Below are 57,671 nucleotides of genomic sequence, written 5' to 3'. Positions count from 1 at the left end.
GATCCTGTGACACCGGAATATACGCTTCCCGGAAAGCTTGTCGGGCATATTTCATTGATGGTCGCAGAATTGGAAAAAGTCGGGGCGGAGTTACAAATCGACGCAGAACTTTTGACGGTCTTACAACATCTCGTTTTAAGCCATCATGGTCGTCCCGAGTGGGGGTCGGCAGTCGCACCACAGATGCGTGAAGCCGAAGTATTATTCTTGATTGATAATTTGGATGCACGAATGACGATGATGGATCGTTTGCTCGAGTATGTAGAGCCCGGTCAGTTTTCTGAACGGTCATTTGCGTTAGATAATCGATCTTTTTATCGTCCCAAGCTATGAATAAATGACTTGAAGTGATTCAAAAGGATTTGAAATTGATCAGAGGAGTGAAATTCATGAAAACAAAACTATTCGAAGCAATCCAAATCGGTGAACTTCTGTTCCGGAATCGTGTCATCATGGCACCAATGTGTATGTACAGTGCAAAAGACGATGGTCTCGTAACAGATTGGCATGTCACACATTATGCCTCACGTGCTGTTGGTGGCGTCGGTGGTGTCATCTTAGAGGCAACGGCTGTCACACCAGACGGACGAATCTCAGCAGGTGATTTAGGTGTTTGGTCGGATGAACATATCGACGGACTTCGTCGCATTGCAGATCAAGTGAAAGCGGCGGGGGCAAAAGCAGGTATCCAACTGGCGCACGCCGGGCGAAAAAGTACGACGGCTAAACCGCCTGTCGCACCATCAGCAATCGGATTTGACGATTCATACGACCATCCGCATGAATTGACTGTAGAAGAAATCGATGTCATCAAACAACAATTTGTCGAGGCGGCACTTCGTGTCGAACAAGCGGGTTACGATTTCATCGAATTACATGGAGCACATGGCTATTTGATCAACACATTTTTATCTCCATTGTCGAATAAACGCCAAGATCAATACGGTGGATCAATGGAAAATCGGATGCGCTTTTTGCTTGAAATCATTGATGCGGTTCAAGAAAAATCCAATTTGTCATTATGGGTCCGGATTTCGGCAGCGGACCATGCAGCAGGCGGGATGACGGCAACGGATTATATTCCACTGGCCGAGGAACTGTTAAAACGGAAGATTGATTTGCTCGATTGCAGTTCTGGAGCGGTTGTTGCCAATGCAGTTCCGGACGTGTATCCCGGTTATCAAGTGCCGTATGCAGCTGAAATCAAGCAAGCAACCGGAATCAAGACTGGAGCCGTGGGTCTGATTACGACGGCGACGCTTGCAGAAGAGATCATTCGCAGTGAACGAGCGGATGTCATCCTGCTTGCCCGTGAACTTTTGCGTCAACCGTACTGGGTCTATCATGCGGCAGCAGAACTCAAAGACGAGGTCAGTTTACCGAAACAATATGAACGGGCTCCGATTCGTTAATAGGAATAAAAGCATAACCAAAAAAATCCCTGCCTTCCAAGATGGAAGCAGGGATTTTTAAGCTTATTGTTGCTGTTGCTGTTGCATCTGTTGTTGCATTTGTTGTTGCTCTTGCTTATCGAGGTCAAAAGCATCCTTGAAGTCTTTGTTCTCGATTTTAACATCATACTTCTTCATCAATGAACGGTAGATGTCGTTTGGATTGACTTGAGCTGCTTTTTCTTCAGCTAATGCCTTTTTGATTCGATCGGATTCTTTTTCGAGCGTAAAGTCTTTTTTCTCTTTACGGTCTGTTACTTTGATGATGTGATATCCGAATTGTGTTTTGATCGGGTCAGAAATTTTACCTTCAACGCCATCCTTGAACGCATAATTTTCGAATTCCTCGACCATTTTACCTTTTGTGAAGTATCCAAGATCTCCACCTTTTGTTGCGCTACCAGTGTCCGTTGATTTAGCTTTAGCAATTTTAGCGAAATCGCCGCCTTCATCAAGTTGTTTCTTGATTGCTTTTGCATCAGCTTCTTTTTCAACAAGAATGTGGCTTGCTTTGACTTCCACTTTTTCCTGGTTGAAACGATCTTCGATTTCTTTATCCGTTACTTTTGATTTTGCTGATTTTGCTTCTGTTAAGAGCATTTGTGTCCGAAGAACTTTTTCGAATTCTTTTTCGCTTTTGATACCAGCTGTTTGAAGTGTCGAATTGAACTGCTCTTTATCCGGGAACTGATCTTTTGTTTTCTTGACTTCAGCTTCTACTTCTTTATCCGTTACTTTTTTACCGTATTCTTTTTCAAGCAGTTTGTTCATCGTTTGTTGGAAAGCAATTTGTGCGCCTGCTTTTTGGTACGCCTCGTCCTGGACGTCCGCTTTATTGACTTCTCCACCTTTGTAGTTGATGACAGCTTCGTCATTTGAACCACATGCTGCTAATGTGAATACACTTGCCACTGCTGCTACACTTAAAAGTTTCTTTTTCATACATACACCCCTAATTTACCATTTATTTCAACCGTTCTATCATATCATATCTTCGTTATCTTGACAGCTTTCCGCAAAATCGAAAGTGATTTGCTCTTACCCCATGCTATCACATCAAGTACAAGAGGAGAGGACTATTTTTGTGGGAAATTGTGAGGCGTCGCAACGTTTTGAGACAGAACGGTAAAGGGAACGTTACTTTCAAAAATCACAAAAAAACGTCCTAGGCCACAAGGCTTAGAACGTTAACTCCAAGAATTCGTGCAAAGGTCATGCTTTTTTGATCGAGTCGATAACCGGGTCTTGTGGACGCCGGTCCGCTTCTTCTGTAATCATTTTTGATGTCTCTGCAAAAATGTCCATAAAGCTGTCGCCATAGAGACGACGAACGATTGCTGATATGTCTGTCAGCTCTGGGAATTTACCGTAAAGCTCCTGGAGTGGCAACGAAGCACGGAAAACACCATTTTCTTCTGGACGGAACGCTTGAATCGTCTCAAGCAATAGACTTTCACCTTCCGGGGTCAGTTGGACATAGGTATTTCGTTTATCCGTCTCTTTTTTCGAAAATGTCAAAAGTCCACGGTCTTCTAATTTTTTAGAGAAGTTGAATGCAGTCGAGACGTGCATCACACCGTATTTGGCGATTTCAGAAATCGAAGCACCACCCAGTGCATGGGAAATCCATAAAATATGATGTTCATTAATATTTAAATCAAATGGTTTGATCCAATTTTGCCAATCTTTTTCTACCGTTTTCCATAGTGCTTTGCTCAATTGGACAATTTTATGACTGTATAACAGTGCTTCTTGTCCAGGATATAATTTTTCGTGTTCCATATCTGACTCATCCTTTCGAAAGGTGACAATGGCTCAAACGCGCAAAATGCAAACTATACAAAAACAAATCGAAGCAGCGGATCGTTACTGTTGGGGAGTGAGATGATCGACGTCTTGTTTTGCCTCATCAGCAAATTTTTGAAGACGAGCGAGTGATTCTTGAACCTCTGACTGGTACTGAGAGACATCTTTTGTTACTTCTTCTTTAAAGGTCATGCCAGAAAGTTTGGCTGTCTCTATTAGATTCTTTCCCTCCTGTGTTAAATCCTGCATGTTCGTTACGATTGTAGAATAAGAATTTCGACGTTGTTTACCATTCGAAGAGTCACTTTTAGTACCTTGGCGAAGCGCCTTCAAACCGTAAAAAGTCACAAGCGACAGCGTAGCACCAAAAGCGACCCAATTACGATGGGGACGCTTCGACATAGTTTACCTCCTTTCGATATTAAAATATTTGTTTCATATTATTTTACCGAAAATTCGATATTAGAAACCTATTTCGGCAATATTTCTAAAATGAGTCAGTAATTGACCGGTTTTTGAAGTCGTCAGAGACGGTTTTTGATGGATTCGGCGATTGTTGCTAATTCCTCAGCCGTATAATCTTCATTGTGTACTTCCCATTTCGCACCAAAGCCATCGTGTTTATCATGGCGTGGAATGAGATGGAGATGAAAGTGGGAAACAGACTGTCCGGCAACCTTCCCGGTGTTCGATAAAATGTTCATTCCGGCAGCACCCGTCTCCTGTTGTAAAGCACGACTGATTTCCGGAATGGTCGCAAAAACAGCCCGTGCACTTTCTGCAGATAAATCGTAGACGTTATCAGCGTGCTGTTTTGGAATGACAAGCGTATGACCTTTCGTTACTTGTGATAGATCGAGAAAAGCTAAAACTTCTTCATTTTCAAAAACTTTATGGCTTGGGATGTCGTGATTAGCAATCTTACAGAAAATACAGTTTTCTTTTTGCAATGGACTCACTCCTTCAGATGGATATAGCTTTAGTATACTCGACTGAATCGGTCTTGCGGGCGATTGACAAGGATATGAAGGGTTTCTAAACTAAAGGAAATCCTAAAATAAGAAGGTAGGGGAAACGAAGATGCCGTCTCGCATCACTGTATATGAAAAAAAGAAAAAACGAAATCAGCGAATCGGACTCATCGTGGGTATCATTACACTCGCTTGTCTGATGACTTGGATCGGTTGGAGTCAAATCAAACCGGCTGCAGATCGGCAACAGACAGACCAAGTCTTTCAAAAGGCATTGCAGGAACAAGATCGGGAAACGTTTCAACAATTAGTTTACCTCAACAACAAACCGTTAAAGCTTGCGGAAACGAATCAGCTCATGAAATGGTTTAAGGCGGACCCGGAACGGCTTGCGAGGGCTGTAGCTGAAATTAAATCTGATCAAAACAATTATCCGAAAGCAACAAAACGGACAAAGCAGCAAGATTTATTTTCGCTGAAAAAACAGTCGGGCCGATTTTGGTTTGATACGTACATCCTTCATTTAAACAAACAGACACTGGAAGTGAGGGTTGATACGGAAACGGCGGGCATTTCAGTCGATAATGCGCCAGCGGGTAACGCGGATCGACAAGCTCCGTTAACAATCGAACGTTTTCCGGGCGAGTATGATGTGTCCGCACGCGTGAAAGCGAATGGAAAGACGGGACAGGCGACTGAGACCGTTCAGTTGGGGGATCAAAGAAAGACGACGGTAGCATTTAAACTCGCGCAACAAGTTGCACCGGATCAAAAGGAACAATACGGTGTCGATATCGAAAAATTACTGGAAGCGGAAGTAAAGGCGAGAACAGGGAAAAGTGTTGGGCAGATGACGGATTATATTGGTCAAAGTCAATCTGAATTCGAAAAAACATTTGGCCCTCCAACAAGCCAAATTGCCAATAAGACGACATATGACGGATTTGAAGTAGCATATGAGAACCAAGAGGTCAGAAGTATCTTAATTGATTTGAATAAAACGACATCTGAGCTGGAAGCAGTCGCCGGCAAGCCGGAATCTAAATCAGCGGAATCAGTCGGGACGGTTTGGAAATATCCATCAAGTTTTTTTGACGACTTGTTAGGGTGGCTGAATATCAAGTCGGAAAAACGTGTCATCGAACGATCAGGGAAAATGTGGCTGGAGTTACGTAACTAAAAAATCCGCAGTCCAAACAAAAAAACCACTAGAGACATGACGTCTTTAGTGGTTTGTTGTAGTAAATTAGATTATCGTTTGTTGACCGCACGAAGGATGAACGAAACGATTAAGATTAAGATGATTGCACCAAGGATAGCTGGTACGATTGCGAAACCGGCAACTGATGGTCCCCAACTTCCGAAAAGAGCTTGTCCGATCATTGAACCGACAAAACCTGCGATGATGTTACCGATAACGCCACCTGGTACATCTTTACCGAGAATAAGACTTGCTAACCAACCAATAATACCACCAACGATTAAAGCCCATAAGAATCCCATTTAAAACACTCCTTTTAGTTTTAGTAGTTTAAATTATTTGCGACGTACTGAACGAAGAATCAACGATACGATGAAGATTAAGATGATTGCACCTAAGATAGCTGGAATGATTGCGAATCCGCCGATAGTAGGTCCCATTGAACCGAAAATAGCTTGTCCGATCATTGAACCAACAAAACCTGCGATGATGTTACCGATGATGCCGCCTGGTACGTCTTTTCCGATGATGAGACTAGCTACCCATCCAATTAATCCACCGACGATTAAAGCCCATAAGAATCCCATTTAAAAAACACTCCTTTAATAAAATTTACGTACTAATCATTATTTCAATAAATCATTTACGACGTACTGAACGAAGAATCAATGACACGATGAAGATTAAGATGATAGCACCTAAGATAGCTGGAATAATAGCGAAACCAGCGATATCCGGTCCCATTGTACCGAAGATTGCTTGACCGATCATTGCTCCGACAAACCCAGCAACGATGTTACCGATGATACCACCTGGTACGTCTTTTCCGATGATGAGACTAGCTACCCAACCGATTAATCCACCGACGATTAAAGCCCATAAGAATCCCATTTGGAACCCTCCTTTTCTTACTTTAGATTTACCTGTTTTCAGGCAGTTGTAAACACATTGAAAGATGAAAGCCTTTAAATAATCATTTCAACCAGTGAGGTAAAAACGTTAAAATTAAAATGGCTAGACGATTATACCAGTTACCTCTTAGTGAAACTCGTATTTAAAATGCTACTTTCAATTTTTGTAAGTCGTTTTCATATATTGATGTAACGATTACACTTAGAGTAATTACCGTAAAAAGATGTATTCAAACCTTTTCTTAATAAAAAAATGACTCAAACTAGAAAAGTCAGAATGAATTGTCTAGGATGGTTAATGAAGGGAGTCGATGAGTGTGTTATTAAAAATAAATGATTTATCAGGAGGATATGGAGCCAAAAAAGTCCTCCACGACATTAATATATCGGTAAACCAAGGGGAACTTGTTGGATTAATTGGTTTAAACGGTGCCGGGAAATCGACGACGATTAAACATATACTCGGTTTGTTACCGGTCAAGTCAGGTGAAATTTTAATCAACGGGGTCAGTTTAGAACAGGATGAACAGACATACCGAAAACAAGTCGCCTACATTCCAGAGCAACCGATGTTATATGAACAATTGACTTTACGTGAACATTTGCGTTTGATGGCGCAAGGGTATGCAGTCGAGGAAAAGCAGGCTCAGGAACGAATCAATCATTACGCAGTCAGGCTTCGAATGACAAAACAGCTGGAATGGTTTCCGAGTGTTTTTTCCAAAGGGATGAAACAAAAAGCGATGATTCTCTGTGCTTTGGTGACAGGAAGCGAGTTGTTGATTGTCGATGAACCGTTCGTCGGACTCGATCCGCTTGCTATTCGGGAACTGTTGACGATTTTCAGTGAATTAAAAGCGGACGGTAAAGGAATCCTGATGTCGACACATATTTTAGAGACGGCAGAACGTCATTGTAATCGTTTCATCTTATTGCATGAAGGACGAATCGCTGCAGAAGGAACGACGGGGGAACTTCGAAATCGCTATGACTTGAAGGACGGTTCCCTTGATGATATCTATGTCGCGGCCATCGAGGAGGCAGAACGATGACAAGTTCCGCTTTATGGCGCACACGGTACCAGGCCGCTATGGCGGAAATGACGAAGTATACCAGGTACATGGCGAACGGCGGTTTGCTGTTTACCGTCTATTTTGTTGTCTTGTATGGTCTTGTGGTGTACGGTCGATTTTTAGATCAACTGGACCCGTCGTTCCCCGGGAACCTGGTCATGGGCAGCCTGTTCATTCTGTTGGCCTTTTATCGATCAACACGAACCTTTTTAACTGAAGCGGACCAAGTCTTTTTGCTTCCGAGTCTGCCAAACCTTGCAGGTTACATGAAGCGGATTCGACTCTACAATGCTTTTTATGGCATGATTCGTGCCGTCATCCCGTTTCTCGCTGTCGCTGTATTATATGTTCGGACAGAAGAGACCTCACCAATCGGATTGTTTATTCTGTTTGCAGCCTTGAGCATGATCGGTGCCGCGGCTAACTTATCGAAACTCGAAGGGGTCGGTCATCGGATTGTCCTCTTATACGCAACCGGTGCCGGGATTCTTGTCATGCTCGACATGGGAGCGTTCAGCATTGTGGTCACGAGTTTATTGTTGCTGACGCTTCATTTGAAAAAACAAGACCAGTTGCCGTTGATGGACTGGATCGCGCTGGAACAGGAATCACGTGACCGCTTTTACCGAATCGCGAACTGGTTTGTCGATGTACCGCGATTATCGACGACGTATAAACGCCGACGTCTCTTAAGTGTTTTGGTGGAAAAGATCGGATTTGACCGAAACCGGACGTTTGATTATCTGTACATGAAACAATTCATTCGAAGTACGGATGGGATTGGTTTGATTGTTCGTCTGACGCTGATCGGAGCCGTGTTCATGTGGCTCGGGAAAGACAATGAGTGGTTGGTGGTCCTTGCTGTACCAGCATTTAGCGGACTAACGAGCTTTCAATTGGCTCCATTCACACGGGCAATCGATTCACATTTGTTGACCCGCTTGCTCCCGTTTGGAAATGCGACGGCTTCAAAACGAAAAGTGCTTCGAATCACTTCATTTTTACAAGTGTTGGTTTTAACGGCTGCCGGATATCTGATCAGCGGTTTTCTGACTGTGGTCGCAGGAGCTGTTTTGGCACTCGTTGTCGCTGAATATTACGCTAGGAAAAAGTAACCGTAGAATCAAACGCAAAATACCCCTTTGCCACAGATGGCAAAGGGGTATTTGACGATACTGTTCAGTTGACTTTTTCAGTCGACTCTTCCTGTTGATAATCAGGATGCAACTCTTTGCTGACCGGCGCAGGGAGGTCGTAAGACGCTTGTCCGTGCTCGGCGACATCCAGTCCACGCAGTTCATCTTCCCGTGTAATCCGGAGACCGATCGTTACGTCGAGTAACTTGAGGAAAGCGTAACTTAAAACACTGACGACGACGACTGCGAAGACGACACCAAGAGCCTGAACCCCAAGTTGTGTAAAACCACCGCCGTAAAACAGTCCAGCTTTTCCGATTCCAGTGATTTCAACCAGTCTCGGTGAAGCGAAGAATCCGGTAGCAAGTGTACCCCAAATCCCGGCAATACCATGAACAGAGAAAGCACACAATGGATCATCGACACGACGGGCAAGCAGGATACTTGTTCCATACGTGATGACACCGGCCAGGAAACCAATGACAGCAGCTCCCCACGGTTCGACGAAGGCACAAGCGGCTGTGATGGCGACGAGGGCGGCTAAGACGCCGTTGATGATCGACGGGATATCTGCAACCCGACGGTGCCAAAAAGAAATGGCGAGTGCTCCGAGGGCACCAGCGGCTGTTGCAAGTAATGTCGTCAAGGCAACATAACTGAAGAACCCGTCAGTAATCGTTAATGTCGAGCCGGCATTGAACCCAAACCAACATAACCACAGAATGAAAGCACCGACGACGGAGTAGATGACATTATGACCAAGTAACGGTGTTTTTTCCGCACCAATCCGTTTTTTCAAAATCAGAGCGGCGACGAGAGCGGCGATTCCACCTTGTAAATGGACGACGGTCGAACCGGCAAAATCCTGCATCCCGAGTGAACCAAGAAAACCGCCTGCCCAGACTGAACGGGCGATAATCGGATAGATGATGGCTACGAAGAATGTCCCGAACAACAAGTAAACAGAGAGTTTTGCTCGTTCCGCAAAACCACCCCAGGCGATGGCGAGGGATACGGCGACAAATGACAGTTGGAAGAGGAACTTGACATCGATTGTTACATTTGACCAGTCAAGACTAGAAAACCCTCCTTGAAGAAAAAATCCTTCTGTTCCAATCAAGCCGGGTCCATCCCCGAACGTCAGTCCGAAGCCAATTGCCCAAAAGGCAAGGGCAGCAACGGAGAAGCTGATTAATTGTTTAACTGCAACGTGCCCGGCATTTTTAGCCCGTAACATTCCTGTTTCGAGTAGTAAAAATCCAATCTGCATCGTAAAGACGAGTAAGGTAGCGAATAAGACATAAAACGTATCGACTGAGACTAACATTTCTTCTAAGTTCATCGTCGTTCCTCCTTTATCAATTTAAAGTATGTGTTTACTTTAGACGGAAATCCTTTCCAAGAAACGACTTGTGTCAGAAAATCTGACATGGTATTTTGAAGGAAAGGAGTGACGAAGATGAACTACCGGGAGAAGAAGGTGATGACGATTGGGATTGTCTGCGAATTGACCGGTTTATCGGAACGTCAAATTCGTTACTATGAAGAACGGAAATTGATTTTTCCGGAACGGACGAACGGAAAAACAAGAAAATACTCGTTTACAGACATCGAACGATTGGTAGAAGTCGCGGAAAAGATCGAAGATGGGTGGCGGACACATGAAATCCGTGAAAAGGAACGGAAAGTAACGGAACAACAACGTTCGGATTTAATTCGCGGACAGTTGAATGCTGCGTTTGGTCTGTATAAGAAACGGTGAACATTTGATGAACGGGTAACAGAACTGTAATTTTGTAAACGATTTATTGGCACACCGTTCTGAATTTCAGATATAATGTTTCTGTGTTCACAAACTTATCGTGCGTTATTTTGGGGCGTTAGAACGAGTATAAAGGGGTAGTTATGATGAAAAACTTTAATGATACATTTTTGCGGGCCATTCGTGGCGAAGAAGTAAGCCATGTACCGGTCTGGTATATGCGGCAAGCAGGTCGGTATCAAGCAGAGTATCGTGAAATTAAAAAGACACGGACATTGTTTGAGATTACCCATGACCCTGAGTTGTGCGCCTATGTCACAGAACTACCAGTCAAGCAGTTGGGAGTCGACGCAGCCATTCTCTATAAAGATATTATGACGCCATTGCCTTCGATGGGTGTCGACGTCGAGATTAAAAGCGGCATTGGTCCTGTTATCGCAAATCCGATTCGGACAATGGACGATGTTCAAGCGCTCCAACCGTTCAAAAAAGAAGATATTCCCTACATTTTCGAGACGATTAAACTGTTGCGTGAACGTCTCGAAGTTCCGTTAATCGGCTTTTCAGGAGCACCATTTACGCTAGCCAGTTACATGATCGAGGGCGGTCCGTCAAAAGGCTACCACAAAACGAAAGCATTGATGTATGGTCATCCTGATGTATGGCATGCTTTAATGGAGAAACTCGGAGATATGGTCATTGATTATATCAAAGCACAAGTCGATGCCGGCATCCAGGCATTCCAAATCTTCGATTCGTGGGTTGGTACGACGAGCCGGAATGATTATGTTCTGTATATCAAACCGACAATGGAGCGTATTTTCACGGAATTGAAAGAAACAGGCGTTCCGATGATCATGTTTGGTGTCGGAGCAAGTCACTTGGCGGAAGAATGGCATGATTTGCCGCTTGATGTCGTCGGACTCGACTGGCGGCTGTCGGTAGATGCAGCACGTGAACGCGGACTGACGAAAACCTTACAGGGAAATCTTGATCCATCTTACCTGCTTGCCCCATGGGAGATTCTCGAAGCAAAAACAAAAGAAATCCTTGATATGGGAATGAAGCGTCCCGGTTTCATCTTTAACTTGGGACATGGTATTTTCCCGGAAGTGGATCCGGAAGTCTTAAAACGTCTCACTGCATATATCCATGATTACTCGAAAGAAAAAATGGAGGTAGCGAAATGAAAACATTAGGATTACTCGTCATGGCGTATGGTACGCCGTATAAACCGGAAGACATCGAACGCTATTACACACACATCCGTCGTGGACGCAAACCGTCTCCAGAAGCATTGGCTGAACTGACAGAACGGTATGAAGCAATCGGTGGTGTTTCACCACTGGCGCAAGTCACGATTGATCAAGCGGAAGAATTACACCGCCAATTGTCGGAAAAATATGCGGGCGAAATTGAATTCAAACTGTATTTGGGTCTGAAGCATATTGAACCATTCGTCGAAGATGCTGTGGAGCAAATGGCAAAAGACGGTATCACAGAAGCAGTCACGGTTGTACTCGCACCGCACTATTCGACGTTCAGTATTCGTTCATACAACGGTCGGGCGAAAGAAGTGGCAGATAAACACGGCATTCATTTGGCTTCTGTTGAGTCATGGTACAAAGAAGAAGCGTTCATCGACTGGTGGGGCAAAGAAATCCGGAAAACGTTTGATGCATTACCGGTACCAGAAGAAAAAGCGGTCTTGGTCGTATCAGCACACAGTTTACCGGAAAAAATCATCGCGAATGGTGATCCGTACCCGGAACAATTAAAAGAAACTGCAGACTTGATTGCGGCACGTGCCGGGGTTAAACATATGATTACAGGCTGGCAGTCAGCCGGACAAACGCCAGAACCTTGGCTCGGACCAGATGTGCAAGATTTGACGCGTGACGTCTATGAGGCGGAAGGATACGAAGCATTCGTCTACGTTCCTGTCGGATTCGTCGCCGATCACTTGGAAGTCCTATTTGATAATGATTACGAGTGTAAAGTCGTCTGTGACGAACTGGGCATTCATTACGCGCGTCCGGTCATGCCGAACGCAGATCCTGCCTTCATGAAAGCAGTCACCGAGGCTGTTTCGAAACAGGTCGGCAGTTATGTCAAGTAAACGTCTCGTCATCGTCGGCGGTGGTATTACTGGTCTTGCCGCTGCCTATTACGCAGAACGTACTTTTCCCGATTTGAACATCACATTGCTTGAAGCTGGAGAACGTCTTGGTGGGAAGGTCGCGACGTATCGAGAAGATGGTTTTACGATTGAACGTGGACCGGATTCTTACGTCGCCCGAAAACACATCTTGACGGATTTGATTGAAGCAATCGGACTGGGTGAAAAACTGGTCCGAAATAACACGTCCCAAGCATTTATTTTGGATACGGGTGGCCTTCACCCGATTCCAAAAGGTGCTGTCATGGGGATTCCGACGGATCTTGAATTGTTCCGGGAAACGACGTTACTGACAGAACAGGAAAAACAGGAAGTCGCTGACTTGTTGTTGCATCCGTCTGATGAGTTAAGGATTCCGGAACAGGACATTCCGCTTGGAGAGTATTTACGTCCGCGACTCGGGGATGCATTAGTAGAAAAATTGATTGAACCGTTGCTGTCCGGTATCTATGCCGGTAACATCGATCAGATGAGTACGTTTGCGACGTATCCGCAGTTCGTCGCGAATGAACAAAAAGCCGGTTCATTGTTTGAAGGGATGCGTTTAATGCGTCCGCTCGATCAAATGCCGCAAGGTCCGCAAACAACGATCAAAGCGACCGGACAGTTTTTATCGCTCGAAACAGGACTTGAATCATTGATTGAACGATTGGAAGAGATGCTCGAACGTTCGGAAGTCCGTCTTGAAACGCCGTTACTTGAGATTTCACGTGAAGACGGACGATACCGGTTGAAAACGGACCATGGTCCGGAGTACGCGGATTATGTGCTCTTGACGATTCCGCATTCTCAAGTCGTCCAGTTGTTGCCGGATGCTCACTTGCCGGAGCTTGAACAGTTGACGACGCATTCAACGGCGACGATTACGATGATTTTTGATCAACAAGAGTCGTTACCGATTGAAGGAACAGGCTTTGTCGTCAACCGACGGGCACCGTACTCGATCACCGCATGTACAGCGATTGATCAAAAATGGAATCATTCGGCTCCGGATCATACGGTCCTGCGTGCATTCGTCGGTCGACCGGGCAATGATCATCTGGTTTATGAATCAGATGAGGTATTGCAACAGGCCGTGTTGCAGGACTTAGAGAAGATTTGTGGACGGGCGTTAGAACCGAAGCAGGTTATCATCAGCCGTTTGATGGATGGTCTTCCTGCGTATACGGTCGGTCATGCTGACCGGATTCAGCGTGTCCGGGAAGAAGTGTTGACACAGTATCCGGGTATCTATCTCGCAGGCCTTGCCTATGACGGGGTCGGATTACCGGATTGTGTAGCCAGTGCAAAAACAATGATTGAATCGATTGAATTGGAACAATCCCACGCGGATGAATCCTTCAATGAATCATAAAAGCTTCTCCAGTGCAGGAAACTCCATCTTTTTTAGGAGTTTCCTGCACTTTTTTGTTTTATTTGTCCTGAAAATAAGGAATACCTTATACATTGAGAAACGATAGGGAAAACGGAGGAGGAGAATCCAGTGCCTGAAATCCTGAGTACGATGCTCGTCATATTGGCTTACGGCTTGATTATCATGAATTTATTGGCGGTCGTCACGGTCATTTTTTTGGAACGACGAGACATTGGCGCAACGTGGGCATGGGTTCTGATTTTGTATTTTGTTCCGTTAATCGGGTTTCTGATTTATTTATTTTTTGGACGTCTCTTGAAAAAAACAAATTTTTATCACGTCGAAGAAACGGAACAACAAGAACAATCACGGCGCGTGACGCTTCAATTAACCGAATTGGATAAATTCGAGACACAACAGCGTCATCCTGCTATTGTCCGGTATGACCAACTGATCCGGATGAATTTAGTGTCGAACGATGCGTTGCTCAGTTTTCAAAATGAGGTCGTCATTTTATCGGACGGCGAACAAAAATTTAATCGGATGATGACCGACATCGTAAATGCGGAACACGAAATTAACATCCAGTACTACATTATTCAAAAAGATTCGCTGGGACAAGCGTTAATTGCCGCTTTAACAAATAAAGCGAAACAAGGAATCAAAGTCCGGTTGCTCTATGATGCGGTCGGATCCCGTGATTTGAAACGGTCCGACTTTAAGGAATTGATGAAACATGACGGGGAAGTGTTCGCCTTCTTCCCACCGACGATCGGTTTGATTAACTTTCGTCTCAATAACCGGAATCATCGGAAATCGTGTATCGTCGACGGCAAGATCGGTTATATCGGCGGCTTTAACGTCGGGACAGAGTATTTAGGAATCGACGAAAAATTTGGTTATTGGCGCGACACGCATTTTCGGTTAGAAGGAGAGGTCGTCCATGATCAACTGGACCGGTTTATCTTAGATTGGAATCAGGCGAGTGACAGCTATACGGCAAAAAATACTTTTTATTATGGTGCCCACTCGATTGAACAGGAGTTGCCGATGCAGATTGTTACCTCAGGTCCGGATTCAAAAACGGAACATCTCAAAAATCTGTTGATTAAGATGATCTCATCCGCCAAACAATCGATTTATATTCAGTCACCTTATTTCATTCCGGATACCAGTTACATGGACGCTTGCAAGATGGCATTACTGTCTGGGGTCGAGATCAGAATCATGATTCCGAACAAACCGGACCATCCATTTGTCTACTGGGCGACGACAGCGGCAGCCGGGGAACTGATTGATTACGGGGCAAAAATTTACACTTATGAACCTGGATTTCTACATGCAAAAACGATTGTCGTCGATCAGGAAATCGCTTCAGTCGGAACGACCAATATCGATGCCCGCAGCTTCAGATTAAATTTTGAAATGAATTCGGTTGTTTACGATCGACGTGTCGCATCTGAATTAGCGCAACTGTTTGAAGAAGATTGTCTGGTGTGTGAGCGGTTGACGGCGGAAAAATATGCAGAGCGCTCCCGGATGATTAAATTCAAAGAGAGCATTTCAAGACTCTTGTCTCCGATTTTGTAAAGGAAGAAGGAGGATTTGGTAAAGGAACAAGGATGAGAACAGGAAACTGAGAAGAGAAATGGTATAGTGGAACTGAAAAAGACAAAGGAGAGTGAACGTTTTGGCAAAAGCAATCAAATTATTGATCTCAGACATGGATGGTACCGTATTATCCAGCAAACAGAAAATAGAACCGGAAACGATTGCGGCGATTGAAGCGGCAAAAGAACAGGGCATTGATTTTGCGATTGCAACAGGACGAAATTACTTAAATGCAAAAGAATTGACGGATCAGGCAGGAATCACGTGTCCCATCATCGCTTCGAACGGTGCACGCGTTTTGACCGTCGACGGGGAAGAGTTAAGTGCGACGACGTTGACATCTGAGCAAGCCCAGCAGATTTATGGCATCATCAGCCAGTACGAAGTATTTTTTGAGATGTTTTGTGACCAAGGTCTCGTCACGGCACAAGGATCAACGATTGATGCCGCCTATGACTCGCTCAAGGAAATGAGTCAGGAAAGTGATCGGGCGAAGGATGTGCTCGACTTCTTCCACAATCGTTATTACGTCAATGAAGATGTCAAGATGATTGATGGTTTCCGCTCATTCATTCGGAACCAGGCGGGACAAGTCTTTAAATTCATTTCTTTCTCATTCGATCAAGAGTTGATGAAGAAGATTTGGGAAGAAATCGAACAAAAAGTGGACGGGATTTATGTGACGTCATCCGGTCATGACAACATCGAAGTCATGGCGCTTGGAGCAGACAAAGGAACAGCCGTCAAAACACTGGCGAAGCACCTTGGGGTGGCGATTGAAGAAGTCGCCGTCATCGGAGACAACTTGAACGATGTTCCGATGTTTAAAGTCGCTGGAATGGCGATTGCGATGGGAAATGGACATGACGATGCAAAAGCGATTGCGCATCAAGTGACGAAAACCAACGACGAAAATGGGGTCGGATATGCGATTCGTCAATTGGCCGATCGGGCATGGACGTAACAAGAGAGGGGTAACTGGCATTGTTCAAAGCGTTTAAGGAGTTTGCATTTCGCGGGAATGTGATTGATTTGGCGGTAGGGGTTATCCTGGGGGCTGCCTTCAGTGGCATCATCAAGTCGTTAGTCGACAGCATCTTCATGCCATTGATCGGTATCATAATCGGTGGAATTGATGTCAAAGGGTTGTCCGTCGAGGTCGGGAATGCCAATTTGTTATACGGTCAGTTCCTGCAAGCGAGCATCGAGTTCATCTTGATTGCATTTGCCTTGTTTTTGTTTGTGAAAGGCATCAATGCTTTTCGTCGAAAAGAGGAGACGACGGAAGAAGTCGCAGCTCCGACGACGGAAGAAAAACTGCTTACGGAAATCCGTGATGCACTGGTCCGTCAAAATGATGAACGCATGACATGATCAACAAAAGACTCATTTTTCACCGGACGAGTTCCAGTGGAAAATGAGTCTTTTTTTAAAGAATCGTTAACAGATGATTTTCGGAACAGACTTGCAGGGACAGTTGTTTATCGATGCCCTTATCAAACTGAATCTCGAGAACGTCGTCCATCAAATGAACAATCGTTCCCTCGCCGAAGGATTTATGACGAATTCGCATGTTCTTCTCGACGGCAAGAAGCGGTCCTGCTGGTTTGTCGTTCAAACTTGGAGCATAGCGGGCTTCTTTTCGTGCCTTTTGCTCCGGATGGAGAATCTGTCGGATATTGGCGATGAATAAGGATTCTTCGACCGGCTTTGACTTATACCGGTAAGACAACAGATGAAGATCGTGCCGTGCTCGTGTCATACCGACATAAAACAGGCGGACCGCTTCTTCCATTTCTTCAAGTTGTCCGTCTTTGTAAGATTTGATGTTATCTGAAGACGGAAGGACACCGTTGATTAAATCAATCATGAAGACACGATCGAATTCGAGTCCCTTGGCACTGTGAAAAGTGGATAAGGTGACGGCATTTTGATGTTTATTGGACTTCGCTTGACGCATTAATTGTTCGAGGTGCAAAATCCGTTCTTTAAAGGCAAGAGAGGTTGGAAGATCACTTGCGACATTTTCAATCGTATTGAGCATTTCCAGTAAAAAATCAATGCTGAATCCAAGACTGTCACTCATTTTTTTCAGATTTTTTTCATAACCCAGTTCATTGCGAATCAGTGCCAAAGCAGCAGCAGGACGGGCAGTTTGTATGGCGGTAAAAACGGATTTAATGGTTTTCAGTTGTTTTTTTTGATAAAACTTCATCTCGACATGTTGAATCAACAAGTCAAACACGTTTTCTCCGTTCCGCACTTCATAAAGACGCTGTAATTGAACTTTTGAGATGTATCCTGCAAATTTCGTATGAATTTGCGCCAAAACATCAACATCAGAAGGATCGTTTGCCAGTTCGATGAAATGTAAGACATCCTTTAAAACCCAATGGCTAAAGAATTTGTGGTCAACATCCTTAATATAAAAAGGGATTCCGGCTAAATCAAGGGCATTCATGATGTTGATCGAGGACGAGTTGTTGCGATATAAAATCGCCACTTCTTTAAAATTCGTTTCTTCACGTAATTGACGAATGACATACCGCGTTTGGTCTTCGTAAGCGGGCAAAGTTTCCACGGTGATGGCACGTGAAGACGGATTTTCCGTATACATCTTCTTAGGATAACGGACCTTATTACGCTGAATGAAACGATTGGCGGTCTCGACGATTTCTTTAGAGGAACGATAGTTTTGTTCCATATACAATACGGTCGCATCAGGATACGTATCCTTAAAGTGGATAATTTTTGATACATCCGCGCCACGCCAGCTGTACAACGTTTGATCATCATCGGCGACGACACAAAGGTTATTGTGAGGCAACGCCAGTTTTTCGACAAGTTGATGCTGGACTAGAGAAGTATCCTGACTTTCGTCCGTTAAAATATACTCAAAACGCCGTTGGTACGATCTAAGCAGTGCCGCATCTTCTGAAAGGATCGTATTGGCATACGTCAACATGTCATCAAAGTCCATCAGTGGGTGGAGCGGATCCCGCAATTTGAATTGTTCATAAGCGGAGTAAATCTCCGGGAAATGTTTAATGGTCGTTTTTAATGTTTCAATATCTTTCGTTGCCAATAACCGATTTTTAACGAAGGAAATCATTCGCAGTAATTCATCCATCTGATCTTCCGTAATGACGCTCCGATTAATTTCTTGGAAAATCCGGCGAAGAATCATTCGTTTATGCAACGGCTGTTCCGGACGGTGTGTTGCTGTTTTTTCAATGGCTCCTTCGATAATCGTATACTGAAGCCGATGTGTTGCCGCATAATCACGGACGACTTGAAAAGCAAAACTGTGAATCGTCGAGAAGGAAGCCGTTGTCCCGATTAAATGATGAAACCAATCGTGAAAACGTTCTGCCATCTCATGAGCAGCAGCTTTACTGAAAGTTAATCCGAGAATGGATCGGGGATTCACCTTTTTCTCGAGAATCAAATAGGCAATTTTAAAATTCAATGTTGTTGTTTTTCCTGAACCCGGGGAAGCGAGTAATAGGAGCGGACCTCGATCGTGTTCAATCGCTTGGCGCTGGACAGCATTTAGTTTGGTCCCGGTTTCCATCTCCATCCGTTCAAAAAAGTCTGGGGACATCGGTTTATTCACCTCTTACCTTTGTAAACTCAATTTTCTTTTCTTAGTTTAGCATTTTCAGCCGGACAATTGATTAAGTCTACACAAGAAGTGGAATATAAGTAAAGATAAAATCTTTTACAGGAACGTTCCTGAAGCATTGGCTAAAACATCTAGAACATGTAAAATGGAAATAGATGTAAGGGGAGTGTCGTGTCTCCTTGACTAATGGAAGGCGGAAAAAGTATGTCTCAAGTGAAGCTGTTTATGTATACCAACGAACATTATGAACAATGTGATGCGTTTATTCTTCCGGAAGAACAAATCCAATTTACGACATTTCCGACCGAGGTCGTATCGGAAGCGTTAAACAATCCAGATAAGTTTCCTGTCGTCATTAAAAAAGAAAAGGAAGTCGTCGGATTTTTCATCCTACATTTAAATCCACCGAAAACACACCGGACAGATGAACGCAGTGTCCTGTTGCGGGCTTTTTCAATTGATGCAAGACATCAGCAACAAGGCTATGCCAAAGAAGCAATGATGCAATTACCTGCATTCGTGAATGAGCATTTTCCGGAAGTAACGGCGATTACGTTAGCGGTCAATAAAAAGAATATCGCGGCAAAATCCTTGTACTTCAAAACAGGTTATGTGGATACGCTACAATCTGTCATGGGTCCGATTGGCGAGCAACACATATTAGCCTTTGATCTTCAAAAAGAAACAGCGCCTCAATAAAAAGCACATTCCTCAGCTGAGCTGTGAGGAATGTGCTTTTTTGCGGGAATCAAAAAGAATTAATGGCTTACAGGCCGTAAATGGCCAAATGAGCCGTCGCATCGCCTGTCAAAACGATACCTTGACTTGTCGCCTTCGGGAAAATCCGAGCGGAAGCAACAGCTTCTCCGTCATTTAGAAACACTTCGATTGACGAACGATCGACGAAGACCCGTAACGTATGCAATGGTTCAGTCAATACGATAGAACGAATCGTACCATATTCGAGGGCTGGCACCTCTGCACCTGATTGTCCTCGATCAATTGTGAATTGTTTCGTTTGTTGATCGTACCGCAGAACTGTTTGTTCCTGGTCACTGACCCGGAGCTTCACTTCCAATTGATCAGAGGAAAGTTGCAACTGGGACAGTTCGAGCTCGAAAATCTCTGCTTGTGCAGGCAGGAATTGATCAACCAACTCCAGTTCCTGTTCGTATAACGTTTCTTTACGGAGTGATGTCAGTTCCTGAACGGGTTTTTGACGCAACTGCTGATTTTCGAGTGTCAGTTCTCGGGGTAACGTCAAACCGTGCGCCCAGTTATAACGGTCACTTGGATACGAGATGTCAGGTAATCCCATCCAACCGACAAGAATCCGGCGTCCGTCTGCTGCGAGTGTCGTCTGGGGCGCGTAAAAATCAAATCCGAAATCCAGTTCAACAAAATCTTCATGTTGGAAAGCAAGCCCGGGAAGTGCAAGGGGTTGTCCCATCAAGTATCCGGATTGGAAGATGTTTTGGTAACGATCTCCCTCGGGAGCAATCCCTTGCGGACTGAACAGTAATAGCCCTTTTCCATCAAGTTCAAAATAATCGGGACATTCCCACATGTAGCCGAATTGATCGTAACGGGTGACGAGTTCTCCCATTAAGGTCCAGTTTTCCGCATCTTGCGATTGATACATCACTGTACAGCCGGTCAAATCGTCGCGTTGAGCCCCGATGATGCAGTACCATGTATCGTGATGCTGAAACACTTTAGGATCACGGAAGTGCTCGGTATAACCGGTTGGAACGGTTGGAATGGCAGGAGGCAGATGTTTGTCAATCCGACCGTCCGAACGAAGGTGACCGACGATTTGACTTGTGTGTCGTTTCCAATCTACATCCCGTTTGTTTCCTGTGTACATGATATGGACCTGATCATTTTTGATGAAACCACTTCCGGAGTAAGCCCCGTGTGAATCAGGATCGTCGTTTGGAATAAGGGCTGCCCCCTCATCGAACCAGTGCACTAAATCCTTCGAAGTCATGTGGTACCAGTATTTCAATCCGTGGACGGGGCCGAGTGGGAACCATTGGTAAAAAAGATGATACGTGCCGTTGTGGTAAACAAATCCGTTCGGATCGTTCAACAAGCCGGTTGGGGGTTGAATGTGAAAAGAAAACCGCCAAGGTGAGTTGCGTACTTCTTCTTTCATGAGTTGATACACTTCCGGTGCAAGATCGGAAAGCGGGCGATAGCGTGCTTCGCGTGTCCACTGATTCATGTTGTCAGCTCCTTGTTGTAAGTAGTTGGGGATTGCTTCTTCTATGCGTTCACATTACGGAGAAGCGGTGATCTTGTCAATGACGCCTCTTCAATGATGGAAGGTCAAGCATCCTTTACCCCGGTGTTTTGAATCGTACAAAGCAATATCTGCCCGGTGAATGACCTGTTCGATGGATTCTTCTGCCGAACGAATGGCGACGCCAATACTGGCTCCAATCAATAAAGTTTGTTGATTCAAAAGATACGGGTAAGAGAGCGTGTGGATGATATCTTTTCCGTACCGGTCGATATCTTCCGTCGAAATCGGTTCGTTGAGGATAATTAAAAACTCATCGCCACCAAGTCGTGCCGCAAGACCTTCATAACGTAAGGACTTTTGAAGACGGTCGGCAACTTCGATTAACAATAAATCACCCATGGCATGACCATACTGGTCATTGACGGCTTTGAAGCCATCTAAATCAAGATACAGGTAAATCTGATCATGCGTTTTACGAGACAGCCCATCTAAGTAATCAGATAAACCATTCCGGTTCGGCAGACCGGTCAAAGCATCGTGAAGAGCGAGTGACTCGTAAGTCGTCCGTTCTTGCTCGGTATGAGTTAATTTCGTCGTCAGTTCGCGTAAGGCGACGGACAGTACTTCAATCTCACGAATGCCGGTATGTGCCGGAATCGATTTGGATTGATCGTGCTGCATAGCTTCTGCTGCCAATGTTATTTTTTTTAAGGGACGAGTCAACAATCTGGCTACGAACCAACCGATGATAGCCGTCAGCAAAGAAGCAATCAATCCGGCAATCAGGATGTAGTTTCTCAAAGTACTTGCATCTGAAAAGGCAATTTGGCTCGGTTGACGAACGAGAACCGTCCAGCCGAGTCCGTCGTAATTTTTATATCCTTTACTTCCAGCGACACCGGCTAAATATTCTTGGTCGTTTTCCCAGTCGGAGATCCGGTATCCTTTTTGATTTCCGGCTAACCAGGAAGACGGTAAGTTTTTCCCGCGCCACTGCTTCGGACCGAGGAGAACAGTCCGGTTTTGTTTACTGACGATGAAGAATTCGACATCTTTAATCTGCGCCGTAGAACTTTGGAAACTTTGTTCGATTTCCTTGGCCCACTCGAAGCTGAGATGTGCGGCAAGGACACCACTCATTTTTCCGTTCGTGAACAACGGTGTGCTGATATCAACGAATTGCAACGGTTCGCCGCTCGGATTAGGGAGCAACTTGGCCAGTAAAACAGCGTCATGGACATCTCCGATAAACGGCTTTTTTTGTGCTTCCTGAAAGACAGGACGGGCTTTGATCGATTGACCTTCTAATATCTTTCCCGTTGAAGCAACGACTTGACCATTTGGATTCATCACACCAATCCATGAGAAGTCAGGGATTTGTTGTTGTAACTGTTCCAGCGTATTTCGTGTTTCAGACGGATTTTGTCCGTCACGAATCGTCGGCAACGTCCGTAAGACATTGACTTCAGCAGTACGGGACCACATGTAGTGATCCAGTTTATCGGATAACTGATAGGCCGTGGCGGACAACGTCGTTCCTACTTCATCCTGTAGACGGTCTGTTGCGCGATTGCTGATTAAAAATGTCAAGGAAAGTGTCATGACGAAAAAAAGACCGGCAATCAATAAGGCGAGTAAGGCATCAAAACGGATAGAAAATTTCTGCATGCAAAAAACTCCAATTCTACTAATGAGATAAACAGGATGCTTCTCATTATTTTAACATACGATCATCTGACGTTTTCATTTTGATAAAAACTTCGACAGGTTGATGATGACTCGATACGCCCTGCCGTTCGAAGCAAAAACCGAGATGTTCCCAAAAACGACGCCCCGACGTATTCGCAGTCAAGAAGGCTAGTCGAATGACAGGACAATCATGTAAATACTGTTCGTGGAAAAGATGGAAAATCATCGAACCGATGCCCTGGCGATGAAGCCGTTCGGGCATTAAAAACAACCCGATCCAGGTGGAGTGATCGGTTGGGTGTTCCGGTAAATAATCAATGAGGGCCAGTACATCTTCACCGTCAAGACAAAGGAGGCTAATCGTATCGGAGTTAAAAAATTCTTCTTCTAATTCGTGTTCTGATAAAGGAAGTGATCGACCTTCCAGTTGAACATAGTGCGGGTTTTCAGCATAGATGGATTGAATGGTTGGAAAATCTTTTTTTGTCACAGGAACGAATTGAAGTGGCATCGGGGTTCCTCCGGTTAAATAGAGTAGTGAATATCTTTTAGTATACGATTTTGAATTGGAAATGGATTACATAATTGTAAGAATAGGAACTTTTTTACGTTGAATCACGTACACTGAAGTAAGAAGAACAGCAAGAGGAGGAAAAAAGATGCTGAAAATTGAACACGTATCAAAACGTTTAGGCAAAGAACAGATTTTAAAGGATGTCAGCTTTGAAGTGGCGCCAGGAGAAGTGTTTGGATTTCTTGGACCAAACGGAGCAGGGAAAACAACGACCATCCGAATCATTACAGGACTAATGGAACAAGATGAGGGGACAGTCACCGTCAATGGTTTTGACGTCGTCCATGAACGCTCAAAAGCATTGACACAAATCGGTGCTATCGTCGAAAACCCGGCATTCTACACCTACATGACGGGGAAACAAAATCTTGTTCATGCCAAGAATCTGATTCCGGGTCTGACTCAGGTTGACTATGACGCATTAGCGAAACTCGTTGGTCTTGAAGGGAAACTGTCAAAAAAAGTCGGTGAATATTCACTCGGGATGAAACAACGTCTTGGAATTGCACGTGCTTTGTTACATAATCCACGGGTTTTGATTTTGGATGAACCGACAAATGGACTGGATCCGGCGGGAATTGCCGAACTGCGCGAATATCTCCGTACAATGGCACGTGAACAGGATATTGCGATTCTGATTTCTAGCCATATGTTAGGTGAGATGGAACAAATCAGTGACCGGTATGCGATCATCGACCAAGGGGTCATCAAATCGGTCGAGTCTGTCCGAAATGAGACGGGAGCCAAAATCATGATTCGTGTTCCGGAAATCAATGTACGCGACGTCATTGAAGCGTTACGGATTGCCAACTATCCGGCAGAACGCTTAAACGATCACATCATTATCACGGCACCTGAAAGTGAGACGCCGGTCATCGCTCGATTGATCGTACCGATTGCCGATCTACATGAACTGACTGTGAAACGGATGACACTGGAAGAACAATTCTTGCAAGTTACGAAAAAAGAGGGGGATTCACATGCTTTCGCTCATACAAAATGAATGGATGAAATGGTGGACGATGAAAAAATCAAAAATCGTCTTAGCTCTATACGTCGTTATCGTCGTCGGACTTGTTATTATCACAAAAATGAATGATTTTGACATGACGCGCAGTGAATATTATACGTTGGTTTCGACGATTTTATTCGGCTTGCTTGGCATCATTACGATTGTTTTCACGGCGGAGACCGTCGGGAATGAAGTCCGCTATGATACGATGAAACATTTGCTGATGAGTCCGTATTCGCGGATGACGATTTACTTCTCGAAACTGTTGTTTTCGATTTTAATCATGCTTGGTCAATTCATCTTTATCGCGGTCATTACGTACGCTGCTTCGTTTGCATTTTCTGAAGCCGGTGATGGTATCCAGTGGCGCGATACCGTCTTCTCACTCGTCACCCCGGTCTTTACGATTTTCATGACGTTATTCTTCTCGCTGGTCTTCCGCTCTGTCGGAATGATCATCGGTTTTACCGTGCTGGCTCAGTTCTTTACGTCGATTGCCGGAACGGTGTTACTTGCCTTTAAACCGGAAATCGCAAAATGGATTGTGTTGATGCACCTGGACTGGTCGATGTATTTCAAAGGCGCGTTGACTTACGGAACAGCAGAACCGATGGGAACGACGCTGACGTTTTCTGTCCTCTTCGTTTTGGCGCACATCTTGGTTTTATTCGGTGGATCGATCTTGATTTTCCAAAAAAAATCATATCTTTAAATTTTAAGAAAATCCTGTCTCCACTGTGACATTCACAGTGGAGACAGGATTTTCTTTGTCAGGTAACACGACGGGTGATGGGGAATGTTTTTTGGAAAAATTCAATTAGCGGACCGTTTAACAACAGAAAGACGAACGTTCCGACACCAATCCCGATCAGTTCGTGTTCAACGAGCGACAAAATACTCGCAATCAGGAATGGAATCGCCAGGCTGACCGTTGCACCGATCGAAGTACTTTTGAATCGGCTGATCAACGATTTCATCAAATAGTCGGGCGGCATCAGGACAAAGCCGATCTGCAGATACAGGGCCAGTCCAAGCGAAATCAGTGGCATTCCGATGACCATATACAAAATACGTGCCCACAGGGCGATCGGTGTATAGAGGAGCTGGTGAATCGATAAGAAGAAATCAATCGCTGTCCCGAACAGGACGACAAGGGAAAAGCTAAGTAAAATCGTCCACCAACTGAAGCGGCTGCCAAGAAGCAAAGCACTGATGAGTGCAAAAACATGCAGAACGACAATAGCGAGTCCGACGGTCAACGGCGAAATGCGAGCTAACGCTTCACTGGCAGATGTCCACGGGGCACTCCCGATGGCGGCCGTGACCATGAAGCTGTTGCCGAGGGCATTGATGAGGATGGAAAATAAATAAATGACGATTCTTTTTTGTTGACTCATGCGAGGCACAGGGAACCTTTTCCCTATGCTTCTCACCTCCATTTCAAATCAGTATCGTTAAGCTATACCCTAATTTAATCGTTCTTTTCATTTGTTTTCATAAAAAGAGGATTGCGAAAAACATTGCGGAGGCGACATACTAAGAACAAATCAAAGAAATGAGGACGCTATATGACGTACTTTGGTCAAAAGATTCTGCCGTCTGTCAGAAAGTTAGAAGACTTTGAAAAAATGTTGAAAAGTCCTTATGAGTACGGTGTACTACTCGAGATGCACGTCTCGCGCTTAAAGGCCGTCTATGAATTGGCACATCGGTATGATAAAAAAATGTTTTTGCATATGGATTTAGTTCAAGGGTTAAAAAACGATGAATTTGCGACCGAATATGTCTGCCAGGAATTAAAGCCCTATGGTGTCATCTCGACGAAGGCAAGTGTCATCGTAAAAGCCCGCCAAAAAAAGGTCAAGACGATGCAACGGATGTTTTTACTTGATTCGAGTTCACTTGAAAAAAGTTATCATCTGATGGAGCGGACGCAACCTGATTATATCGAAGTATTACCGGGATTGATGCCGAAGTATATTGAAGAGGTCAAACGAAAAACCGGAAAACTGGTGTTCGCCGGTGGACTGATTGATACCGTTGAGGAAGTGGAGCAAGCAATCGCAGCTGGAGCATCGAGTATTACGACATCCAATAAAGAGTTGTGGAAATACTTTGAACCAAACAAATGAAAACGCTATGATAAATATCACGTAAATCATTTGACAGCGTTTTCATCGATTGCTATAGTGAAAACAAGTTGATACGAAGTGACGGAGAAATCGGAGATTCACGCTTTCATGCTTTTTGAGAACATTCAAAAAGCCGAGGCGCGAATCTCTTTTTTTGTTGCTTTTTTCACATACAAAGGGGGAAATTATATGTCACCGGTATTAGCAGAGTTTTTAGGGACAGCACTTCTCGTGGCGTTCGGGAATGGTGTCGGAGCAGGTGTCACATTATCGAAATCCTACGCGAAAGATGCCGGCTGGATCGTCATTACGTTAGCTTGGGGTTTTGCGGTGGCACTCTCTGCCTATGCAGTCGGTCAATTCAGTGGCGCACACTTGAATCCGGCCGTAACACTTGGTCTTGCTTTTGACGGATCATTTGCTTGGGCGGATGTTCCGGGATACATCGTGGCGCAAATATTAGGCGGGATTGCTGGAGCGAGTATCGTATTCGTTCACTACTTGCCACACTGGGCAGAAACGAAAGACCCGGCGGCAAAACTGGGTGTTTTCGCGACATCGCCTGCGATTCCACATACATTTGCGAATGTCATGAGTGAATTGATTGCGACGTTTTTACTCGTCATTGGGATTTTATCAATTGGAGCCAATACGTTTTCAGACGGTCTGAATCCATTAGTCGTCGGTGTCTTGATTGTCGGTCTCGGGATGTCGTTTGGGGGGACGACGGGATACGCGATGAACCCGGCACGTGATTTAGGTCCACGGATTGCGCATTTTATCCTGCCGATTGCAGGAAAAGGTTCTTCTAACTGGGGTTATGCCTGGATTCCGGTGCTCGGTCCAGTTCTTGGCGGAAGTCTTGGTGGATTGTTTTACCGATCCGTCTTCTCCGGGAAAGATACACCGGCATTTGTGATTGTCGGACTTGTGACAATCGTCATATTAGGTTTATGCTATAAATTCGGTGTTCGTCCGAATAAATCAACGTCAGTGAAGTCGAAGTCAGCTTAAGCTTAACTTACTAGATACAAAGGATGGGGAAGAGATGGAGAACTACATTTTGTCATTAGATCAAGGAACAACGAGTACACGGGCGATTTTATTCAACCGTTCCGGAGAAATCGTTCATTCCGCACAACGTGAGTTTACGCAGTACTTTCCAAAACCAGGTTGGGTCGAACACAATGCCAATGAAATTTGGGGAAGTGTCCTTGCGGTCGTTGCAACCTGTTTAACGGAAGCCAACGTCAAAGCGACACAAATCGCTGGAATCGGCATTACGAACCAACGGGAAACAGCGGTCGTCTGGGAGAAAGAGACTGGAAAACCGATTCATAATGCAGTTGTCTGGCAATCGAGACAAACAGCTGAAATTTGTGAAGAGTTACGGAGTGCAGGACATGCCGAATTGTTCCGTGCAAAAACAGGTTTGTTGATTGATGCCTATTTCTCCGGAACGAAGGTCAAGTGGATTCTTGATCACGTTGAAGGTTCCCGGGAACGGGCAGAACGTGGTGAACTGTTGTTTGGAACGATTGATACCTGGTTGATTTGGAAGTTGTCAGGCGGTAAAGCCCATGTCACGGATTATTCCAATGCCAGCCGGACGTTGATGTATAACATCCACGAGCTGAAATGGGATGACGAATTACTTCAGCTCCTCGATGTTCCAAAAGCCATGCTTCCTGAAGTCCGTCCGTCTTCTGAAGTTTATGCGCATACAGCTGGCTATCACTTCTTCGGTGAATCGGTTCCGATTGCCGGAGCTGCCGGAGATCAACAGGCCGCTTTATTCGGTCAAGCTTGTTTCGAAAAAGGAATGGCGAAAAACACATACGGAACAGGATGTTTCATGTTGCTGAATACGGGCGACAAAGCTGTGACATCGGAACACGGTCTCTTGACGACGATTGCGTGGGGAATCGACGGGAAAGTCCAGTATGCGCTCGAAGGCAGTATTTTTGTGGCCGGTTCAGCGATTCAATGGTTACGAGATGGTCTTCGCCTGATTAACGATGCGAAGGAAACAGAAGCTTACGCAACGCGTGTGACGTCTTCAGACGGGGTCTACGTCGTTCCTGCATTCGTCGGTCTCGGGACACCGTACTGGGACAGTGATGTCCGTGGTGCAGTCTTCGGTCTGACGCGGGGAACGGAAAAAGAACACTTCATCCGGGCGACACTTGAATCGCTGGCATATCAGACGCGTGACGTCTTGACAGCGATGGAACAGGATTCCGGAATCGAAATGTCTGCCTTACGTGTCGATGGTGGTGCCGTTAAAAATGATTTCCTCATGCAATTCCAGAGTGATATCATCCAGGCACCGGTCGAGCGTCCGGAAATTAATGAAACGACGGCCCTCGGGGCAGCATATCTTGCAGGACTAGCTGTTGGATTCTTTGAGAATCAAAAACAGATTTCAGCCCACTGGAAGATGGATCGTCGCTTTGAGATGGATATGGCGGAAGCAGAGAGCGAAGATCTTTACGCTGGATGGAAAAAAGCTGTTCAAGCGGCGATGTTGTTTAAATGATGTGACATATGTTATATTAGGTACAAGTTAATAAACCGGTCGGAGAATATGGAGAGACCACAGCAACAGTTGACACCGTCAGTCTGTTTGTTGTGGTCTCTTTTTTTTCGAACCCATACAGGAGGAACTATTCATGGCAAACCAACAATTTTCAAGCAAAAACCGTGCAGAGGTCTACAATCGATTAACGCGTGAAGAACTTGATCTACTTGTCGTAGGTGGAGGAATCACGGGAGCTGGGATCGCACTTGATGCCGCGTCACGTGGCATGAAGATTGGACTCGTTGAGATGCAAGACTTTGCAGCGGGAACGTCAAGCCGTTCAACGAAATTGGTTCATGGTGGTTTACGTTATTTGAAACAATTCGAAATCCAAATGGTCGCCGAAGTCGGGAAAGAACGGGCCATCGTTTATGAAAACGGACCACACGTTACGACACCGGAATGGATGTTGTTACCGATGCATAAAGGCGGTACGTTCGGACCGTTCAGTACGTCAATCGGGTTACGTGTTTATGATTTCTTGGCAGGCGTTAAGCGTTCAGAGTGGCGTTCAATGTTGTCGGCAAAAGAAACATTGGCAAAAGAGCCGCTTGTGAAACAAGACGGTTTAAAAGGCGGCGGTTACTACGTTGAGTATCGGACAGATGATGCCCGTTTAACGATCGAAGTCATGAAAGAAGCAGTTGCTCACGGAGCACGTGTCGTCAACTACACGAAAGCGGAAGAAATTCTGTATGAAAACGGAAAAGTCGTCGGAATGCGTGTGACGGATCTCGCGACAGGAGACGTACATGAAATTCGTGCGAAGAAAGTCGTGAATGCAACCGGTCCTTGGGTCGATGAATTGCGTGAAAAAGACGGTTCGAAAGTCGGAAAACAACTGCGTTTGACAAAAGGGGTTCACGTCGTCATCGATCAGTCAAAATTCCCGCTGAAACAAGCAGTCTACTTTGATACACCGGATGGCCGGATGATCTTTGCCATTCCACGCGACGGAAAAGCTTATGTTGGAACAACAGATACGTTCTTTGACAAAGACACATCACATCCGAAGTTTACAGTCGAAGATCAAGAGTATGTCCTCGATGCGATTCATTACATGTTCCCTGAAGTGAAAGTGACAGCGGAAGATGTAGAATCAAGCTGGGCTGGTGTTCGTCCATTGATTTATGAACAAGGAAAAGACCCGTCTGAAATTTCGCGGAAAGACGAAGTATGGCAGTCTGAATCCGGTTTGATTACGATTGCCGGCGGAAAACTGACTGGCTATCGTAAAATGGGTGAGCATGTCGTTGACCTTGTCGCCAAATTATTAAAACAAGAAACAAACCGTGCCTATGCACGGTGTGCAACAAAAAACATGCCGATTTCAGGCGGTCATGTCGGAGGGGCAGCTGGATACGCGAAGTTCTTGAAATCACAAGCACCAGCAAACGGATTAACATCAGAAGAAGTGTTATTCCTTGCGAAACGATATGGCTCAAACGTGCCGGTCGTTCTTGAATATGCGGCAGCGTATGATGCGGCTGAAACAGAATTACCGCGTGATGTCTATGCACAGCTTCATTACGGAATCAACCACGAAATGGTGGCACGTCCAATCGATTTCTTCATCCGACGTACTGGCGCTGTCTTCTTTGATATTGCTTGGGCACGTCAGTATAAAGAAGCGGTCATCAAAGAGATGGCTCGTCACTTGAACTGGACACCTGCGCAAACAGCAGAGTATACAAAAGAACTCGATATCGAAATTGAGGATGCGGCTCACGCACTCGTCACAGAATAAATACTTGTTCGACAAAAACTCCTTTGCTTTCGGCAAAGGAGTTTTTTGCTGTCATATGAAATCAGATTCATTGCAAGCAAACGTTCGGGCGATTATGCTAAACGTACATGATATCTATATGAAGGAGATGGAACAAGATGAAAGTAGAAGTCTGGTCAGATTACGCATGTCCGTTTTGTTATATCGGTAAAAAACGTTTGGAAAAGGCAATTGAGGCAAATGGTGCAACGAACGTCGAGGTAGAGTTCAAAAGTTTTGAGCTTGACCCGGCAGCACCTGAAACACCGACGATGGGGCTGTATGAAATTTTAGCGGCGAAGTACGGAACATCCGTTGAACAAGCGCGATCAATGTCACAAGGAGTCGTTGATTCCGCGAAGACAGACGGTCTGGCATACGAAATGGATCGTGTCATTCCGGCAAACACATTTAAAGCTCACCGCCTGACTCAACTCGCTAAAAAACATGATAAAATGGATGAAGTATCAGAAGGATTGTTCCAAGCCTATTTCATGAACGGTGAAAATTTAAATGATGATTCGATTTTGACGCGGATTGCGACCGAAGCTGGACTGGAGACAGCAACCGTCGAGGCATTTCTCGCATCTGACGAATCTTCTGATGAAGTACGTCAAGAAGAAGACATGGCTCGTGAACTAGGTGTGACCGGTGTACCGTTCTTTGTATTCGACCGGAAGTATGCGATTTCAGGAGCACAGCCTGTTGAAGCCTTCAGCCAAGTGTTGGACCGGATGCAGCAGGAACAAAAAGTAGAAATCGTAGCTGAAGGTGATGCCTGCGGAGTCGACGGCTGTAACTAAATTTGCTTGTTAAAGGAGTACATGAAACTTATGAAATTCATTTTCCATCCAGATATCCACGATGCACGGATCAATCTTGCTGTCGAGGACTTTATTTTAAATAATTTAAATGTCAGCGAAGAAGATTATTTCCTGTTCTACATCAACGGTCCGTCGATTATCGTCGGTAAAAACCAAAATACGAACGAGGAAGTCAACTTAAAATACGTTGAGGAAAACGGTATTCATGTGGTTCGTCGCCTGTCAGGCGGCGGTGCCGTTTACCACGATCTCGGCAATCTGAACTTCAGTTTCCTGACGAAAGATGATGGAGATTCATTCAACAACTATAAAAAATTCACGGAGCCGGTCGTAAAAGCACTGCACAAATTGGGTGTCGAAGCAGAGCTTTCCGGTCGTAATGACATTCATGTCGGAACCCGTAAAATCAGCGGAAACGCACAGTTTACGACAAAAGGCCGGATGTTCAGCCATGGTACATTGATGCTTGATTCGAACATTGAAGAAGTCGTCAATGCATTGGTCGTCAGTGAAGAAAAAATGCGCTCAAAAGGAATCAAATCGGTCCGCAGCCGGGTCGCGAACATTTCGGAATTTTTGACAGAGCCATTGACGATGGATGAATTCGTCGAACATCTCCTTGAATCGATTTATGAAGGAAAAGAGATGGAACGTTACGTCTTAACGGATGAAGATTGGGCAAAAGTTCATGCGATTTCAGCGGAACGTTACGGAAATTGGGATTGGAATTTCGGTAAATCACCGAAGTTTGATGTGATCCATAAAAAACGATTCCCGATCGGAACGATTGATTTCCGGTTGAATGTGAAAAAAGGAATCATCGAGGAAGCGAAAATTTACGGAGACTTCTTCGGGGTTGAGGACGCGTCAGAAATCGCCCGGGCATTAGAAGGAAAACGGTATGACCGGTCTTCGTTACGCGAAGTCTTGAGTCAGTACGAATTAAAGAAATATTTTGGTGCCGTGGAGCTGGACGAAGTGCTTGACGTTTTAGCATAAGCTTTTTTGGGAAAACTCTCTCTATCAACTTGCATAGGGGGAGCTTTTTTCATGGGCTACAATAAAGATAACTTTTTAGAGGGTACATTAAACGACTTCATCAATTTTGAAAAAGTTTCTGAGGGACTACCGAAAACGGAAGATCAACAGCCGTTGCCGTATTATGAGCGGGACGATTACCGTGCTGCCGGAAAATTAAAAGGGAAAGTCGCAATCGTGACAGGTGGGAATTCAGGAATTGGACGGGCCATCTCGATTGCTTATACATTAGAAGGTGCTAAAATCGTCATCGCGTTTTACGGCGACAAAGAAGGTGCCGAAGAAACAAAAGCCCGTCTCGAAGAACTCGGTGGCGAAGTGTTACTTTCGCAAGGAGACATCGGAGACGGTGCCTATTGTGAAGAACTCGTCAAAAAAACCATCGACCGTTTTGGTCGTCTTGATATCGTCGTCAACAATGCCAGTATGCAAAAACCGGAAGATTCGTTGCTCGACATCACGGATGAGTCCATGGAAAAAACATTCAAAACGAATATTTTCGGAATGATGCGTTTAGCACGCGCCGCCTTACCTCACTTGACGCTCGGCTCAGCCATCATCAATACGACTTCTTCGACAGCGTATGAAGGAAACTCACTGTTAATCGATTATTCGTCGACAAAAGGAGCCATCGTCAGCTTTACACGCAGTCTGTCGATGAACCTTGCGAAACAGGGAATCCGTGTCAATGCGGTTGCACCGGGTCCGATTTGGACACCGTTGATTACAGATACATTCCCTGATGAATCTGTAAAAACATTTGGTAAAAATACACCTATGGATCGTCCTGGACAACCGGCAGAAATGGCTTCAGCCTATGTCTTCTTAGCTTGTAACGATTCAAGTTATATGACCGGTCAAGTCCTGCATCTAAACGGTGGCGTCATCGTTAACGGTTAAAAAGAAAGAACGTGAAAACGTTTCCATAAAATGCTACACTATCCATACAGGCGGACACGTCATGTATGGATTTTTTTTGCATTAAAAATGAACGGTTATTCATTCGAAGGGGGAAGCTAGTTATGATGGGATTGATTCATTCGGTGGAAGAAACGGCTCGGCAACGTCCGGATAGCATCGCCTACGTATTTGAAGATGTCGCAGTCAGTTATCGTGAATTTGTTGAGAAGTTTCACCGGGCCGCCGGAGCACTCGAGTCACATGGAATTCGAAAAGGGGATCACGTTGCTCTAATACTTGGGAATAGTCCGGCTTTCTTGATTGGTTATTATGCTGTCATGAAGCAGGGAGCGGTTGCCATCCCGATCAATCCGACCTATACGCCGGATGAACTCGGTTACATCTTAATGAACGGGGATGTCAAAGGAATTCTAGGAATCGCACCTCTCGTTGAAGCGGCAAAAGAGCGATTGGTTCATTTACCGCATCTTGCCGTCGTAGTCTCCGTTCCGTTTAACGGTCAAGTCGGTCCTGAAGAACACCTTGGAAATGTTCAGTTCACGACGCTTGAACGTTGGTTAGAGATTGAACATCCGATTCAAGAAGTGACGTATGAAATGGATGAGACCGCCGTCATCCTGTATACGAGCGGGACGACAGGGAAACCAAAAGGAGCGATGTTATCACATCGAAACCTGACTTCCAATGCACGTTCCATCGGGGAATACTTAAATGTCTCGGAACAGGACCGGACACTCGCTGTGTTACCGATGTTTCATGTATTTTGTTTGACGGTCGTCGTCAATGCGTCACTGGCACACGGGGCGACGGTTATCATCGCCTCTCGTTTTTCACCACAGGAGACATTTGAACTGGCGAAAAAAGAACAGGTAACGATTTTTGCTGGTGTACCGACGATGTATAACTTCTTGTTACAGACAGTAAAAGCGCATCCGGAATATACGAATACGTTTGACTCCATCCGTTTGTTCGTTTCAGGTGGAGCCAGTTTACCGGTCCCGCTGCTTCAAACATTTGATCAAACCTTCAACTGCCATATCCTTGAAGGGTACGGTCTATCAGAAGCTTCTCCCGTCACCTGTTTCAATCCTTTGGATGGAGTGCAAAAGCCGGGCTCGATCGGACCTTCAATCATCGACGTTGAAAACAAGGTCGTCGACGAGCTCGGACAGGAAGTTCCGATTGGTCAAGTCGGAGAATTGATCGTACGCGGTCCGAACATCATGACCGGTTACTACAAAATGCCTGAAGAAACACAAGCGACGCTAAAAGAAGGATGGCTCTACACCGGTGATTTAGCAAGACAAGACGAGGATGGATACTTTTATATCGTCGACCGGAAAAAAGATATGATTATCGTCGGCGGATATAATGTCTATCCCCGTGAAGTCGAGGAAATCTTATATCAACATCCATCGATTGTCGAAGCAGCTGTCATCGGTATACCGGATGAAGAAATGGGCGAAGCAGTGAAGGCGTTTGTTGTCTTGCGTGAACCGTTGACCGAAACGGAAGTCCTCGATTTCTGTGCCGTTTCACTCGCAAAGTATAAGTGCCCGACACGGATTGAATTCATTGATCAATTGCCACGGAATACAACCGGTAAGATTTTACGGACTGTATTAAAAAAACAACCAACCAATTCATAATTTAAATATAGCAAAAAGAACTTCAGGTTTCTGAAGTTCTTTTTGCGTGCATATAGGTAAGGAGGGGGAGAGGAAATGAATATTGCTTTAATTGCACATGATGAAAAAAAAGACGAGATGATGATGTTTACACGGGCGTATGAAGCTTATTTTGACAAAAATACTTTATATGCCACAGGTACGACAGGACAACGAATCATGGAGGCAACAGGATTAACGGTCCACCGCTGTAAATCGGGACCGCTTGGAGGAGATCAGGAAATCGGAGCGATGGTCGCTCGGGGAGAAATTGATATCGTCATTTTTCTGCGGGATCCTCTGACGGCCCAACCGCATGAACCGGACGTATCGGCTTTGATCCGATTGTGTGACGTCTATGATTTACCACTTGCGACAAATGTCGGAACCGCCGAAATCTTGATTAATGGGTTGGAACAGGGAGCGTTTCAATGGCGTGATATCATTCGGAAACGTCATGAAGAAGAACAACGGAAATTTTTAACCGATTAATTATCTGAGAATGCTTCTCATTTTCTATCAAGCATGATATAGTCATCTTGAGGATGATACTGATTATCAATTGCGATAGAAAAGGGTGGCGAAAACAATGGAGATTATTTTAATGGCTGGTGTAACCGTCTTACTTGGTGGCGGTGCCACGTTCCTGACACACGTAGTGAAAACGGAACGCCGTCATGTATCGGCAAACACAAAAACACATGTAGAACGTGCGACATATCCATCGTTGCGCCTTGTAAAATAATTAGTTCTAATGTACGCCGCTCTTTTCTTCAGAAAAGAGCGTTTTTTTGTATAATTTTAGATTCTCCCATAATTCTGCGGAAATCCTTTGTTACACTGAAAAAAAGAACTTAAGCAGGAGTGATGATGATGCATACGATTTATTTAGTTGACGATGAGGTGAACTTGAACCGCGTCTTGGTCAAGTATTTGGAGCAGGAAGGTTGGCAAGTAAAATCGTTTACATCAGGGGAAGCGGCAGCATCTGCCATCATTGAAAAACCTGATTTGTGGATACTTGACATCATGTTGCCGGATTTGGACGGTTTTCAGTTGATCAAACGGATTAAAGCGCACGACGAAACGACACCGGTCATCTTTATTTCGGCCCGGGATGAAGACATTGATAAAATCATTGGACTGGAGATGGGATCGGACGATTACATCGCTAAACCGTTTTTGCCGCGGGAACTGGTTATTCGTGTAAAGAAAATTTTAGCACGTGCGTATGCGACGCCTAAAACCGGTCTTATCCGGTACGGAGACTACACGATTTATCCGGAAAAGCGAGTTATTGAAGAAAATGGTCAAGAGATTGATTTGACCTCAAAAGAATATGATTTATTGATTCTGTTTGCCACACAAATCGGAACACCGATGTCCCGGGAACAAATTTTAGTGAGCGTATGGGGCGACGATTATTTCGGATCAGACCGTGTCGTCGATGACTTGGTGCGGCGAGTCCGGAAAAAGTTATCAAAGCTTGAGCTCGAGACGATTTATGGGATCGGATACCGTCTGGTGGCTGCATGAAAAATCGGAGTCTGGGTTTTCAAATCTGGGCGATGTTCCTGTTGGTCATTGCAACACTCTCCATTGTCATATTAGTCGTCATGCGGTCGTCGATTGGTAACTTCATCGATGAGCAGGTCTATGCGACGCTAGAAAACAGTGAAGTCTTTTTTTCGGAAGATGCCTCTGTCATCGAGATGTTACAAGACAATCCGATTGAATTCGATCGACGGAAACAGGAGTCACGCTCGGTCAATGTCTTATTGTTATCGAAAAATGGAAAGTTGTATTATGGCGGAGCACCGCAACAGCTGGTCAATCAAATGTATCGTGATGCCATTGATCAAGAAAAAGAAATGCAAAAATACACGACTCGTCTGGATAAAGAAGATGTCTATTACAGTATTTTAAAGATGGAGATTAAAGGGGAAACCTATTACCGTGTTTCGTACGTCTGGGATGCCTATCGTCAGGAACTGATCACCCAGCTGTTTTCAAAGATTGGTTGGGTTGTTGCGATTGTCAGTATCTTGACTTTGTTCATTGCCTTTTGGCTCGCAAGACGACTGACCCATCCCTTAATCGAGATTGAGCGGGCGGTCGGTAAGATTGCGGCCCAGAAGTGGGATACACCACTACCTCTAGACAGAGGCGATGAAATTGGACGATTGGCCCGGTCAGTCGATGCGATGCGAATGGATTTAGAAAAACAGGATAAAGCGCAAAAATCCTTACTTCAAAATATCTCACATGATTTGAAAACACCGATCATGGTCATTCGTAGTTACGCCCAGTCGATTTCGGATGGAATTTATCCGGATGGTGATTTGACAGGTTCTGTTTCCGTCATCGAAGAAGAAGCGGAACGATTGGAGAAAAAAGTCGCAGCTTTGTTGTATGTAACGAAACTTGATTATTTTGAACTGGATCGTTCAACATGGGATCATGTGGATTTGGACCGGATGGTTCACTTGCTTCAAAAACGGTTTGTTGGCACGAAAGCATTGACGTGGAAAATTTCCGGCGAAGCGGGTATCGTGTTAGGTGAAGGGGAACAGTTACGTGTAGCATTGGAAAATGTATTGGATAATGCGATTCGTTATGCGGAGTCTACGATTGAGATTCGTCTGTCCGGTACAAGGCAGTCTGCGACAGTCGAAATCCTGAATGACGGTCCGCCGTTAGAAACGTCCTCTCCGCTGTTCCATCAATTTTCGCGTGGAAAAGAAGGCAAGTTTGGTCTTGGGTTATACATTGTTAAACGGATTGTCGAACGGCATGAAGGAGAAGTGACAATTGATAATCTGATTGCGGGAAATGAAGAAAATAAAGTTTGCGTAAAATTTAATTTTCCAAGGCATTTTGAGGAAGAAACAGCCGGAAAAAAATAAGATCTTAAAAAACGAGATAGCCATATCTCGTTTTTTATTTTGGGAAATAACGAGGTCCTTCAGACGAAGTCGTTCTGAATTTGATATAACCATACTAATACAAGAAGGGAGAAATCAGGATGCGACATAAAATTACGGAAGAAACATTAGCCCTTGTACCAAAATATGGTCCATACGGTGAACCACAAACTTTACTTATTCAGGAACAGTCAGAAATCGTGTTAGAAGGCCATCCGATCAAGTTGATTGAAGAATCTTGCTTGTATTTTGGATCCTCGATGCGCGGAAGAATTGAAGCGGCTCGACATATCCTGGGACCGAACCGAAAGACACCGGTTTTAATTGATTGGAAGGCCCAAACGATTTTCTTCCCGACGACTGCGAAGGAGAAGGCAGAATGTATTTGGATTAATTTTAAGCAGATGAAAACCGTTCAAAAAAAGGGTGATACCGTTCAAGTGGAATTTCAAACAGGACAACGGATTGATACGGATGCCTCGGCTTATAGCATCGAACGGCAACGGATCAAAACACTGGAATTGGCTTACGAAATGCAACGGAGATTTCAAGAAGAACGGCCGATGACGTTTAATAAAGCACGATAAGTGGAACAATCTAACAGGAATCACTACTTAATGCAGCGAATAGACAGTAAAGTGCGAGAGAGAGAATTAAAGGGAGGTGAAGCGGTCGAAAGGCCGCTACACGATGAATGAATCATATGAATGGTTAAACCGTAGAAAATTACAACCTGGATTTGGTGTGAACGGTGGACGTCGTTTTATCAGTTCACGTATCGTTCGTCCGGAAAATACGCCGGGGAAACGAGTCAAAGGTGTCAAGCGCGCCCGTCAACTTGTTGTCGACGAGTCAGGTAATCGACGTTGGGTGACGAAACGAATCGTCGTAACGGATGCCGCAAAACACATGACAATCAACCGTCGTGCATCGGTTGCTCAGAAAGAGGTCACGGAATCTCGTTTGGAGCAAGTGAAACAAAAATTGACGTCGAAAAAAGTGCTATTACCTGTACTAGCAGCAACAGGTTTGGCAGTTGCCGGTGGAGTATTGGCCTACGTCATGCGTCGGAAAAAACGAAATACAAAAGAACAGCTATAATCTAAAGCAGATGACGAATCGTCTGGATACAGTAAAAGCCGTGCTCTCCCCATGAATGAGGGTAGCACGGCTTTTATGTGATGAAGACTGCAGTTTCTTATAAAAAACGTTTACGAATCGATGTCGCAAGAGCCTTTTCAGAAATTTCTTCTAGTTCTTTTTGGTTGGTTGGATCGAAACTGTCATTATAGAATCGACCAACGAATTCGACTCGATCATAATCGAGTTCTTTGAAAATCAAATGTTTATGATCATCGTAGAAGACAACCCGGTAATAATCAGATCCACGTTCAAGCGTCACAAGTGCCCGAATATGTTCTAAACGTTTTTGTTCATCTGACTTTTCTTCTTCAACAGGTTCTTCTGTCGTTTTAGCTGCTTCAGCCTGTTCGAGTGCGCTTTTTACCAATTCACTCTTTTTATCTTGTTCTTCAGTCATAGTTATCGCCTCCAATTCTTATTTTACATTGAAATGTACCGATGAGAAAGAAAAATCCCTCATCCGTTCTGATGAGCATCACAAATTCGAAGAACATTGAAGGCACCGATTCGTAAGCGTTCGATTAAACGCGTCGCTGCCTCTGCATTCTCGATAGTGTCCTCGATGGTCAGTGTCATCAATTCAATCCATCGGATAGCATGTATTTCTTTGATGGGCAAAAGACGGTGAATCATGGCCAGATTCATCCGTTCATCATACACATCATATTGTTTTGGACCACCTGTAAGTTGAATCAAAAATCGGACTTGAGCTCGTTCGACACGTTGGCGGTCCGGTGGGAATAACGGACGGAGAACATCATCTGTATACACACGATTGTAGAATCGTGTGACAAGCTGTTCGAGTACGTCTTTTTGACCAAGGTCTTCGTAGAGCATGACTGTCCCTCTTTCCGTTCAAATCTGATGAAGACACCTATTATCTCAATCTTTACCCACTTTTTGCAACTCCACACGAATCAATCGACATATCATCTAAACTGGACAGGAAGAGGAAGGAAAGAAAAATGTATTTTTGATTTAAAACGGACGTTTGTTCGTACTTATGAGATAATGATACATATGATAACGTCTAGGAGGAGAGGTCCTGTCTGTTATTTTCAGCACTCATTTCATATGAGAGGACAAAAGCGGCATAAAGCTCCTCGATATTAATTAAAGGAGGTGAAGGTCGGCCCACCTGATGTTACAACCACAGGTGTCCGCTGATCTGACACAATGAATTACATGCATTTAGGTCGTGCCGGTACAGGCAAGACCACAACATTAATTGAGCAGGTAATTGACCGGTTAGCTGAGCAACCGCTTGGTCCATCCATCTATTTCATCGTACCGGATCAGATGTCTTTTGAGATGGAACGACGTATCGCGACGGATCCACGGCTGTCGGGTCTTGTCCGGATGGAAGTCATGAGTTTACGCCGGTTTGCTTTCCATATCATCCGGGATCATGGAAACCAGGCGATTCCCTTTTTAGACGAGACCGGGACACAGTTATTACTGCGTCAAGTTGTTGAAGAAGCGGAAGAAGAATTGAAGATTTTTAAACGGACAAAAAATATGCCCGGTTTTTATAAAGGATTGGACGAATTGATTGCCTCGTTTAAACGATCTTTAGTCAACCCGGATATGTTGCGTCAAATCAGCAGTGCATCTCCCGAACGCTCACCGAAATTAAATGATTTAGCACTGATTTACGAGCGCTTTACTGAACGAATCTCAAATAAGGCACTTCATGCGGACGATTATTTCACGACATTGATTGAGCTGTTACCGAAAGCTGATTTAAGTGATGTTGCGGTCTTCGTTGATGGCTTTTATGAATTTTCATTGCAGGAACAACAGGTCTTACTGCGATTGATGGAATTGACGAAAGAGATGCACCTTAGCTTTACACTGGATGTCGAAGACGTCTATACGAAACAGTCTGAGTTTGGTGTGTCACAACGCTGCTATATGCAGTTGATCGAACAGATGAAAGAACGACAGATTGCGCATGAAGACATTTATTATGAACAGACCGTTAAATTTCAGACGACAGGATTACAGATGCTTGAACAAGCGTTACTGTCACCCGGATACCCGGCGACGGATGACGAAGTGAACGGGTTGACGCTTTCTGCCGCAGTTAATCGTCAAGTTGAGACGGAAGCTGCTGTCAGAAAGGCGATTCAACTTGTACGTCATGAAGGATATCGTTTCAAGGACATCGCGTTTCTTGTCCGCCACCTGGAACCGTACGCCGATCATTTGGAACGTGCTTTTCAACTGTATGACATTCCGTACTTCCTGGATCAACGGGAATCGATGGTCCATCATCCGATTGTCGAATTAGTCCATGCCGTCCTTGAAATCGTCATGACGGGATACCGGGAAGAATCTGTTTTTCGTCTGCTGAAAACAGAGCTGATTCCACTTCCGGCAGAGGATTCACGATTAGCACTTGATCGTCTGGAAACATTTGTCCTGGAGCGGGGAATCAAAGGTTCGATGTGGAAAAAACCTTGGCAATTGAAACGGCGTCTAGCTGATGAAATCAGTTTAACGGATGCTGAGTTACAAGAAGAACAGGAACTGAACGAATGGCGTCAATTCCTGGTCGAAGCAATCGAACCACTGGAGAAGCGATTTAAAGTCTCTAAGACGATGAGTGAATACACACGGGCGTTATACCGTTTCTTGGAAGAACATCACTTGACAGACCGGTTAACAGTTTGGAAGCAACAAGCACTTGAAGTCAATGAACTCAACCAAGCACGAGAACATGACCAGGTGTACGAAGCGGTACTGCATCTCTTTGAACAGTTGGAAGCTGCTGCACCGGAAGCTACATTGACGACAGAACTATTCGTCCAGATGGTCGAGACAGGACTTGAAAGTCTCCGCTTCTCCCTGGTCCCGCCTTCGCTCGATCAAGTGATTGCGACGGATTACGTCCGGGGACGTTTACAACAGGTGAAAGTGGTCTTTTTACTCGGGGCCAATGACGGATTGATTCCACTCGTAGAAGATCAGTCTAAATTGCTGTCAGAGGGAGATCATGACTTCCTCCACGATCAAGGCATTCCGGTAGGTAAAGCATCTCTGGACGTATTTGACGACGAATTGTATTACCTCTATCAAGGGGTGACGGCGCCAAGTGAATCTTTGCATATCAGTTATGCGCTTGTTGACGAGGATGGAAAAGCACTTCAGCCGGCATCGATCGTTAAGCAGATCAAACATCAACTGCTGCAAGATCGTCCGGTAAAAACATATTTTGCAGAAGCCGGGGATCATGCGCCTGATGATCAACTTCAGTTCGTGACGAGTCCAGAACGGGCGGCAGCGGCAGCGGCAATCGAATTGAGACGACTGCAACGTCGTTATCCGATTCAACAATCTTGGTTTGATGTGTACAATCGTTTGCTCGAAAACGGTCGGGGCCGCGAACGAATGGCGCTGTTCTCCAATGCTTTGTTTTATCAAAATCACGCAGAACCGCTGCCGGATGATCTGGCTCGTAATCTGTATGGTGACACCATCAAAGCTAGCGTCTCCCGGTTCGAGACCTACAATGCATGTTCCTATAAACACTTTGCCCGGTATGGATTGCGGTTGAAAGAACGGAAATTATATAAATTCGAAGCGCCGGACATCGGGAACCTGTTCCACGGGGCACTCAATGATTTGTCGGTGAACATCAAAGCTTCAGGAAAACGCTGGCGTGAACTGGATGACCAATCGTGTAGTGATTTCGCGAAAGAAGCTGTCGAGAAGGTGACACCGGAAATTCAAAATGCGATTTTGATGAGTTCGAACCGTTTTGGATACATCAAGAAAAAATTAACGGACGTCGTCGAACAAACCGCAAAAATGCTCGTCAAACAAGCGGAACGCTCTGAGTTCGAACCTGATTTATTTGAAATCAGTTTTGGTAACGCCATGTTTCCGCCACTTCGATTCACATTACCGGATGGTACCGAAATTGAATTCACCGGTCGAATTGACCGGGTGGATCAGGCGACGATTGGCGATCAACTATACGTCCGGGTTATAGATTATAAATCGAGTGCCAAAGAGTTGGATTTTGCAGAAATCTATTATGGTTTGGCGATTCAAATGCTGTTGTATCTAAAAACAGTCGTTGAACAGTCGGAAGTTCTATTTAATCAGCAGGCAAAACCGGCCGGAGCCCTGTATTTCCACGTCAAAAACCCAATGATGCGTGGAGATTTGTCGGCGGATGAAATCGAACGGAACCGGTTATTGCTCGAATCGTATCAAATGCAAGGCGTCATCGTTGAAAATGATGAAGTATTACGGGCAATGGATCAGATTGCGTACGATGAACGTAAAAAGTCACCGCTCGTTAAAGTGACGTTTACGAAAACCGGTCTTCATAAGTCCCATACGAAAGGTGTCGTCAAAGAAGAAGAGTTGACGGCTCTGATGGACCACGCCTGGGATGAATTGAAGACGAGTAGTCAATCGATGTATGCAGGGGATATTGCGATTGATCCGTTTGATTATCAAGAACGGACCCCCTGTACATTTTGTGAGTACCGTTCCGTCTGTCAGTTTGATCAATCTCTCGGAAACGACTACCGGCAATTAAATCCATTGTCGGAAAAAGAAGTCTTGGAACGGTTGAAGGAGGAGACGGAATGAGTGTGCAGTGGACGGGTGAACAACAACGGGCAATCGATGCAAGGGGTGGACATATTTTAGTGTCCGCCGCCGCCGGTTCAGGGAAAACAGCAGTCTTAGTGGAACGGCTGACGCAACGTGTCATTGATCAGGAAGATCCGTTGACAGCCGACCGGATTCTTGTCGCGACGTTTACGAACGCAGCAGCTAAAGAGATGAAGACACGTGTCATCGAGGCAATCGAAGCGAAAATTAAAGACGCTCCAGATGATCTTTATTTAAAAAAACAACGGCAAATGATGAACCGGGCGCAAATCACGACGATCCATTCTTTTTGTTTATCGATTTTACGAGAAAACTATTATCGGATTGGTCTTGATCCCGCGTTTCGCATTGCGGAAGAAGCCGAGCTGTTGTTACTGCAGGATGATGTCTTGGAAGAAGTGTTTGAGAACTTTTATGGTTTGGCAGATCCGGCGTTTTATGAATTGATTGATAGTTATACGTCGGACCGGGACGATCAAGCGATGTTGACGTTAATCTCGAACTTATATCGATTTTCTCGTTCGCTCCCGGATCCGGAGGCATTTTATGACCATTTGATCGCGCAGTATGATCAACCGATCGATCCGGATGAATCCAGTTTGCTGACACGATTATTTGAACTCGAATGGGAACGTGTCGCACCGGTCATCAATCGGTATATGGAATTATCGTATCGTCTGCGACAAGCCGGATACGACGAGGTGGCGGACATGTTGGTGCAGGACGTCGCACCGATCCGGCGGATTAATCCGGAACAGGACCGCTGGACGACCGTCGCCCTTGCTTTTCAGGCCGTCGAATTCGGGCGTTGGAAAGGAATCCGCGGAGACGAGGAAATGAAGAAATTCCAGACCGAACGGACACGTCTTGTCAGTGACCTCAAAAAGATGCGTGATTTGTTTGTTGAGAAGGACGGGGTAGATTACCTGGAAGATTTACGTTCGCAACTGGGACATGTCCAGATGATTGTCACGCTCGTTCGAAGTTTCTCGGCAGCCTATCTTGAAGCGAAGCAGCAGCGGGGCATCGTTGATTTTTCCGATCTTGAGCATTTTGCATTAGCCATCTTGGAACAGGACGGAGAGGCAACGGACGTCGCTCGATTGCTACAAGAACGTTTCATCGAAGTTTTAGTGGATGAATATCAGGATACAAACGAAGTGCAGGAACGGATTCTGCGGCTTGTCTCGAAATCAGATGAAGCGACAGGAAATCTGTTTATGGTTGGTGACGTGAAACAATCGATTTATAAATTCCGTCATGCCGAGCCCGGATTATTTTTGAATAAGTTTAAACGATTCCAACAAACAGAAGTCGGGACACGAATTGATTTGACGAAAAATTTCCGAAGCCGTTTAGAGGTCTTGGATGGAACCAATCATATTTTCCGTCAAGTCATGGACGAAGCCGTCGGAGAAATTGATTATGACGAAGCAGCTTATCTGCGGCTAGGGAACCTCGGGTACGTCGAATCAACCCAAGTCGATCCTGAATTGCTGTTAGTGGACCAGACAGACACGAATAAAGAAGAATTGGAAGCTCAAGTCATAGCGACACGTATCATCGAGATGGTGAACGATGAAAATCCGTATCTCGTATTTGATGCAAAACAAAAACGATTCCGTAAATGTGAATACCGTGATATCGTCGTTCTCGTACGTTCGAGAGGAAAACGGGTCCAGGCACTCGTCGATGTCTTTGAACAATATGAACTTCCTGTCTATGCGGATACGACGGGCGGCTATTTTCAAGCAACCGAGATTCAAATCATGATGGCGCTCTTGAAGACGATTGATAATCCATTGCAGGATATCCCGTTTGCCAGTGTCTTGCGGTCACCGATTTTTGGATTGACGGATCGGGATTTAGGACGGATTCGTGCTAAATCAAAAGACGGATCGTTCTACGAAGCAGCTACTCTTGTGGCGAAAGAACAGACCCCGCTCGGTTTGCGTGTCGACGAAGCGCTTAATCAGTTGCAAAACTGGCGCACGGAAGCTCGAGGGAAATCGCTTGCGAGCTTGATCCGTTCCTTGTTTGATCAAACCGGTTACTTTGAATACGTCGGTTGTTTAAACGGCGGACGGAGCCGACAAGCGAATTTAAATGCCCTGTATGAACGAGCTCACCAATATGAGGCCTCCGGTTATCGGGGATTGTATCGCTTTTTACGTTTGATTCATCGTTTAGTCGAACGCGGGGAAGATTTTTCAGAGGCCCGTTCGTTAGGGGAGGACGAAGATGTCGTCCGGATCATGACCATCCACCAATCGAAAGGACTGGAATTCCCGGTGACGATTGTCAGCCAGTTAGGCAAGCAGTTTAATAAACAGGATCAAATCCAAGCGATTCAACTGCATAAGACCTATGGTATCGCCCTGGATGCGATTGATCCCATTAAACGCCTGCGTTCCGGAACACTTCTTAAAGAGGTCATCCGTCGGGAAATGGACCGCGAAATGAAAGCGGAAGAGATGCGTGTCCTTTACGTCGCGATGACACGGGCGAAAGAAAAGCTGATTCTTGTAGGGGCAATCAAAGGCCTGGAAGATCAACTGATCAAATGGCAGGATCAACCGATCGATGAGCTCTTGTTGCCGGAACTCGATCGTCGAAATGCTAAGACCTATGCGGACTGGGTGGCACCGGCTGTCCTGCGTAATTTCTTATTGAGCGAACAGGAACAGAGATGGGCATTTCGGATCGTTGCACAGGACGAGATTGCCCCTTATCAAGAACTGACCAAGATGGTCGAGCAACTCGAACACGTCCGTGTCCTTGAGAAAATTGATCATGAGGGTGACGAGACGCTGAATACTCAGATTGAATCTGCTTTTGCGTATCAATATCCGTATCAAGTCGCAACGGATACCGCTGCGAAACAAACCGTTACAGAGTTGAAGAGGACAGAACAATTGGAACGGGCCGCTTTTGAATCGACCTACCGGCAATCGACCTATTATCGGACACCGCAATTTTTAGGTCCGACATTAACGGGTGCTGAACGTGGAACAGTCTTGCATTTAGCGATGCAGTTATACGAGTCCGGTCGTCCACTCGAAGATCAGATTCTTGAGTGGGAACAAGCGGAACGTATTTCAGACTTAGAGGCCCAGACGATGCGGGAAGCTATGCCTGAATTGACGATGTTCTTTGCTTCGGAAATCGGGCAATTGTTTGAACAGCGCCTTGTGACAGGAGATGTCTACCGCGAACTGCCCTTCACCTATAAGATTGATTCGACCCGATTCCGGTCCGATTGGCACGGTCCAAGTGACCAGGCCGTCATGCAAGGGATTGTCGATTGTCTGATTCGCGACGGAGACACATATATTCTGCTCGATTATAAATCGGACCAAGTCTTTGAAACGATTGACGGTCAGAATCAAGCAGAGGTGTTGCGAACACGTTATGCGACACAGTTGAATTTATACCAAGAAGCGCTAGAAGCAATCTTACACATTAAGATTAGTCGGAAATTAATTTATGCGTTCGCACTCCAAGAAGTGATCGAAATTTACTGATTACCTTACGTCTGACGAATCGATTCTGTCACCTATTCAGTGAACAGAACGAATTCGTTAGACGATTTTCATTTCTAAATATGAAAGAACTGTGTAAAATGAAAAGGTATGTAAAAAGAATAACCAGATACCGTAGGAGGTTTTATAGATGGCACGTATTTTATTAGCGGAAGACGAAGATGTGTTACGCATGTTGGTGCTCGATACATTAGAAGATGAAGGGTATACGATTGATGAAGCGACAGATGGTGATGAAGCCTATCAGAAAATCATGAGTCAGCATTATGATCTCGTTCTGCTCGATTATATGATGCCTGGCATGACGGGAATTGAAGTCATCGAAAAGGTGCGACGTCATCCAGATAAACAAAATTTGAAAATCATGATGTTGACAGCGAAAAGCCAACAATCTGACCGGGAACGGGCAGAAGAGATTGGAGCGAATTATTTCTTTTCTAAACCGTTTAGTCCACTCGAATTGATTGATGTCGTAGGAGGAATATTGAGTGATCATCCAGTGGATTAATCGAAAAATCGGACGCCAGTTGATGGCCTCCTTTTATATCGTTTTAACGACACTTATGATTTCTTCACTGATTGTCTACAATTATACCGACACGAAATTGCAAGAAACCCGATTGAAACTGGAAGACATCAGAGAGCGCAGTGCACGGGCCGGCGCACTGTGGGAAGAATGGCAGGATTTGCAGTTCAACATGCGGGGCTATGCGCTGATTGGTGATCAAGACATTTATCAGAAGATGGTCAACCAACGGAAAACCATTGATGAACAAACACGTTGGTTTGAAGAAAATGCAATTTATCAACAAGGAAAAGATTATGCGCGTTCTTCACGTGAATTGTATGCCTACTACTTCGAAGCGATTTTGCCGTTGATTCAATCGTATGTTGAAGCGAAGGAATCTGGAACGGTCACGGAGTCCTTTTTGGAAGGTAAAACATTAACGTCCTTGCCGCTCGGCAAAGAGTTACTGGCGAGTGGACGAATCAAGCTAGATACTTCTGGAAACATTGATGTCTTGTCGGAAATCAATAAAAGTGAGTTGGCGCTTGGCGGATATCGAGACTTTTTAGAGGACTGGTCAGAAAAAACAAGTGGGCAGTTGGAGCGGGAAATTCAAACGACGCAACTGATTTGGCTGTCGAATATCATCGTATTAGTTGGTGTATTGATCTTTTTCGTCTATCCGTTCATTCGTAAAATTACAGCAGAGTTGTTATCACTCGTCAAAAATAGCCAGCGTCTAGCCAGTGGCGAAGACATCAAACATGTCAAAGTTTCTGGACGGAAAGATGAAATCGGAATTCTAGCCTTGTCCTTCAATCAAATGGCGAGCTCGATTTCTGAAAACAAACAGCATCTTTTAGCCAAAAACGAAGAACTGCAGGCACAACAGGAAGAACTGCAGGCACAACAGGAAGAATTGCAGGCGCAGCAACAGGAACTCGAGGAAGCACTCGAATTGACAATGCGAAATGAACAACACCTGCAATATCGTAATGATTTGACTGAAACGTTGGCAGCACGGGAAGCGTTGACGGCTTATCCTGAAATCATTGAAAAGTTAATTGCCATCACGGATTCCGAAATCGGAGCCCTTGTCTTCGTCGATGAAGGATCTGCGTATTCGATTGTGACACACGGCATGACTGAAGAACTTTCAGAGCGGCTGTTAGGAAGCGATCTTTCTTTATTGAAACGGGCTGAGTCATTGAAAAAAGCCGTTCATTCCTCTAAACAGGTCGCAAGTGATCATCCGTTACCGTATCCATACTATATGTATGAGACAGCAGTTCCGATTCTCGATCCGGCATCGGAAGAAGCGATTGCATTCATTTACCTTGTTCGTTACCGGGATCAGTTTACGAATGAACAGATGCGTGACATCATGTCATTTTCACGTCAGCTGTCTCTATCCTTGTTACGAATGCGGTTATTTGATGAAATGAACCGTGAAAAGACAAAAACAGAACGTATTTTGGACTCAATCCGTGAAGCGGTCATCTATATCGAACCGGGAAAAGACGAAGTATTCGTCAATCGTCCGTTGTATGATTTATTTCCAGAGCTTCAGTATGGAACGACAAAAAACGAAACGCTTCATGGATGCCTCGATACAATTCGTGCAGTTGTCGATGAACCGGAAGTATTTGCACGCTACATGGAAGGAATTCTACGAGGTGAAGTCCCGAAAGACAGTCTCCAGTTTTCAATCCATCAACAAGTCGTCTTTATTCAGTTTTATGTGGAAACGATTGAAGTCGAAGGAATTCGAAAAGGGACGATGCTTGTCTTGCGTGATGTGACGAAGGAAACAGAAATGGACCGACTGAAATCGGAGTTGGTCTCGACGGTCTCACACGAGTTAAGGACTCCGTTATCCTCTATCTATGGCTTCACGGAACTGATGTTGAATCGGAAGATGGATCTCTCAAAACAAGACAAGTATTTAAAAACCATCCATTCAGAAACGGAACGTTTGTCGAATCTCGTCAATGATTTTCTTGATGTCCAACGGATGGAAGCGAGAATTCAATCTTATCAAAAAGGGTTACTTGACTTACAACCGCTTTTAGAAGAAACGACTCAATTCTATGCGGCGTCGACAACAAATCATACGATCACGTTCCGTTCCTTAACAGACGTTTGTCCGCTGATTGAAGCTGATGAGGAAAAAATGAAGCAACTGATGAATAATTTACTGAACAATGCTGTCAAGTACTCTCCATTAGGCGGTAAAATCGAAGTTGTATTAGAAGCAAATCGGCATCATGTCCAATTTGCCGTACGAGACGAAGGAATCGGAATTCCAAAATCTGCTTTAGCGAAATTATTCGACAAATTTTATCGGGTCGATAATTCAGACAGCCGGAAAATTGGCGGGACAGGTCTTGGTCTTGCGATTTGTAAGGAAATCGTCGAAGGACATGACGGAGAGATTACGGTCGAGTCGATTGAAAAGCAGGGAAGTACGTTTACCGTGAAGCTACCGCAACACGTCTCGGATTACACCGTTATTTCTGACGTGATTGATATGTCAGGAAAATAACACTATATCTGAAGCGGGAAATCAGATACGATGAATGAAGAATGAATAAAGGGGGAATTCAAATGCCGATTACTGCATTTGTACACACACACGTTTTATTATGGGTTTTACTGCTTGTTACGTTTTTTGTTGCATTCTCGATGTACAAAAATGGAAAAAGTGCTGCCAAAGGCGTTCATATGGCGTTTCGTCTCTTGTTGCTCTTGACGTTTGCAACGGGACTTTATCTTTACATCACGATCATGGGTCTGTCCGCTAATCCAGATGGTTTATACCATGCGAAAATTACAGCAGGTCTCCTCGTCCTGATTTTGGGTGAATTGACACTCGTTCGTTTGAAAAAAGGAAAATCTTATTCTGGTTTCTTACTTGGGTTTGGAGTGCTTGTTCTCGTAACGATTTTCCTTGGTTACTCGTTACCTTACGGCATGCAGTTCTTCTAAATCGATTTTAATCAGAACAACAAAAGATAATCATTTTGCTTCATTCATACACACGTTTCTCATAATGGAGAGGGACGTGTGTTTTTTTGTGTTTACAATCTGTTGTTATTTGGGAAAAGGGATATATTACGCAGTCGAGAGGGGAACGCTTGTGGCACAGTTGAAAGAATGGACAAAAGTTTTCCGGGCAAGAAAGTGGATGAAGCGAGCAGAACCGATTTTACCATTATGGCACGGTTATATTGGGTATAAATATGGTCTGTTTGATGTCTTAGGATCAGGGGCGACACAAGCCGAAGCACAAGTCCGCCTCAAACAATCGCTGACAACAGAAGCTTTATCCCGTTGGTTTGAAGTCGGGTTGGCAGTAGGACATTTAAAAAAGAAAGATTTACGCTATACAGCGACACGTCATGTCTTACCCGAATTATCAAAAACAGATGAGAGAAGTATTGGATTTATGTTATCCGAGTTAATGGAACTTCATTTGCCTGCTTTATTCTCTTATCCACAATTTTTGGAACATGGTCATCAAAAAACATTTGATGGCGAAGAGCACGGCGACATCGTAGCAGAAACATCTGCATTAGTGGAAACTGTTGCATTTCCTGCTGTCCGTCATATTATCCGTAGTCAAAACGTGACATCATTACTAGATATCGGCTGTGCCTACGGGGGTTACTTACGTAAAATTCATGAAGCCTTGCCTGAACTACGACTGGCGGGAATTGATATCGAGGAATCGGTCATCGCGGAAGCCAAACGCCGGGATACGACCGGTGAAATTGACTTTGCCGTCGGGGATATCAAAACATTTGACGTCAAAGAAACATATGACGGGGTCATGATGAACAACATTTTGTATTATTTCCCGAAAGAAGAGCGTCTTCGCCTTCTGGAAGGTGTCCGACGTTTTGTCAAAGATGACGGCACAGTCATTCTGGTCACACCATTACGTGACAGTGAACATGGTGCACCATTCTCTGCTGCATTCAATGCTTTCATGACTTTACATGAAAATCTTTATCCGTTGCCGGGGAAAGAAGAATTAACAGAACAACTTCATGCTGCCGGTTTTAAAAATGTGTCGATTTCACCATTTTTAAAAGAAGGAGCTTGGTATATTGTGACTGCAAACGCCACTTCCTAAAGGGAGCCTGGCGTTTTTTACACTTTCAGGGCAGTTCAAATTTGTGGGGAGTAGTATGTGATTAGTATAATAGTTAAAACGAGTAGAGAAAAAGGAGAGATTCGTGTGAAGCAGCGTGTAGCCGTTATTGGAGCAGGACCTGGAGGGCTCGCTTGTGCGATGTTGCTTGCAGGTAGAGGAATAGATGTCACCGTATATGAAAAACAACCGATAGTCGGGGGACGAACATCTCGCGTTCAGGTCGGAGAGTATCAATTTGATCGTGGTCCTACCTTTTTAAACATGCCGCATATTTTAGAGAATCTATTTACGAGTATCGGCCTAGAGATGAAGGATTATTTGGATTTGAAAGCGTTGGATCCGATGTACACTCTGTATTTTAACGGGGGCAAAGATCATTTTACGATGACGACGGATCGTGATCGGATGAAACAGACGATTGAGCAACATTTTCCTGGAAATGGAGAAGGTTATGATCGTTTCATGGCAGAACAAGCCCTGAAGCTGGCAAAGCTAATGCCGATTTTACAGACGAAACACGATAAATTAACGGATTATCTATCTCCACGCGTCATCACGGCGCTACCGCGTCTTTCTCTCGGGCGTTCTTTATACGATGTCCTGTCCGATTATTTTACGAGTGAAGAGTTGAAATATGCCTTTACTTTCCAAGCTAAGTATTTAGGCATGTCAGCATGGGAATGTCCAGGCGGTTTTTCTATCTTGTCTTACATGGAACATGCTTACGGTGTCCATCACCCAATTGGTGGAATGAATCAAATTCCAGAAGCAATGAAACGGGCAGTGGAAGAACTCGGGGGAACCGTCCATCTTAATACAGGAATCAGTCAATTGATTTTGGAAGGGACGACCGCGACAGGAGTCATTCTCGAGTCGGGTGAACATGTTCTATACGATGATGTCGTTGTCGGAGCAGACTTTGCTCATGCGATGAATCATCTTGTGCCTGAAGGCGTCTTAAAGAAATGGTCGCGTCCGAAAATTGATCGCAAAAAGTTCTCTTGTTCGACGTTCATGCTGTACTTAGGTGTCAATAAATCCTTTGACGCCCCGCACCATACGATTTACTTTGCTGATGATTATGAAAAAAATGTCCGGGAGATGACTCAGACATTGGAATTATCAGATGACTTTTCATTTTATGTCCAAAATCCATCAATTATCGACGGGACACTTGCACCGGAAGGGAAATCATCTTTGTACGTCTTAGTACCAGTTCCGAATAATTATTCCGAACTTGACTGGGCGATTGAAGGACCTAAACTGCGCCGTCGTGTTCTCGATGCACTCGAACACCGTTCTCCTTATAAAGGTGTCGAAGCGGCAATTGAAGTGGAAGAGATGTTTACACCGGATGATTGGGAAGCAATGGGCGTCCACCAAGGGGCAACCTTTAACCTGGGCCATCAATTGACACAGATGATGTACTTCAGACCACATAACCGTTTTGAGGAATTAGACCATGTTTATTTAGTAGGCGGGGGAACGCACCCAGGAAGCGGATTGCCGACGATTTTTGAATCTGCCCGAATCACAGCCGATTTATTGACAAGTAAAGTAGGTGCTTTGAAATGAAGATTGGATTTGTTGGAGCAGGAGTCGGAACCTTGCACGCAGCTTTATTGTTAACAAAACGATACCCAGAAGTGGAAATCACGATTTTTGAAAAAGAGTCACGAGCAGGCGGTCGGCTCGCCTCTGTCGATTTCGAGACAGGCGGAAGAATTGACCAGGGACCGACGATCGTCTTAATGCCTGGGAAACTCCAGGAACAACTGAGAGAAGCCGGTCTTGAAGGTGTCGAGTTGGAACGGATTGACCCGTTGTATGATCTGCATTTTGATGACGGAACCGTTGTGACAAAACAAGCGGATGTGGTCGATCAAACGGTTGCGATTGAGCGTCAATTTGGAGAAGGTCGCGGGTTCCAAGAATTTATGCAACAAAAAGCAAAGGATTATGACGTCAGCGTATCGAAATTTTTAGAGCGGACCTATTTCCGTAAACGTGATTTATTACATCCGGATATGTTAGCGCCTTTAGTGAAGATGCATGCGATGGAAACGGCACATGACCACTTAAAACGTTTCTTTAAAAGTAAACACTTGCGAATGGCTTACAGCTTTCCGACCTTTTATATTGGAGGCAATCCGTATACGACACCTTCGATTTATGGACTGATCCCTTACCGGGAACAGGAAGAAGGCGTCTGGTATGTCAAAGGCGGTTATTTTTCCTTAGCGGAGCGGATGTACGAGGAACTTGTTCGACGGGGAGTGCGGTTCGAGTTTAACCAGCCGGTCGAACGTGTAATGATTAGAGAAGGTCAAGCTAAAGGAGTGTTTGTCAACGGACAAGAACATCTGTATGACAGCATCGTGTTGAATGGTGAGTTCCCGCTGATGGAATATCTGGTGGAAGGCAAGCAACCTAAAAAATATGTTCCATCAGGCGGTACACTGTTATTGTACTTTAAGATAAAAGGAAAAGTGGATCTACCGGTGCATCGTTTCCTGATGCCAAGCGATCTTCAACCTTTGATGACATCGATTTTTAAAAAAGATGAGTTACCGGAGCATCCGGCGGTGTATCTGTTTAATCCGAGTAAGGTGGATGATACATTAACGGAAGTGGATGACAGTGTCGTGTATGCACTGGTTCCATCACCACGCGGTTTTGACCGGGACCGGTACGAGGCTCATGGATTCATCGATCGGATTTTAGCCAAAATCGAGCAGCATATACCTGGATTCGAACAGCAGGTCATGGAAATGCAGGTTCGAACACCTCAAGATGCAAAAGAATTTGGATTGTATGAGGGCGGAAGTTTTGGAATCGCACCAACGATTCGCCAATCCGCTGCCTTGAAGACACAAGCAAAACCATACGCTGATATTGAACGATTATATGCAGTCGGCGCATCTGTCCATCCATGTGGAGGCGTTCCGATCGTCATGATGGGAGCGACATTACTTGTCAATCGAATGGAACAAGAGATGAGGTGGAAAAGTGGATACAGTGACGAACGCGTACGTGATATGTGAACAGACGATTCAAAGCGGATCTAAAACGTTTTATAAAGCCTTTTCCTTATTACCGAAGCAAGATCGGATGGCGGTGTATGCCATTTACACATTTTGTCGGTTTCTCGACGATACAGTAGATGAATCCGCCACTCCAAAAGAAAGTTTAGCAGAATTTTTAGAAGAGTTTCGTTTGTTCCGATCGGGTCACTTAATTAATAAACCACTATGGATTGCACTCGCAGATGTCTTTAAAAGATATGAGATGGATGAAACGCCGTTTTTAGAACTGGCAGAAGGTATGCGGTGGGACATCGAGAAAAACCGGTATCAGTCACTGGAAGAGACGGAAAAATATAGTTATTATGTCGCGAGTACGGTTGGTTTGATGTTGTTACCGATTCTTGCACCCAAACAAAATGATTTACGGGAGTCGGCCATTCAACTCGGAATCGCGATGCAATTGACGAACATCCTCCGGGATGTAGGCGAGGATGCAAAACGAGGACGTGTTTATTTACCGAAAGATTGGATGGACCAGTATGGTGTGACGACAGAATCGTTATTAACAGGAACGCCTTCTGGAGACTTTGCTGGATTATGGGAGGCATTGGCTTTAAGAGCAGAGCATTTATATGATGCAGCAACCCCTTCGTTTGATCGCTACCCGAAAGAAAGTCGCCGTGCGCTGAAAGTGGCGGCCTTACTTTACCGGGGAATTCTGGACGCGGCACGTGATAATCAATACGATGTGTTCACAAAACGTGCCTATGTCAGCCGTTGGCAAAAGATGAAGTTACTCGCCACGATTTAAAAAAACTCCATAAAAAAAAGACCTTGGCGGGGACCAAGGTCTTTTTTATGGAGTTTAGACCGGGGAGTCTAAACTGAAATCTGTTTGTACAAAATCAGATACATATTTCCAACAAGACGGGTCGCGATCCACGGGGATGGATCAGTTGATGATTGAGCCGTCTGTAAACTGATTGGGATGAGACGATCTAAGGGGGAACGTCGTAAGTCATGCCAAACAGTTTACGGTGGTGTATCCGTTGAACAAGTGGGTCTTGAACAAACGATTAAGACAAAACAGATATGTTAAGTTCCTAAACGCTTTTGACTCGGGGAAGTCACCATGCGCTTGATTGAGGATGTGGGGTCAATCACTACCTCTTGAACTCGAAGTAATCGTATCAAATCTAAGTTGTCCGTACAAGTAATTGATATGCAATTCACATAACGTTCACAGGGTAGAGGCGACAGCGGACACGATTCGTTCGCTTGCCAGTTTTCCTGAAAGCGTCACCATTGGACTACCGCCACCAGGATGCGTCGATCCACCGGCAAAAAACAAATTGTGAACATTCTTTGAACGGTTGCTTGGACGCATGAAAGCGCCACGTGTGCCATTTGAAGAAAGACCATACAGCGAACCATGATACGCTGAAAATTTTTGTTCAATGTCTTGCGGGGTAATCCGCTGTTCGAATAAAACGTCAGACGTGATATCGATTCCGAACTGTTGCAGACGTTGATTGATAATTTTATCATACGTATCAAAATCAATAGCAGACCCTTTATGAGTAGCCGGAGCATTTACAAGAACAAACAGGTTGTCGCCGGCTTCTCCCATTTCCGGTGCAGTGACCGAAGAGTTCGAGATGTAAATGGTCGGTTCTTCTGCATAACGATGTTGATTAAACAAAGCTTCGAACTCAGCTTCATAATCAGAAGAGAAAAAGACATTGTGATGCGCGAGTCCATCAATACGGCGTCCAAGTCCGATACACCGGACATAAGCAGAAATCGACGGCTCCATTTGTGAGGGTGTTGGATTTTTAAAGTCAGGCCGTACGGTTTCTGAAATCAATCGTGGATATTGTGTCAGCAAATCACCGTTTAAAACGATGAAATCAACAGACAGGTAATCGACGTGATTGAGTTCAATTTCTGTTGCCAACTGATTCGTCACTTCAATCTGCGTCACTTCGTCTCCTAACCGGAAAATAACGCCAAGTTCGCGGGCGCGACGGGCAAACCCTTCGGCGATGGTCGTATTTCCGCCACGTGTGAAATAAACACCGTCATTCAACTCGAGATGGGCAATCAAACCGAATGTAGCGGGTGCTTGAAATGGGCTGCTTCCAATGTAGGTTGCATAACGGTCAAGTGCTTGAATCAACTGGGGGTCCTTAAAATATTTTTTGTG

Annotated in this window: 54 protein-coding genes (2 of these 54 running past the window's edge); 38 read left to right on the top strand and 16 right to left on the bottom strand. The window is 44.8% G+C overall.

Annotated features, from left to right (window positions below):
• Both MUN34_RS10800 and namA read left to right on the top strand, forming a co-directional pair.
• A protein-coding gene (locus MUN34_RS10800; protein WP_026829099.1) for an HD domain-containing protein crosses the window boundary here: on the top strand, nt 1-333 show its 3' end. The gene continues 588 nt to the left of window position 1, outside the view; the window shows 333 of its 921 coding nt (coding positions 589-921); its start codon lies off the left edge, out of view; its stop codon occupies nt 331-333.
• Nucleotides 334-389: 56 nt separating this feature from the next.
• Nucleotides 390-1,412 carry an NADPH dehydrogenase NamA gene (gene namA, locus MUN34_RS10795; protein ID WP_026829098.1) on the top strand — a complete coding sequence of 341 codons (1,023 nt, stop codon included), beginning with the start codon at nt 390-392 and terminating at the stop codon, nt 1,410-1,412.
• Nucleotides 1,413-1,475: 63 nt separating this feature from the next.
• Here the strand turns inward: namA and MUN34_RS10790 are convergent, their stop codons facing one another.
• From MUN34_RS10790 to MUN34_RS10775, 4 genes are all read right to left on the bottom strand, one after another.
• Complete coding sequence (locus tag MUN34_RS10790) at nt 1,476-2,393, bottom strand: peptidylprolyl isomerase (protein WP_026829097.1); 918 nt, start codon at nt 2,391-2,393, stop codon at nt 1,476-1,478.
• A gap of 270 nt (nt 2,394-2,663) precedes the next feature.
• Nucleotides 2,664-3,233: an HTH-type transcriptional regulator Hpr gene (locus tag MUN34_RS10785; RefSeq protein WP_012369593.1), complete on the bottom strand. Its 570-nt coding sequence runs from the start codon at nt 3,231-3,233 to the stop codon at nt 2,664-2,666.
• Between the two features lie 84 nt (nt 3,234-3,317).
• A complete protein-coding gene (locus MUN34_RS10780; protein ID WP_026829096.1) occupies nt 3,318-3,659 on the bottom strand; it encodes a hypothetical protein in 342 nt (113 codons plus the stop codon).
• A 122-nt stretch (nt 3,660-3,781) separates the two neighbouring features.
• Nucleotides 3,782-4,207, bottom strand: a complete 426-nt coding sequence (locus MUN34_RS10775; protein WP_026829095.1) for an HIT family protein — start codon at nt 4,205-4,207, stop codon at nt 3,782-3,784.
• Nucleotides 4,208-4,337: 130 nt separating this feature from the next.
• Here MUN34_RS10775 and MUN34_RS10770 point away from each other — a divergent pair, with 130 nt between their 5' ends.
• On the top strand, nt 4,338-5,408 hold the full coding sequence (locus MUN34_RS10770) for a TcaA second domain-containing protein (protein ID WP_247857772.1): 1,071 nt from the start codon (nt 4,338-4,340) through the stop codon (nt 5,406-5,408).
• 71 nt (nt 5,409-5,479) lie between these two features.
• Here the strand turns inward: MUN34_RS10770 and MUN34_RS10765 are convergent, their stop codons facing one another.
• Genes MUN34_RS10765 through MUN34_RS10755 form a run of 3 tightly spaced genes read right to left on the bottom strand, consistent with a single transcriptional unit; the run spans nt 5,480 to nt 6,320 of the window.
• Nucleotides 5,480-5,731 carry a GlsB/YeaQ/YmgE family stress response membrane protein gene (locus tag MUN34_RS10765; protein WP_012369597.1) on the bottom strand — a complete coding sequence of 84 codons (252 nt, stop codon included), beginning with the start codon at nt 5,729-5,731 and terminating at the stop codon, nt 5,480-5,482.
• Between the two features lie 33 nt (nt 5,732-5,764).
• Nucleotides 5,765-6,016: a GlsB/YeaQ/YmgE family stress response membrane protein gene (locus MUN34_RS10760; RefSeq protein WP_026829093.1), complete on the bottom strand. Its 252-nt coding sequence runs from the start codon at nt 6,014-6,016 to the stop codon at nt 5,765-5,767.
• Between the two features lie 52 nt (nt 6,017-6,068).
• Entirely contained in the window at nt 6,069-6,320 is a 252-nt protein-coding gene (locus MUN34_RS10755) for a GlsB/YeaQ/YmgE family stress response membrane protein (RefSeq protein ID WP_026829092.1), read from the bottom strand.
• A 331-nt stretch (nt 6,321-6,651) separates the two neighbouring features.
• Between MUN34_RS10755 and MUN34_RS10750 the strand changes: the two genes are divergently transcribed.
• Nucleotides 6,652-7,392: an ABC transporter ATP-binding protein gene (locus tag MUN34_RS10750; protein ID WP_247857771.1), complete on the top strand. Its 741-nt coding sequence runs from the start codon at nt 6,652-6,654 to the stop codon at nt 7,390-7,392.
• Nucleotides 7,389-8,528 (top strand): ABC transporter permease, encoded by a 1,140-nt coding sequence (locus MUN34_RS10745; RefSeq protein ID WP_247857770.1) that lies wholly within the window; start codon nt 7,389-7,391, stop codon nt 8,526-8,528. The genes MUN34_RS10750 and MUN34_RS10745 overlap by 4 nt, the downstream gene beginning before the upstream one ends.
• Before the next feature lie 64 nt (nt 8,529-8,592).
• Here the strand turns inward: MUN34_RS10745 and MUN34_RS10740 are convergent, their stop codons facing one another.
• Nucleotides 8,593-9,891, bottom strand: coding sequence for an ammonium transporter (locus MUN34_RS10740; RefSeq protein WP_247857769.1), 1,299 nt, complete (start codon nt 9,889-9,891; stop codon nt 8,593-8,595).
• Between the two features lie 117 nt (nt 9,892-10,008).
• Between MUN34_RS10740 and MUN34_RS10735 the strand changes: the two genes are divergently transcribed.
• The 7 genes from MUN34_RS10735 to mscL all read left to right on the top strand — a co-directional run bounded on the left by MUN34_RS10735 (nt 10,009) and on the right by mscL (nt 16,829).
• The gene (locus tag MUN34_RS10735; RefSeq protein ID WP_012369603.1) at nt 10,009-10,311 is read left to right on the top strand and encodes a MerR family transcriptional regulator; all 303 of its coding nucleotides are present in this window, start codon (nt 10,009-10,011) and stop codon (nt 10,309-10,311) included.
• Between the two features lie 143 nt (nt 10,312-10,454).
• Nucleotides 10,455-11,501: a uroporphyrinogen decarboxylase gene (hemE, locus tag MUN34_RS10730; protein ID WP_026829088.1), complete on the top strand. Its 1,047-nt coding sequence runs from the start codon at nt 10,455-10,457 to the stop codon at nt 11,499-11,501.
• The gene (hemH, locus tag MUN34_RS10725) at nt 11,498-12,430 is read left to right on the top strand and encodes a ferrochelatase (protein WP_026829087.1); all 933 of its coding nucleotides are present in this window, start codon (nt 11,498-11,500) and stop codon (nt 12,428-12,430) included. Before hemE ends, hemH begins: the two co-directional genes overlap by 4 nt.
• On the top strand, nt 12,420-13,844 hold the full coding sequence (gene hemG, locus MUN34_RS10720; protein ID WP_247857768.1) for a protoporphyrinogen oxidase: 1,425 nt from the start codon (nt 12,420-12,422) through the stop codon (nt 13,842-13,844). The genes hemH and hemG overlap by 11 nt, the downstream gene beginning before the upstream one ends.
• A gap of 129 nt (nt 13,845-13,973) precedes the next feature.
• A complete protein-coding gene (gene cls, locus MUN34_RS10715) occupies nt 13,974-15,434 on the top strand; it encodes a cardiolipin synthase (RefSeq protein ID WP_247857767.1) in 1,461 nt (486 codons plus the stop codon).
• A 91-nt stretch (nt 15,435-15,525) separates the two neighbouring features.
• Nucleotides 15,526-16,419: a Cof-type HAD-IIB family hydrolase gene (locus tag MUN34_RS10710; RefSeq protein WP_427374201.1), complete on the top strand. Its 894-nt coding sequence runs from the start codon at nt 15,526-15,528 to the stop codon at nt 16,417-16,419.
• Between the two features lie 20 nt (nt 16,420-16,439).
• A complete protein-coding gene (gene mscL, locus MUN34_RS10705) occupies nt 16,440-16,829 on the top strand; it encodes a large-conductance mechanosensitive channel protein MscL (protein ID WP_114596495.1) in 390 nt (129 codons plus the stop codon).
• A gap of 55 nt (nt 16,830-16,884) precedes the next feature.
• On the opposite strand, the gene MUN34_RS10700 is transcribed toward mscL, so the two are convergent.
• Nucleotides 16,885-19,059 carry an ATP-dependent helicase gene (locus MUN34_RS10700; protein WP_247857765.1) on the bottom strand — a complete coding sequence of 725 codons (2,175 nt, stop codon included), beginning with the start codon at nt 19,057-19,059 and terminating at the stop codon, nt 16,885-16,887.
• Between the two features lie 225 nt (nt 19,060-19,284).
• Between MUN34_RS10700 and MUN34_RS10695 the strand changes: the two genes are divergently transcribed.
• Nucleotides 19,285-19,779 carry a GNAT family N-acetyltransferase gene (locus MUN34_RS10695; protein ID WP_114596582.1) on the top strand — a complete coding sequence of 165 codons (495 nt, stop codon included), beginning with the start codon at nt 19,285-19,287 and terminating at the stop codon, nt 19,777-19,779.
• A gap of 67 nt (nt 19,780-19,846) precedes the next feature.
• Here MUN34_RS10695 and MUN34_RS10690 read toward each other — a convergent pair whose 3' ends face one another.
• The 3 genes from MUN34_RS10690 to MUN34_RS10680 form a co-directional block, all read right to left on the bottom strand.
• Nucleotides 19,847-21,307: a glycoside hydrolase family 32 protein gene (locus MUN34_RS10690; RefSeq protein WP_247857764.1), complete on the bottom strand. Its 1,461-nt coding sequence runs from the start codon at nt 21,305-21,307 to the stop codon at nt 19,847-19,849.
• A gap of 90 nt (nt 21,308-21,397) precedes the next feature.
• The gene (locus MUN34_RS10685) at nt 21,398-22,996 is read right to left on the bottom strand and encodes a sensor domain-containing diguanylate cyclase (RefSeq protein ID WP_247857763.1); all 1,599 of its coding nucleotides are present in this window, start codon (nt 22,994-22,996) and stop codon (nt 21,398-21,400) included.
• 46 nt (nt 22,997-23,042) lie between these two features.
• Entirely contained in the window at nt 23,043-23,528 is a 486-nt protein-coding gene (locus MUN34_RS10680) for a GNAT family N-acetyltransferase (protein WP_247857762.1), read from the bottom strand.
• 148 nt (nt 23,529-23,676) lie between these two features.
• On the opposite strand from MUN34_RS10680, the gene MUN34_RS10675 reads away from it, so the two are divergent.
• Together MUN34_RS10675 and MUN34_RS10670 are read left to right on the top strand one after the other, a co-directional pair.
• Entirely contained in the window at nt 23,677-24,594 is a 918-nt protein-coding gene (locus tag MUN34_RS10675; protein WP_247857761.1) for an ABC transporter ATP-binding protein, read from the top strand.
• Nucleotides 24,572-25,315, top strand: a complete 744-nt coding sequence (locus MUN34_RS10670; protein ID WP_247857760.1) for an ABC transporter permease — start codon at nt 24,572-24,574, stop codon at nt 25,313-25,315. The genes MUN34_RS10675 and MUN34_RS10670 overlap by 23 nt, the downstream gene beginning before the upstream one ends.
• A gap of 58 nt (nt 25,316-25,373) precedes the next feature.
• Here MUN34_RS10670 and MUN34_RS10665 read toward each other — a convergent pair whose 3' ends face one another.
• Nucleotides 25,374-26,000, bottom strand: a complete 627-nt coding sequence (locus MUN34_RS10665) for a YczE/YyaS/YitT family protein (protein ID WP_247857759.1) — start codon at nt 25,998-26,000, stop codon at nt 25,374-25,376.
• A gap of 171 nt (nt 26,001-26,171) precedes the next feature.
• Between MUN34_RS10665 and MUN34_RS10660 the strand changes: the two genes are divergently transcribed.
• From MUN34_RS10660 to MUN34_RS10595, 14 genes are all read left to right on the top strand, one after another.
• The gene (locus tag MUN34_RS10660; RefSeq protein WP_026829076.1) at nt 26,172-26,735 is read left to right on the top strand and encodes a glycerol-3-phosphate responsive antiterminator; all 564 of its coding nucleotides are present in this window, start codon (nt 26,172-26,174) and stop codon (nt 26,733-26,735) included.
• Nucleotides 26,736-26,924: 189 nt separating this feature from the next.
• Complete coding sequence (locus MUN34_RS10655; RefSeq protein WP_012369619.1) at nt 26,925-27,749, top strand: MIP/aquaporin family protein; 825 nt, start codon at nt 26,925-26,927, stop codon at nt 27,747-27,749.
• A gap of 34 nt (nt 27,750-27,783) precedes the next feature.
• Entirely contained in the window at nt 27,784-29,274 is a 1,491-nt protein-coding gene (glpK, locus tag MUN34_RS10650; protein ID WP_026829075.1) for a glycerol kinase GlpK, read from the top strand.
• A gap of 133 nt (nt 29,275-29,407) precedes the next feature.
• Complete coding sequence (locus tag MUN34_RS10645) at nt 29,408-31,063, top strand: glycerol-3-phosphate dehydrogenase/oxidase (RefSeq protein ID WP_026829074.1); 1,656 nt, start codon at nt 29,408-29,410, stop codon at nt 31,061-31,063.
• Nucleotides 31,064-31,200: 137 nt separating this feature from the next.
• A complete protein-coding gene (locus tag MUN34_RS10640; protein WP_247857758.1) occupies nt 31,201-31,884 on the top strand; it encodes a DsbA family oxidoreductase in 684 nt (227 codons plus the stop codon).
• 30 nt (nt 31,885-31,914) lie between these two features.
• Nucleotides 31,915-32,904, top strand: a complete 990-nt coding sequence (lplA, locus tag MUN34_RS10635; RefSeq protein WP_026829072.1) for a lipoate--protein ligase — start codon at nt 31,915-31,917, stop codon at nt 32,902-32,904.
• A 51-nt stretch (nt 32,905-32,955) separates the two neighbouring features.
• Nucleotides 32,956-33,843: an SDR family oxidoreductase gene (locus MUN34_RS10630; protein ID WP_034770001.1), complete on the top strand. Its 888-nt coding sequence runs from the start codon at nt 32,956-32,958 to the stop codon at nt 33,841-33,843.
• A gap of 125 nt (nt 33,844-33,968) precedes the next feature.
• Nucleotides 33,969-35,513: a fatty acid--CoA ligase family protein gene (locus MUN34_RS10625; protein WP_247857782.1), complete on the top strand. Its 1,545-nt coding sequence runs from the start codon at nt 33,969-33,971 to the stop codon at nt 35,511-35,513.
• 75 nt (nt 35,514-35,588) lie between these two features.
• Nucleotides 35,589-36,023, top strand: coding sequence for a methylglyoxal synthase (gene mgsA, locus MUN34_RS10620; RefSeq protein ID WP_026829069.1), 435 nt, complete (start codon nt 35,589-35,591; stop codon nt 36,021-36,023).
• A 97-nt stretch (nt 36,024-36,120) separates the two neighbouring features.
• Nucleotides 36,121-36,276: a hypothetical protein gene (locus MUN34_RS10615; protein WP_188005206.1), complete on the top strand. Its 156-nt coding sequence runs from the start codon at nt 36,121-36,123 to the stop codon at nt 36,274-36,276.
• A gap of 125 nt (nt 36,277-36,401) precedes the next feature.
• Entirely contained in the window at nt 36,402-37,067 is a 666-nt protein-coding gene (locus MUN34_RS10610; protein ID WP_114596480.1) for a response regulator transcription factor, read from the top strand.
• Complete coding sequence (locus MUN34_RS10605) at nt 37,064-38,437, top strand: HAMP domain-containing sensor histidine kinase (protein WP_026829067.1); 1,374 nt, start codon at nt 37,064-37,066, stop codon at nt 38,435-38,437. The genes MUN34_RS10610 and MUN34_RS10605 overlap by 4 nt, the downstream gene beginning before the upstream one ends.
• A gap of 119 nt (nt 38,438-38,556) precedes the next feature.
• Nucleotides 38,557-39,042, top strand: coding sequence for a competence protein ComK (locus tag MUN34_RS10600; RefSeq protein WP_026829066.1), 486 nt, complete (start codon nt 38,557-38,559; stop codon nt 39,040-39,042).
• Nucleotides 39,043-39,145: 103 nt separating this feature from the next.
• Nucleotides 39,146-39,556: a hypothetical protein gene (locus tag MUN34_RS10595; RefSeq protein ID WP_026829065.1), complete on the top strand. Its 411-nt coding sequence runs from the start codon at nt 39,146-39,148 to the stop codon at nt 39,554-39,556.
• 97 nt (nt 39,557-39,653) lie between these two features.
• Here the strand turns inward: MUN34_RS10595 and MUN34_RS10590 are convergent, their stop codons facing one another.
• Nucleotides 39,654-39,995 (bottom strand): hypothetical protein, encoded by a 342-nt coding sequence (locus tag MUN34_RS10590; RefSeq protein WP_014969716.1) that lies wholly within the window; start codon nt 39,993-39,995, stop codon nt 39,654-39,656.
• Between the two features lie 59 nt (nt 39,996-40,054).
• The gene (locus MUN34_RS10585) at nt 40,055-40,435 is read right to left on the bottom strand and encodes a truncated hemoglobin (protein ID WP_247857757.1); all 381 of its coding nucleotides are present in this window, start codon (nt 40,433-40,435) and stop codon (nt 40,055-40,057) included.
• Between the two features lie 339 nt (nt 40,436-40,774).
• On the opposite strand from MUN34_RS10585, the gene addB reads away from it, so the two are divergent.
• The 9 genes from addB to MUN34_RS10540 all read left to right on the top strand — a co-directional run bounded on the left by addB (nt 40,775) and on the right by MUN34_RS10540 (nt 56,276).
• Nucleotides 40,775-44,206, top strand: a complete 3,432-nt coding sequence (addB, locus tag MUN34_RS10580; RefSeq protein ID WP_247857756.1) for a helicase-exonuclease AddAB subunit AddB — start codon at nt 40,775-40,777, stop codon at nt 44,204-44,206.
• Nucleotides 44,203-47,754, top strand: a complete 3,552-nt coding sequence (gene addA / locus MUN34_RS10575; protein WP_247857755.1) for a helicase-exonuclease AddAB subunit AddA — start codon at nt 44,203-44,205, stop codon at nt 47,752-47,754. The genes addB and addA overlap by 4 nt, the downstream gene beginning before the upstream one ends.
• 148 nt (nt 47,755-47,902) lie before the next feature.
• Complete coding sequence (locus tag MUN34_RS10570) at nt 47,903-48,280, top strand: response regulator (RefSeq protein ID WP_012369636.1); 378 nt, start codon at nt 47,903-47,905, stop codon at nt 48,278-48,280.
• Nucleotides 48,261-50,825 (top strand): HAMP domain-containing sensor histidine kinase, encoded by a 2,565-nt coding sequence (locus MUN34_RS10565; RefSeq protein WP_026829061.1) that lies wholly within the window; start codon nt 48,261-48,263, stop codon nt 50,823-50,825. The genes MUN34_RS10570 and MUN34_RS10565 overlap by 20 nt, the downstream gene beginning before the upstream one ends.
• A gap of 62 nt (nt 50,826-50,887) precedes the next feature.
• Nucleotides 50,888-51,268, top strand: coding sequence for a DUF1516 family protein (locus MUN34_RS10560; protein ID WP_026829060.1), 381 nt, complete (start codon nt 50,888-50,890; stop codon nt 51,266-51,268).
• 151 nt (nt 51,269-51,419) lie between these two features.
• A complete protein-coding gene (locus tag MUN34_RS10555) occupies nt 51,420-52,418 on the top strand; it encodes a class I SAM-dependent methyltransferase (RefSeq protein WP_026829059.1) in 999 nt (332 codons plus the stop codon).
• A gap of 105 nt (nt 52,419-52,523) precedes the next feature.
• The gene (locus tag MUN34_RS10550; protein ID WP_026829058.1) at nt 52,524-54,014 is read left to right on the top strand and encodes a phytoene desaturase family protein; all 1,491 of its coding nucleotides are present in this window, start codon (nt 52,524-52,526) and stop codon (nt 54,012-54,014) included.
• Nucleotides 54,011-55,483 (top strand): phytoene desaturase family protein, encoded by a 1,473-nt coding sequence (locus MUN34_RS10545; protein WP_247857754.1) that lies wholly within the window; start codon nt 54,011-54,013, stop codon nt 55,481-55,483. Before MUN34_RS10550 ends, MUN34_RS10545 begins: the two co-directional genes overlap by 4 nt.
• Nucleotides 55,449-56,276 (top strand): phytoene/squalene synthase family protein, encoded by an 828-nt coding sequence (locus MUN34_RS10540; protein WP_247857753.1) that lies wholly within the window; start codon nt 55,449-55,451, stop codon nt 56,274-56,276. Before MUN34_RS10545 ends, MUN34_RS10540 begins: the two co-directional genes overlap by 35 nt.
• A 429-nt stretch (nt 56,277-56,705) precedes the next feature.
• Here the strand turns inward: MUN34_RS10540 and MUN34_RS10535 are convergent, their stop codons facing one another.
• Nucleotides 56,706-57,671: the 3' portion of a phytoene desaturase family protein gene (locus MUN34_RS10535; protein WP_026829055.1), read on the bottom strand. It continues 507 nt past the right edge of the window; only the last 966 of its 1,473 coding nucleotides appear in the window; the start codon falls outside the window, past its right edge; the stop codon is at nt 56,706-56,708.

The organism is Exiguobacterium sp. 17-1, assembly GCF_023096305.1.
Taxonomy (GTDB): Bacteria; Bacillota; Bacilli; order Exiguobacteriales; family Exiguobacteriaceae; genus Exiguobacterium_A; species Exiguobacterium_A sibiricum_A.
The sequence above is the reverse complement of the archived record's forward strand: the minus strand, read 5'-3'. Positions and strand labels throughout refer to the sequence as shown.

What these genes read in the sequence shown, in the direction of transcription:
- MUN34_RS10760 (WP_026829093.1), bottom strand. Translation starts at nt 6,016, where the DNA reads ATGGGATTCTTATGGGCTTTAATCGTCGGTGGATTAATTGGATGGGTA.
- hemH (WP_026829087.1), top strand. Translation starts at nt 11,498, where the DNA reads ATGAAAACATTAGGATTACTCGTCATGGCGTATGGTACGCCGTATAAA.
- namA (WP_026829098.1), top strand. Translation starts at nt 390, where the DNA reads ATGAAAACAAAACTATTCGAAGCAATCCAAATCGGTGAACTTCTGTTC.
- mgsA (WP_026829069.1), top strand. Translation starts at nt 35,589, where the DNA reads ATGAATATTGCTTTAATTGCACATGATGAAAAAAAAGACGAGATGATG.
- MUN34_RS10625 (WP_247857782.1), top strand. Translation starts at nt 33,969, where the DNA reads ATGGGATTGATTCATTCGGTGGAAGAAACGGCTCGGCAACGTCCGGAT.
- MUN34_RS10600 (WP_026829066.1), top strand. Translation starts at nt 38,557, where the DNA reads ATGCGACATAAAATTACGGAAGAAACATTAGCCCTTGTACCAAAATAT.
- MUN34_RS10595 (WP_026829065.1), top strand. Translation starts at nt 39,146, where the DNA reads ATGAATGAATCATATGAATGGTTAAACCGTAGAAAATTACAACCTGGA.
- hemG (WP_247857768.1), top strand. Translation starts at nt 12,420, where the DNA reads ATGTCAAGTAAACGTCTCGTCATCGTCGGCGGTGGTATTACTGGTCTT.
- MUN34_RS10770 (WP_247857772.1), top strand. Translation starts at nt 4,338, where the DNA reads ATGCCGTCTCGCATCACTGTATATGAAAAAAAGAAAAAACGAAATCAG.
- MUN34_RS10765 (WP_012369597.1), bottom strand. Translation starts at nt 5,731, where the DNA reads ATGGGATTCTTATGGGCTTTAATCGTTGGTGGTATTATTGGTTGGTTA.
- MUN34_RS10790 (WP_026829097.1), bottom strand. Translation starts at nt 2,393, where the DNA reads ATGAAAAAGAAACTTTTAAGTGTAGCAGCAGTGGCAAGTGTATTCACA.
- MUN34_RS10675 (WP_247857761.1), top strand. Translation starts at nt 23,677, where the DNA reads ATGCTGAAAATTGAACACGTATCAAAACGTTTAGGCAAAGAACAGATT.
- MUN34_RS10695 (WP_114596582.1), top strand. Translation starts at nt 19,285, where the DNA reads ATGTCTCAAGTGAAGCTGTTTATGTATACCAACGAACATTATGAACAA.
- MUN34_RS10560 (WP_026829060.1), top strand. Translation starts at nt 50,888, where the DNA reads ATGCCGATTACTGCATTTGTACACACACACGTTTTATTATGGGTTTTA.
- MUN34_RS10690 (WP_247857764.1), bottom strand. Translation starts at nt 21,307, where the DNA reads ATGAATCAGTGGACACGCGAAGCACGCTATCGCCCGCTTTCCGATCTT.
- lplA (WP_026829072.1), top strand. Translation starts at nt 31,915, where the DNA reads ATGAAATTCATTTTCCATCCAGATATCCACGATGCACGGATCAATCTT.
- MUN34_RS10740 (WP_247857769.1), bottom strand. Translation starts at nt 9,891, where the DNA reads ATGAACTTAGAAGAAATGTTAGTCTCAGTCGATACGTTTTATGTCTTA.
- MUN34_RS10640 (WP_247857758.1), top strand. Translation starts at nt 31,201, where the DNA reads ATGAAAGTAGAAGTCTGGTCAGATTACGCATGTCCGTTTTGTTATATC.
- MUN34_RS10755 (WP_026829092.1), bottom strand. Translation starts at nt 6,320, where the DNA reads ATGGGATTCTTATGGGCTTTAATCGTCGGTGGATTAATCGGTTGGGTA.
- MUN34_RS10605 (WP_026829067.1), top strand. Translation starts at nt 37,064, where the DNA reads ATGAAAAATCGGAGTCTGGGTTTTCAAATCTGGGCGATGTTCCTGTTG.
- MUN34_RS10665 (WP_247857759.1), bottom strand. Translation starts at nt 26,000, where the DNA reads ATGAGTCAACAAAAAAGAATCGTCATTTATTTATTTTCCATCCTCATC.
- MUN34_RS10545 (WP_247857754.1), top strand. Translation starts at nt 54,011, where the DNA reads ATGAAGATTGGATTTGTTGGAGCAGGAGTCGGAACCTTGCACGCAGCT.
- MUN34_RS10780 (WP_026829096.1), bottom strand. Translation starts at nt 3,659, where the DNA reads ATGTCGAAGCGTCCCCATCGTAATTGGGTCGCTTTTGGTGCTACGCTG.
- MUN34_RS10700 (WP_247857765.1), bottom strand. Translation starts at nt 19,059, where the DNA reads ATGTCCCCAGACTTTTTTGAACGGATGGAGATGGAAACCGGGACCAAA.
- MUN34_RS10655 (WP_012369619.1), top strand. Translation starts at nt 26,925, where the DNA reads ATGTCACCGGTATTAGCAGAGTTTTTAGGGACAGCACTTCTCGTGGCG.
- MUN34_RS10570 (WP_012369636.1), top strand. Translation starts at nt 47,903, where the DNA reads ATGGCACGTATTTTATTAGCGGAAGACGAAGATGTGTTACGCATGTTG.
- MUN34_RS10590 (WP_014969716.1), bottom strand. Translation starts at nt 39,995, where the DNA reads ATGACTGAAGAACAAGATAAAAAGAGTGAATTGGTAAAAAGCGCACTC.
- MUN34_RS10750 (WP_247857771.1), top strand. Translation starts at nt 6,652, where the DNA reads ATGAGTGTGTTATTAAAAATAAATGATTTATCAGGAGGATATGGAGCC.
- MUN34_RS10615 (WP_188005206.1), top strand. Translation starts at nt 36,121, where the DNA reads ATGGAGATTATTTTAATGGCTGGTGTAACCGTCTTACTTGGTGGCGGT.
- MUN34_RS10685 (WP_247857763.1), bottom strand. Translation starts at nt 22,996, where the DNA reads ATGCAGAAATTTTCTATCCGTTTTGATGCCTTACTCGCCTTATTGATT.
- MUN34_RS10745 (WP_247857770.1), top strand. Translation starts at nt 7,389, where the DNA reads ATGACAAGTTCCGCTTTATGGCGCACACGGTACCAGGCCGCTATGGCG.
- MUN34_RS10785 (WP_012369593.1), bottom strand. Translation starts at nt 3,233, where the DNA reads ATGGAACACGAAAAATTATATCCTGGACAAGAAGCACTGTTATACAGT.
- hemE (WP_026829088.1), top strand. Translation starts at nt 10,455, where the DNA reads ATGATGAAAAACTTTAATGATACATTTTTGCGGGCCATTCGTGGCGAA.
- MUN34_RS10645 (WP_026829074.1), top strand. Translation starts at nt 29,408, where the DNA reads ATGGCAAACCAACAATTTTCAAGCAAAAACCGTGCAGAGGTCTACAAT.
- MUN34_RS10610 (WP_114596480.1), top strand. Translation starts at nt 36,402, where the DNA reads ATGATGCATACGATTTATTTAGTTGACGATGAGGTGAACTTGAACCGC.
- MUN34_RS10670 (WP_247857760.1), top strand. Translation starts at nt 24,572, where the DNA reads ATGCTTTCGCTCATACAAAATGAATGGATGAAATGGTGGACGATGAAA.
- addB (WP_247857756.1), top strand. Translation starts at nt 40,775, where the DNA reads ATGAATTACATGCATTTAGGTCGTGCCGGTACAGGCAAGACCACAACA.
- MUN34_RS10630 (WP_034770001.1), top strand. Translation starts at nt 32,956, where the DNA reads ATGGGCTACAATAAAGATAACTTTTTAGAGGGTACATTAAACGACTTC.
- MUN34_RS10660 (WP_026829076.1), top strand. Translation starts at nt 26,172, where the DNA reads ATGACGTACTTTGGTCAAAAGATTCTGCCGTCTGTCAGAAAGTTAGAA.
- MUN34_RS10585 (WP_247857757.1), bottom strand. Translation starts at nt 40,435, where the DNA reads ATGCTCTACGAAGACCTTGGTCAAAAAGACGTACTCGAACAGCTTGTC.
- addA (WP_247857755.1), top strand. Translation starts at nt 44,203, where the DNA reads ATGAGTGTGCAGTGGACGGGTGAACAACAACGGGCAATCGATGCAAGG.
- MUN34_RS10735 (WP_012369603.1), top strand. Translation starts at nt 10,009, where the DNA reads ATGAACTACCGGGAGAAGAAGGTGATGACGATTGGGATTGTCTGCGAA.
- MUN34_RS10680 (WP_247857762.1), bottom strand. Translation starts at nt 23,528, where the DNA reads ATGCCACTTCAATTCGTTCCTGTGACAAAAAAAGATTTTCCAACCATT.
- glpK (WP_026829075.1), top strand. Translation starts at nt 27,784, where the DNA reads ATGGAGAACTACATTTTGTCATTAGATCAAGGAACAACGAGTACACGG.